We start from the raw sequence: 57,671 nt of genomic DNA, 5'->3' as shown, positions 1-57,671 counted from the left end.
GCAAAGTTATTCAACCCAGTCTGATGTTCGTGTAAGCGCCTTTCCAAATCGTTTGTAATACCTGTATAATAGGAATTGTCACGACACTTGAGTATATATACAAAATATTGGTACATCTCAATACGAGTTGACTTGATAATTCTCAGGATACAATAAGAGAGCACAACTTCCCCAATAATTATCATTTATCGGGCAGGCTGCTGATACGTTGCCAGAGCGTGTGAAGTAACTTAAATGGCTATTAGAGCTATTAAAGCTAAATTAGGAAGCGATGATATGCGGGGTATGGCTTATTCCGAATGCCTTTACCTGTTGGGCAATAGCATCCGCATCATAACCACACTCGGCCCATAGCTCAGGCTGCTCACCATGTTCAATAATACGGTCTGGAATACCCAGGCGGACAACGTGTGCCTGGTAATTATGGTCGGCCATAAATTCAAGCACTGCACTACCCATACCACCTTCAAGGCAACCATCTTCAACGGTAATCACATGCTGGTATTTGCTAAACACTTCGTGCAGCAGGGCTTCGTCAAGCGGTTTAACAAAACGAAGGTCATAATGGGCAGGATAGTAGCCTTCGGCATTCAGCGAAGCGGTAGCATTTACGGCCTCGTTACCGATATGACCAATGGTGAGAATAGCTACATCAACACCGTCGCAAATTTTACGGCCTTTGCCTACAGGCAGGGCTTTAAACGGACGTTTCCAGTCTACCATGACACCATTACCACGCGGATAACGGATCACGAACGGCCCCATGTTTTCCAACTGGGCGGTATACATCAGGTTACGCAGCTCTTCCTCGTTCATCGGGGAAGAGATGATCATATTCGGGATGCAACGGAAGTAAGCAAGGTCATAAGCGCCGTGGTGGGTAGGTCCGTCGGCACCGGCGATACCGGCGCGGTCAAGGCAAAGCACCACGTTTAGTTTTTGAATAGCAACGTCATGCACTACCTGGTCATAGGCACGTTGCATAAAGCTGGAGTAAATATTACAGAAAGGCACCAAACCCTGAGTAGCTAAACCAGCGCTAAAGGTTACGGCATGCTGTTCGGCAATACCTACGTCAAACGCCCGGTTAGGCATGGCCTTCATCATCAGGTTAAGCGAACTACCGCTGGGCATAGCCGGGGTAATACCCATAATTTTCTTGTTCTGCTCGGCCAGTTCAATAATGGTATGGCCAAAAACATCCTGGTACTTAGGCGGCTGCGGCTTTTCGTGGTAAGTTTTCTTTATTTCGCCGGTAATTTTATCAAACAAACCTGGCGCATGCCACTTGGTCTGGTCTTTTTCGGCGAGCGCATAGCCTTTACCTTTTACGGTAACACAATGCAGGATTTTTGGTCCGGGGATTTCGCGTAGATCACGCAGTACCTTTACCAGGTGTTTCACGTCATGCCCGTCAGTAGGCCCAAAATATCTGAACTTCAGCGACTCGAATAAGTTGCTTTGTTTCAGTAATGTCCCTTTGATGCTTTTTTCTATTTTCTTGGCTATTTTAAAAGCATCAGGGCCAACCTGCGAAAGTTTACCCAGTACATAAGCCATATCATCGCGGAAACGGTTATATGGCTTTGAAGTAGTAATATCTGTAAGGTATTCTTTCAGCGCGCCTACATTAGGGTCTATCGACATGCAGTTATCATTCAGGATAACCAGTATGTTAGAATTCTCAATACCTGCATGGTTCAGCGCTTCAAATGCCATACCGGCCGTCATGGCGCCGTCGCCGATAACGGCAACGTGCTGGCGGTCATACTCGCCTTTGTAGTGCGATGCAACAGCCATACCCAGGGCAGCAGAAATAGAGGTAGAAGAGTGCCCCACGCCGAAGGTATCATATTCGCTTTCAGAGCGTTTTGGGAAACCGCTGATGCCGCCATAAACCCGGTTAGTATGGAAGTTATCCCGGCGGCCGGTCAGTATTTTATGTCCGTAAGCCTGGTGACCAACATCCCACACCAATTGGTCGTAGGGCGTATTTAGCACATAGTGCAAAGCAACCGTCAGTTCCACCACGCCTAAACTGGCGGCAAAATGGCCACCGTTTACCGATACCACATCAATAATATACTGACGCAGCTGCTGACAAACCTGTTCCAGTTCGTCTTCGCTAAATTGCTTTAAATCAGCGGGTGAGTTGATTTTTTTTAATAAATCTCCGGCAGGTACTTGCATTGACATCCTATACGGTATTTGAACTTACAAAGTAAGTCATTTTTGCGGTAATAGTAGTGACAAATATTTTTATGATAAGTTTTAACAGCTATCAGTTTTTAGGTTGTGAATGCTGCTCGCAAGTTGGCCTTTCGCCTGTTTTAACAATAAAATTCAGGCTTAAGTTCCTGTTACTCCTAATATTATCTATCTTTACGGCTCTTTATGCCCGAAGATCATTTCGAAATAAGATTACCTCAGTTCGAGGGACCCTTTGATCTTTTGCTTTTCTTCATAGAACGGGATGAGCTGGATATTCACGACATCCCCATTGCACGCATCACGGACGATTTTCTGAACTATATTCAACAGATGAGCAGTCTGAATATGGAGATTGCCAGCGAGTTTATCTTCGTCGCCGCGACCCTGATGCGCATCAAGGCGAAAATGCTGCTGCCCAGATATGATGCGGAAACGGGCGCAGAGATAGACCCGAAGGAAGACCTGGTGCGAAAGCTGATCGAATACAAACGATTTAAGCTGGTATGTGAAGAGTTACGCCCTATGGAAGAGGAGCGGCTGCAGCACGAGAAGCGGGGTAATATTGCCTATGACCTACAGCAGGTGGAAGAAGTGGTACAGCCTGGCGAAGAGTTAAGCAGCCTGAGCCTTTACCGCCTGATGCTCACTTATGAACGCGTAACCAAACGCTGGCTAACCCGTACCGAGCCTGTTAAGCATACCGTGGTACAGTATCCTTATACCATTGAGCAGCAAAAGCAGGCGATATCCGAGCTGCTGGCAATTAATAAACGGCTGGAGTTTGCCACTATTTCAAAAATCTCTGAAAACAAAGTTCATTTTGTGTACAATTTCTTAGCTTTATTGGAAATGTTGCAACAGCAGTTAATTAAAATTCAGATTGGTACGGGGTATAATAACTTTTGGGTTGCACCCGCAGAAACCACCTGATTTTGAAACTTATACGTTGTTAATAATTATATGAAAAGAGATAAATTAATTTTTAACCTGCTCGAAGAAGAGCAGGACCGCCAGGAGAAAGGCCTTGAGCTGATCGCCTCTGAAAATTTTGTGAGCAAACAGGTAATGGAAGCGGCAGGCTCTGTTGCAACCAACAAGTATGCAGAGGGTTTGCCAGGCAAGCGCTACTATGGCGGTTGCGAAATTGTTGATGAGATTGAAACGATTGCTATCGAGCGTGCAAAGCAATTGTTCAATGCAGAGTGGGTAAACGTTCAGCCGCATTCTGGTGCGCAGGCTAATGCAGCAGTAATGTTGGCGTGTTTAAATCCGGGTGATAAAATTTTAGGTTTCGACCTTTCTCATGGCGGACACCTTACACACGGTTCGCCGGTAAACTTTTCGGGTAAATTATACCAGCCGTTCTTTTACGGCGTGAACCAGGAGACCGGCCGTGTAGATTACGATCAGCTGCGCGAAACAGCTTTGCGCGAAAAACCAAAAATGATCATCTGCGGTGCATCAGCTTATTCACGTGATTGGGATTACGCCTTCATCCGCCAGGTAGCAGACGAAATTGGTGCCCTGGTATTGGCCGATATTTCTCACCCTGCGGGTTTAATTGCACGCGGTTTGCTGACAGATCCGCTTCCGCATTGCCATATCGTAACTACTACTACCCATAAAACCCTGCGCGGCCCGCGTGGCGGCATGATCATGCTGGGTAAAGATTTCGAAAATCCGTTCGGGCATAAAACCCCTAAAGGCGAGATCAGGCAGATGTCTTCATTGCTGGATATGGCTGTTTTTCCGGGTACGCAAGGTGGCCCGCTGGAGCATATCATTGCTGCTAAAGCAGTAGCGTATGGCGAGGCATTGAGCGATCCGTATATGAAATACATTATCCAGGTAAAGAAAAATGCAGCTGCAATGGCAAGCGCTTTTGTTAACCTTGGCTATAATATCGTTTCTGGCGGAACCGACAATCATTTGATCCTGATTGATCTTCGTAATAAGAACATCACCGGTAAAGCGGCAGAGAACGCATTGGTTCAGGCTGATATTACCGTGAACAAAAATATGGTGCCTTTTGACGATAAATCTCCATTCGTAACATCAGGTATCAGGGTGGGTACTGCTGCCTTGACAACCAGGGGTTTTAAAGAAAAACAAATGGAAGAGGTAGTAGGCCTGATTGATGCCGTAATTAACAATCCGGACAGCGAACATTTCCTGAAAAAAGTTCGTAAAAGCGTTCACACTCTGACAGAAAAGTTCCCTCTGTACAAGTAGTTGAAAGTGCGATGTGCGTATGTTGATTGAACGGAATCCTGTACCTGTTAACGAAAAAGAGCGCCTGGCGGCGCTGCATGCTTATGATATTCTGGACTCGCTTCCTGAAGAGCAATATGATGCGATTGTCCGCCTGGCGTCTTATATCTGCGAGGTTCCCCTCGCATTTATCAGTTTTATAGATCAGGACAGGCAGTGGTTCAAGTCAAAAGTGGGATTGGATATCGACTTTATTCCCCGTATGGATGCCTTTTGCAGGTACACCATCATGGAGGATCATTTGGTAGAAGTACCCGATGCCACCCAAAGCGAACTTTTTGCAGATAGTCCGCATGTAACAGGCGGACTAAATCTTCGTTTTTATGCCAGCGCCCCGCTGATAGATCCGGAAGGTTACCGCATCGGTTCGTTGTGCATCTTCGATATGAAGCCCCGGCACCTGAACGATCAGCAGCGTGATGCACTGAAAACCCTTGCCGCAGAAGTCATATCGCACCTGGTATTGCGCAAGCAAAAAAAAGAACTGGAAGAGAACCTGCAATGGCATAAGGAGTTTTACAACCTGTTCAACAGTTCGCCCGAGATCCATTGCATTATGGACAGTGAACTACGGATACTGATGATCAATCAGGCTGTAGTGAACGTATTGGGGTACAATGTGCAGGAAGCCGCCGGTCAGCCCATCTGGAAGTATTTTCCGGAAGATAAACGCCCCGAATTGTGGAGGCAACTGAAGAGCGACCTGTTAGGGAATAGAAAATCGTTTGAAATAGAAACACCGATCGTCACCGGAACCGGTGCGGTGAAGTGGATCAGCTGGTATGGTAAATCCGAAGGCGATAAATGGTATGCCAGCGGCCGGGATATTACCTATGCCAAAAGTATAGCAGAGGATTTAGAAATATTGTCTTCTGCCACGCGTAAATCTCCAAGCGGTATTTTGCTGCGTGATAAGGACGGCAAAATTACCTGGATGAACGAGGCCCTGGAGAAAATAACAGGCTATACCCTGGAAGAAATGAAGGGGCAATCCTTCAACAACAGGTTGTTAGGGCCTGAAACAGATCTTGAGGTCTTGAACTATGCGCTCAAAAGGGTAGAGCAAGGTTTGCCCTACGAGGTGGAATTGCAGATCTATAAAAAAGATCAATCACCGGTTTGGGTATTTTTTTCTACCAGTCCTTACCACAATGCGCAAGGCGAATTAGAGCGGCAAATCACTGTTGCTGTTGATATTACCGAACGCAAGAAAGCAGATCAGCAATTAAAGCTGCTTTCGATGGTGGCCAGCAATACGCTGAGCGGTGTGGTGATTAATGATGGCCTCGGCAAAGTTGAATGGGTAAATTCAGCCTTTGAAAAAATGACCGGCTATTGTGTAGCTGATCTTAAAGGGGAGCACCTCGGCGATATTCTAAAAGGCGAACTGACAGACGTCAGTATCATCGAAAAAGCGCGCGAGCTTTCTCGCAATAAGCAATCTTTTGAGGTAGACATGCTGGCTTACCGGAAAGATGGGCAGCCGATGTGGGTGTCTGTTATTAACTCCGTCGTGCTGGATGCCAAAGGGCAGGTAGATAAGTACATCGAATTTATCATAGACATCACGCCGAAAAAGAAAACAGAGCTGGAGTTGATCGCCGCCAAAGAGGAAGCATTGGCGCTGAGCCGGGCAAAGGATATGTTTATCTCGGTGATGAGCCACGAGATCAGGACTCCATTGAATGCCGTGATCGGCATGTCGCACCTGTTACTGGAAGATAATCCTTCAGAGTCGCAGCTGGAAAATCTGAATGTGCTGAAATTTTCAGCAGAAAACCTGTTGACGCTGATTAATGACGTGCTGGATTTTGCGAAGATTGAAACCGGTAACGTCGAGCTGGAACGGGCTAAAATAGATTTGCGCGAAATTGTAAACAGCGTTATTGCTTCTATGCAGTACAAGACCGGCCGCAAGGATATTTATCTGCGCGCCGTGATTGAGGATAGCTTTAAGGCTGCGGTATTGGGAGACCGCGTGCGGTTAACACAGATATTACTTAACCTGGTTGGCAACGCGCTGAAGTTTACAGAAAACGGCGGTGTTACGCTGGATGTGAAAGTGATCGAACAATCTGCAAAAGACATCCGGATACGGTTTGCAGTGACAGATACAGGCATCGGGATAGCTGCTGAAAAGATAAATACTATATTTGAATCGTTCAAGCAGGCAGAGTTGGATACCACCCGTAAGTATGGGGGGACAGGCCTGGGTTTAGCAATTACCAAGCGATTGGTTGAATTGCACGATTCGCGGATTAATGTAGACAGTATACCCGGTCAGGGTTCAACTTTCTGGTTTACCGTTACCTTTGCAAAAGCTGAAAACGATTATACAAATCAAAAACATCTAGTGGAAACAGGATTAAATTTAAATGCTTTAGTAGTTGACGATAACCAGATCAACAGGTTACTGATCAACAAAGTACTTAAAAAGTGGGGTGCTACCGCCGATTTTGCCGAGAACGGTCAGGAAGCAATCGAAAAGATAGAACAGAACCGCAACTATGATGTGGTGTTGATGGATATCCACATGCCGGTAATGGGTGGATTAGAAGCAGCAAAAGAGATTCGCAGCCGGGAAGATAATTACTTTAAACAACTACCCATTATTGCCCTAACAGCCTCGATGCTGAATAACCAGATGGATCAGATCGGTCAGGCCGGGATGAATGATTATGTCTTGAAGCCTTTTGAACCGAAGGCACTGTACGATAAGCTGAGTAAATTCCAGAAGCAGTAAAAAAAAGAAGCAGGGGGGTATCATTGCGACACAAGCCCCTGCTAACTATCTAATAAACGCTCCGTACTCTTATACGGAGGAAGGTTACCTAAAGGTTACACCAAAAAATAATTTTTTTAAAAAAAAAGCTGCGGCCCGCAAAATGCGATTAGTTAACGGCGTTTTAACGTTACTCTGCATAAGCAATAGTAGCAATGCTGAGCTTAACACCGGGTATCTGGAGCAGTACATTTGCGCATGATTCTAACGTGGAACCTGTTGTCATGATATCGTCTACCAGTAAGATGTGTTTACCTTCCAGTTCTTGTGGCCTCTTTACAGCAAACACAGCCTTCATATTTTCAAACCTTTCCAGTCGGGTCTTATGCGTTTGCGTTTCCGTGGCTTTAGTGCGTATCAGGTTATGCTCAACTACCCTGGCACGAATCCTTTTAGCTATGCCAAGTGCAAAATAGGTACTTTGGTTATACCCCCGTTTTTTTAACCTCTTGGGGTGAAGCGGTACCGGAATAATTACGTTTACTGTTTTAAAGCCTTCGACTTGGTTTAAGCGGCTTCCAGCCAGTCCACCGAGTACTTTACCTATTTTGGGCATGTTCTTATACTTGAGCCGGTGCATCAGGCGCTGAACTTTGCTGCCTTTATTAAAATAAAGCAGGGCATACGAGCCTTCCAGTTGAACTTTACCCCAGAACTGTTTTGCTACCGCATGATCGGCGTGTTGATGGAAATCGGTATAGGGAAGGTCATAGGTACAGTTAGTACAAATGACCTTTTCATAACGCGTCAATTTTTTTTTACAGGCCTGGCAAGTCTGCGGAAAAATCAGTCCAAAGAAATCAGAAAAATAACTCAACTTTTAGGTGTTTATCAAAGGTTTATACCCAAAGTTAGAATTTCTGTTTAAAAAGTTAAATAAATATGAATAACGGGTTAAATAATTTCAGCCTTTTGCTGGTCTTTAACGGCTAACTGCCCGCAAGCGGCATCAATGTCTTTACCGCGGCTGCGTCTTACATTGGTAATGATCCCCTGCTTGCGCAGATAAGCTGCAAAAGCCTCTATCTTGTCTTCCTCGGCATTTAAAAAATTGGCAAAGCTGATGGGGTTGTATTCAATGATGTTCACCTTGCAGGGCAGGTGTTTACAAAACCTGGCCAGCTCCATAGCATCCTGGATGTTGTCATTAAAATCATTAAAGACAATGTATTCGTAAGTTACCGGGTTTTTAGTTTTAGCGTAATAATATTTTAATGCCTCTGCCAACGCTTTTAATGAGTTTTGCTCATTGATGGGCATAATTTCGTTCCGCTTTTTGTCGTTTGCGGCATGTAAAGACAGGGCGAGGTTAAACTTAACCTGGTCGTCTCCCAGCTTTTTGATCATCTTGGCAATGCCGGCGGTAGAAACCGTGATCCGTTTGGCTGCCATATTCAGGCCGTCCGCTGCGGTAATACGTTCAATAGATTTTAAAACGTTGGCGTAATTGAGCAAAGGTTCGCCCATACCCATGTAAACAATGTTAGTAAGGGGTACCTGGTAGTTTCCTTTTGCCTGCTGATCAATCAGCACTACCTGGTCGTAAATTTCATCAGGGTTGAGGTTGCGTTTGCGCTCCATGTAACCCGTTGCGCAGAATTTACAGGTAAGGCTGCAGCCCACTTGCGAAGAAACGCAGGCCGTCATGCGGTCGTCCGCTGGAATTAAAACGCCCTCAATTAAATGATTATCATGTAATATAAAGGAATTTTTTATAGTTTTATCAGCACTGAACTGTGAGTTATTAATTTTAACAAAATTAATGGTAAAATTGTCTTCCAGTTTCTGACGAAGTTCTTTTGAAATATTGCTCATCTCCTGAAAGGAAAAGCTTGATTTTTTCCAAAGCCACTCATACACCTGCCTGGCCCGGAACGTTTTTTCGCCCATTTCTGAAAAGCGTTTTTCCAGGTCTGCTAATGTTAAACTTCGGATGTCTGTTTTGCCTTTAGTACTGTTCACGGCACAAAGGTACTGATTTTCAGATCATCATCTTTTTCGGGTAGTCCTTAAATTGTAAAAATTAAAAAAACACAACTTAGAGTTAATTGTAGTCTTCTTAATTTACACTATTGAACGCTGTTAAAAAAGGAGTGGGACGATATAGTTTTTGAAATTTAAATGAAAAGTTACAGAGCCGATTACGTTTTTATTATTAGTGCCGATCCGATAAAAAATGGTGTTGTTACAGTAGATGATTCAGGGAAAATAGTCGCCGTAAGCACCGAACCTGCCCATCCCGAAACAGCTATTGAACAGCTCAGTGGCGTGTTATGCCCTGGCTTTATCAATACCCATTGCCACCTGGAGCTTTCGCATTTAAAGAATAAGGTGCCAGAGGGTACCGGTTTAATAGATTTTATTAAGCAGGTGCAATGGCAAAGGCAGGCAGACCCGGCCGAGGTTCTGGATGCCATGCAACAAGCCGATGAAGAGATGTACAACAACGGTATTGTGGCCGTTGGGGATATTGCCAATACCGGGGCCAGCATAGCGGTCAAGACAGCAAGTAAACTTTACTACCATACCTTTATAGAGCTTTTCAGCTTTTTGCCCGAACGGGCAGAAGAGGTTTTTGAAAAGGCCGTGTCATTGAACAAGAGCTTTAAACCACTATCGAGCTCTATTTCACCACATGCACCGTACTCTGTTTCTAAAGAGCTTTTCAGGCTGATCCGTAACTATGCAGATCAGGAACCGGTAAATCTCTTAAGTATCCATAACCAGGAAACTGAAGACGAAAATAAACTCTACCGTTATAAAACAGGTTCCTTTCTGGATCTGTATGAATCTTTCGGCATGGATATCAGCTATTTTAAGCCCCAGGCGCGCAATTCGCTGCAAACCGTGCTGCCGCTGCTTTCTAACAAGCAACGGATATTAATGGTACACAATACCTTTACCAACTTAAAAGATATTTATTTCATCAAGCGGTTTGACCGTAAGATACATTGGTGTTTCTGCCCTTCTGCCAACCAATACATCGAGGGCCGTTTGCCTAAGGTAGAGCTGTTTATGGACCAGGGCCATCCCATTACACTGGGTACAGATAGCCTGGCCTCAAATAAGCAGCTTTCTATCTTGCAGGAAATGTGCCTGCTGCATCAGCATGTGCCATCTATCGGTTTAAATCGCCTGCTGGAGTGGGCTACCCTTAGTGGTGCGCGTTTCCTGGGGATAGATGACGAGAAAGGCAGTATTGAAGTTGGTAAAACACCCGGACTAAACCTGATCACCGGCCTTGACGGACTAAAGCTTACTGCGGAAAGCCGGGTGAGAAGGCTGGTGTAGTTTTCGTTCGTTTCCAATCATTAACCGTAATTTTGCCCTGCGTATGAAAAAACACATCGTAATTAACGTAGCGGGTAAAGTGCAGGGCGTATTTTACAGGGCCTCTACCAAGGCCGTGGCAGATCAGTTAGGGGTGAAGGGCATCGTCCGTAACCAGCCCGACGGTTCTGTATATATTGAAGCAGAGGCTGAACCGGGTATACTGGAAATGTTTGTGGAATGGTGCAATGAAGGGCCAGAAAAAGCCCATGTAACTGCCGTTTCTACCGCCGAAGCAGAATTAAAAAACTATCGTAATTTTGAAGTTGTTAAAAAGTAAACGTTCCCGTACGTTTATCAAAATTATCTTCGATTGTCTACAGCTAAGAAATTTGCCGGCCAAACAGCGCTTTACGGTTTAAGTACCATTGCAGGCCGTGTATTAAACTTTTTTTTAACGCCGGTTTACACCCGCGCATATCCTACCAAAGTTTACGGGATATTCGGTAACATGTACAGCTATGCTTCCATGCTGAATGCGTTGCTGGCTTTTGGTATGGAGACCACCTTTTTCAGGTACCTGAATAAACGTGCCGATCAGAAAGACGTAGTATACAATAATTGTTTCGGGGCTATTTTAGGTATTTCTTTCCTGTTCCTGCTCATCACTTTTCCCTTCAGCAAGCTTATTACTTCGTGGATCCAGATAGATCAGAACACACCTTTTAACGAATACGTTCAATACACCCGTTATTTTATCTGTATTCTGATTGTCGACGCGATATGTGTTATCCCTTTCGCCAAGATCAGGGCTGAAGGGCGACCCGGGCGTTACGGGATGGTTAAACTTTTAAACATCCTGATTTTTGTTGGCCTTAACCTGGTTTTTATTTATGTATTGCCGTATATCGTGGCACATCATTTACCCGGTGCCAATGCCATCGCTCCGTGGTTTAAACGCGGGTGGTTGGGTTATGTGTTTCTTTCTAACCTGGTGGCAAGCATTTTTACGTTGATCATGCTGCTGCCCGAGGTGTTGAAGCTTCGTCCGAAGTTCGACCGTGCTTTGTTTACCGAGATGCTCAGCTACAGTTGGCCGGTGCTGGTTGCAAACTTTTCATTCCTGATCAACGAAAACCTGGATAAAATCCTCCTCGGTAAATTACTGCCCGAAAGTCAGCGTGCCCTACAGGTAGGTATTTATGTAGCATGTGCTAAAATATCTATCTTCCTCAGCATTTTTGTAAACGCTTTCAGGCTGGGGGCAGAGCCTTTTTTCTTCAGCCATGCCAATAACAAGAATGCCAGCCAGACCTACGCCCGCATCATGAATTACTTTGTGATAGCCGTATGTGTGATCTTTGTAGGGCTGGTAGCAAACATAGATTTGTTGAAGTATTTTATTAAAGGCCGCGATGCCGCCCAAACTGCCCTGTATTGGTCGGGCTTAAGAGTGGTGCCCTTATTATTGTTTGGTTATGTTAGCCTGGGTATCTACATGAACCTGTCTGTCTGGTACAAGCTTTCAGACCAAACCAAATATGGATTATACATTTCGGGTATCGGCGCAGTGCTTACCATTATACTGAATGTGCTGTTCATCCCGTCATATGGTTATATTGCTTCAGCCTGGATCTCCCTTGCGGCTTATGCTTCAATGATGGTATTATCATACGTCTGGGGGCAAAGGAATTATCCGATCCCGTATAATCTGAAAAAGAACGTGGGATATATTTTAAGTTCTGTCATCATCGTTTACGTGTCATTTACTATTTTCCACCGCAATATCTGGGCGGGCAATGCGTTGTTTATCGGCTATGGAATAACTGCGCTGATGTTGGAAAGAAAAGAATTAGTAGCTTTATTTAAAAGAAAATGATAGTTAAGGTTATCAACAGATCAGCAAACCAGTTGCCGGCTTATGAAACGCTGCACGCTGCGGGTATGGATTTACGTGCCGATCTGGATGCGCCGGTCATCTTGCAGCCATTAGAGCGCAAGCTGATCCCCACTGGGCTTTATATTGAATTACCCGAAGGCTTTGAAGCGCAGATACGTCCGCGGAGTGGACTGGCATTTAAACACGGTATCGGCATTGTTAATTCGCCTGGCACCGTTGATGCAGATTACCGCGGCGAGATAAAAGTTTTATTAATCAATTTATCAAACGAAGCGTTTGAAATAAAAGCGGGCGACCGAATTGCACAAATGGTGGTAGCCAGGCACGAAAGGGTAGAGTGGATAGCGGCCGAAGTGCTGACCGACACTACCCGGGGCGCCGGGGGCTACGGGCACACCGGTGTAAACTAAACAATGAAGCTGAAGTTAAAATTAATCGGTTTGGCATTGTGGCCTGCATTGGCAGCGGCACAAACTTCACCCGCGGCAAAAGTGCAGCAGGGTGCGCAGCCCCGTGTCTTAACTTCAACAGACAGCCTCATGATCCGGCAGTTGTACTTCTCTGCCATCCGGGAAAAAACCATCGAAAACTTTTCGCTGGCCGGTGAAATGTTTAACCGCATTTTACAAATGGATCCGCGTAATGATGCTGCCATGTATGAGCTGGCCAACATTAAAAAACAGGGGAACGATTATGCGACCGCGCAGCAACTGCTGGAGACCGCCGTTGAACTGAAACCGGATAACGAGTGGTATTGGGTAGGCTTGGCTTCGACTTACGAGAAGACCAATAACATTCAAAAATTAGAGAACGTTTTTACCCAACTGATCCGCATCAACCCCAATAACCCCGATTATTACCTGGATAAGGCTAATGCCCTGGCCATCGCACAAAAATATGATGCAGCCTTAGCAGTATATGACGATCTGGAAAAGATAACCGGCCCAACCGACGAACTATTGTCCAAACGGCAAAGGATTTACCTCTCGCAGGGAAAAGTTGATAAAGCGACAGCTGCCCTTAAAGAAGCGATAGACAATAACCCTGGCGAGGTAAAGTATTACCTGATGTTGGGCGAAATTTATAACTCGAACGGGTTTAACAACGAGGCCATCAATGCCTTTCAGAAAGCGCTGAAGATAGATCCGCAAAACGGATATGCCCATTTAGAACTGGCGGATGTGTACCGCAATACCAAGAATTACGAAGGTAGTTTCAATGAACTGAAGCTGGCTTTTGCCATACCCGGCCTTCCGCTGGATCAGAAGGTTCGCATCCTGATGGGTTATGTACCCAAATTCCCGGATCCGAATGCCAAAGCCAGTGCGCTGGAATTAAGCCGGATATTAGTGAATACCCACCCGGATGAAGCACGTGCTTACGCCGTTTACGGCGATATGCTGTTGCAAAACCAGAAATATAAAGAAGCGAAAGAACCCTATAGGAAGTCGATCAGTCTGAATGATAAGATCTACGCTGTACATGAGCAGTTAGTAAGGATTGAACTGGGCGACAGCGATTTCAGCGGAGCGATTAAGGACGGCGAAAATGCTTTGACGCTTTTCCCCAACCAGGCCTGGATGAATTACCTGGTAGGTGTGGCCTGGGCGCAAAAGAAAAACCAGCAGAAGGCTTTAGGTTATCTTAAAAATGCAACTTCATTAGAAACTCAGGATAAGGACCTACTTTCGCAGTGCTATTCGGCTATTGGGGATTGCTATCACGAGTTGAAGAACGATCAGCAATCAGATGCAGCGTATGAAAAATCGCTGACCTATAATCCGGATAATGCCTATACGTTAAACAATTTTGCGTATTACCTGTCAGTAAGAGGTGTGCAGTTAGATAAAGCAGAGGGACTATCCAAACGCTCGAACGAGATACAGCCTTCAACCGCTTCTTTTGAAGATACATACGCCTGGATCTTATTCAAGCAAAAGAAATACAGGGAAGCCAAAGAGTGGATAGAAAAGGCGCTGGTACACGATAAAGACCATAACGCGGTACAAACCGAACATTATGGCGATATTATGTTTTACCTGGGCGATGTAGAGGCAGCGGTGCAGAACTGGAAAAAAGCCAGGTCGTACGGTGCACAATCGTCCGTTTTAGACCGTAAGATCAATGAAAAGAAATATATTGAGTAGCCTGTTGCTGGTTGCCGGTATGGTTGTTGTCAGTTGCCATGCAAAAAAGCAACTGGTAAGAACAACCGGGAAAGACAGCGCAGCTGTAGCCGAAAACAACGCGGCCAATACCAAACACAAGAAGTTAGAGGCCATTCGGGCCAGGCAGGTAAGCTTTAACACTTTTTCCGGCAAGGCAAAAACCCAGCTGGATATCAACGGCAACAGTAATGATGTTACGTTAAACATTCGTATCCAGCGTAACCAGCGCATCTGGATTTCTGTTACAGCGGTTTTAGGGGTAGAAGTGGCGCGTGCGATGATCACCCAGGACAGCATCCTGGTATTAAACCGTTTGCAAAGCCAGTATTTAAAAAAACCTTTCAGCTATGTACATAGCTATACAGGCCCGGCGGTAAATTATAAAACCATCGAATCTATCCTGGTAGGTAATGCCATCCCGGAATTATTGAATGATGATGCCCAGTTGAATGCAAGCAATAACAACACGGTACTAACCGGCCAGTTGGCGCAGATGATGTATGAGTTAACCGTAGGCCCCGATCTGAAAGTGAGTAGCACCAACCTGTCTAACCAGGCGGCGGGGCAATCGCTTATGATCAATAATTCAGATTATATTCTATCTGTTAACCGCACCATCCCTTCCCAGATCACGTTTACCTCTACTGTAAAGAATAAGAATATCAAGGCTGAGCTGCATTACACTAAAGCAGATTTTGACGAGGCTGTTGATTTTCCGTTTAGCGTGCCCAAACGGTTTACACAGGTAGATTAAAATTGTATTTTTGGTTAATGAAATTTATAAGAGCCTTAATTGTTTGTCTGTTAGTATTAATTGCTGCGCAGAGCTGGGCACAAAGCAGTGCAGAGCTTAAGCGTAAGCGCGAACAATTAAACCGCGAGCTTCAGCAATTGAACGATGAATTGCGCGAAACGCAAAAAAATAAAAAGACAACCTTAAAGGAGCTGAATAACCTTAAAGCACAGATATCGCTGCGGGAGGACAAGATCAATAACCTGAATGCAGAGATCCGCCTGTTAGGGAACCAGATCAACCAGAATACAAATACGGTTCATACCCTTCAGAGCCAGCTGGATCAGTTGAAGAAGGAGTACGCGGCCATGATCGTTTTCGCCTACCATAACCAGAGCGCGTATAACAAGCTGATGTTCATCTTTGCCTCGAAAGACTTTAACCAGGCTTATAAACGGTTAAAATACCTGCAGCAGTTTGGTAACTACCGCGAGCGGCAGGCCGCTTCTATCCAAGGTACGCAGCACGAACTCAACAATAAAATATCGGAGCTTGACCGTACCAAGAAAGAACAATATAATTTGCTGGAAGACCAGGAGAAAGAAAAGGAGACGCTCGGCAAGCAGAAGAACGATCAGTTACAGGTGATCAGCAACCTGTCTAAACAGCAGGGTGAAATTAATAAACAAATCCGCGATGGCCAGCGACAGATGGCGCAGATAGACCGGCAGATCCGGATCACCATCCGGCGCGAGATCGAAGAAGCGCGTAGGCAGGAGGAAGCGCGTCTTGCAGCGCAACGTGCGGCTGAAGCAAAAGCCGCTGCCGAACGTGCTAAGGCTGCTGGAACGGCTGCTCCGGTAGCATCGAATCGCCCGGCGCCAAAATCGACCTCCAGCAATAGCGAACTGCTGAACGCTACACCCGAAGCTGCTAAACTGTCCAATGATTTCCTGGGTAACCGGGGGCGCTTGCCGTGGCCGGTGGCCAATGGGGTAATCACGCAGGAGTTCGGGATGAACTATATCGAAGGCATTAAAACAGATAACCCGGGTATTGATATCCGTACCGGCGCAAATGCAGCGGTTCGCGCGATCTTCTCCGGCGAGGTAACTTCCATTAATAATATCAGTGGTACGTACCTGGTGGTGATCCGGCATGGCGAATATTTTACGGCCTATGCCAACCTCAAATCTGTAAGTGTTTCAAAAGGCGCCAAGGTAGATATCAAGCAAACGCTGGGCACGGTGGCTACGGATGCTGCTACCGGCGAAACCCAGGTCCACTTTGAGTTGTACAAAGGGCAAACCGCTGTAAACCCGAAGATTTGGCTTGCACCACAATAATATAAAGGACTTTTATCCGTTTTAAATTATTTATATTTGTAACTTCATTCATTAGTATGTTTCACCCGGTTCTTCTGTTTCTGAATATAGGTACACCAGAGTTGATACTCATCCTGTTTGTGGCGTTGTTGTTGTTTGGTGGCGAGAAACTCCCGCAGATGGCCAGAACGCTGGGTAAAGGTTTACGTGATTTTAAAGATGCCTCTGAAGGCGTTAAGCGCGAAATTCAGAACCAGATCAACAATTTTGAAGAAAAGAATGAAACCCCGCCACCGGTACAGCAAGAGCCAGAGGCACCATCTGTTCCGAATGCGGTACCGTTAAGCGGCGCAAATTACATGGGGATAACCGATTACAATCATCCTGAACCATCTGAAAGCCATGCAGATGTTTCGCACTTAATACCAGAGCAAACAGAAACAACGCCTGCGGCGGAAAACCATGCAGCGGCTGCTAACGTACATCAGGAAGAAGAGATCACAAAACAGGGAACCGAAACTAAGGCAGTTAAGGAGTAAAAATTTTAAACATTTAAATTAAATTATCATGGGTGGATTAGGCGCACCAGAAATCATTCTGATTATCATTGCAATCCTTTTATTATTCGGCGGAAAGAAAATTCCTGAACTAATGAGAGGCTTAGGCAAAGGCGTTAAAGAATTTAAAGATGCTCAGAACCACGAGCCATCTAATACTACCAGCACAACCAGCGAAGAAAAAAGAAACGCTTAAGCTGTTTTAAGAAATAAATTCCGGTAATCCTACCGGATTGGTAAACTTATCGGTTGAAATACCTTTTCAACTGATAAGTTTTTTTATTTTAGGCCCATGGCTAAAACGTTTACTTCTTTAAATGAGATCAGGCATGGTTTGCAGCATGACGGGCTTACCATGGAGGGTTTGGTGAAAGACTACCTTTCGCAAATTGCACTGAATTCGCATTTAAATGCCTTTGTAGAGGTTTTTGAAAAGGAAGCCGTTGAACGCGCCATTGTTATTGGCGAAAAACTGAAGAACAATACCGCCGGCCGCCTGGCCGGCATGGTAATCAGCATTAAAGATAATATCCTTTATAAAGGCCATAAAGCTTCGGCTTCATCCAAAATACTGGAGAATTACAAAGCCATTTATTCTTCAACCATTGTAGAAAGGCTGCTGGCAGAAGATGCCATCATTATCGGCCGTTGTAATTGCGACGAGTTTGCCATGGGCGCTTCTAACCAAAACTCGTACTATGGCGCAGTAAAAAACTTTGCAGATAATGCGCGTGTACCAGGTGGCTCGTCTGGTGGCTCAGCAGTAAGTGTACAGGCGGGTATGTGCCACGCCGCTATCGGGACAGATACCGGTGGCTCGGTTCGTCAGCCAGCATCTTTTTGCGGTATCATTGGTTTTAAACCCACTTATGGGCGTATTTCACGGCACGGAATTATCGCTTACGCTTCTTCTTTCGACCAGGTGGGCACCCTTACCCGGTCTGTTGAAGATGCCGTATTGCTGACGGAAGTAATGGCCGGCCCTGATCAGTACGATAGCACCCTGATTCAATCTAAAGCTGATTCATACGGTATTGAAACCGCGGGAACAGCTAAAAAGAAAATAGCCTACCTGAAAGAGGCGCTGGAACGCCCCGGCCTGGACGAAGCGGTAAAAACGGCCCTCGAAGATACCATTGCTAACCTAAAAGCGCAGGGACACACGGTAGAACCTGTTTCTTTTGAATACCTGGACTATGTAGTGCCCACGTATTATATTCTGACGATGGCTGAAGCGTCTTCAAACCTGGCGCGTTATGACGGCGTGCATTACGGCTACCGCAGCCCCAACGCTACCGACCTTACCAGCACGTATAAATTATCGCGGTCTGAAGGGTTTGGTAAGGAAGTGAAACGGCGGATTATGCTCGGCACCTTTATTCTAAGCGCGGGTTATTACGACGCGTATTATACCAAGGCGCAAAAAATGCGTCGCCTCATCAGGGATAAAACTTTCGAGATATTAAAAGAATATGACCTTATTCTTACCCCCACTGCGCCAGAGCCTGCTTTCAGGTTAGATCGTGAGGAGAAAGACCCAGTCGTATCTTATCTTTCAGATATTTTTACGGTACAGGCGTCGCTGGCAGGTTTGCCTGCGATTTCTCTGCCCGTAAAAAACAAATCTTCGAAGCTGCCGTTAGGTATGCAGCTTTCAGCCAAACCCCTTGCCGAAAGGGAATTGCTGAGTTTTTCAAAAATTTTTTTAGATTTAAGTTAAATAGTATTAATTTAGTAGCATCGCTTTTAACCTTGGCGCAGTATTTTAAAACCCCTACTAGTTAAATGTTGAGATTTTATACTGTTCTTGCTTTCGTTTTAATGTCGAAACTGCTGCTTGGCGCATCTGTTCCTGTTATCAGTACAGATTCGGCTAACGCCGCGAAACCTTCAAACGCTTTCCGCACCGATACGGCAACCACCGTAACAGGTATGCTTCCCCCGGCTGTTTCTGGCCCGGGAATGTTTTTCAAAAGCCGTTTAACTACTATTCAAAAAGATGTACAGCTTGACTATAATGAGTTTGTACAAAGCTATATCGATATTTATACCAGCCCCAACCGCCGCGACGAGATCGGCAAAATGCTCGGCCTGGCTAAATACTACTTCCCTATTTACGAAAAGGCTTTCCGAGATGCAGGGATTCCTGAAGAGATCAAATTTCTTTCTATCGTAGAATCATCGCTTAACCCAAATGCAGTTTCGCGTGTGGGCGCTGCAGGGCCTTGGCAGTTTATGGCAACCACCGGTCGTACTTACGGATTGAACATCAACAACTACGTTGATGAACGCCGTGACCCAATCCAGGCCAGCTACGCAGCAGCAGCTTACCTGCGCGATGCTTATCAGGAGTTTGGCGACTGGCTGCTGGCCATAGCGTCTTACAACTGCGGTAAAGGCAGCGTAGAGCGTGCTATCCAGAAAGCAAACGCGCTGGATTATTGGTCCATCCGCCAGTATTTACCTGCTGAAACACGTAATTATGTACCTGCGTTCATCGCAATGACCTATGTGATGAACTACTATAACCAGCACAACATCAATCCGCAGTCGTGCGCGTTACCAGAGCAGACCGATACCGTAATGGTGAACAAGTTTGTTTCGCTGAGCAATGTAGCCCGCGTAATTAACGTCGACCTGGGGCAACTGGCAGCTTTAAATCCGTGCTACCGCAAATTGGTAATCAACGGAACACCGGCTGCACCACGCCGCTTAATACTTCCGCAGATTAATAAAGAGAAATTCGGCGCTTTATACAGTGCCCTTACCGGCGATGCCTTAACCGTTCCGGCCGAACCTGTTTTTAATACAACAGAGGTTGAAGCCGGTCCTGTACAGCAATTGCCTCAGTACCATACCGTAAAGAGGGGAGAGACCCTTAGTTCTATCGCGGATAAATACGGCATGGAGCTAAGCGAACTGAAAGAGTGGAACCATACCTCTAAAGCCATCCCCGGGCAAACTTTGCGCCTCACGGCACCTGACGCTGCATCGCGCCCTGCGGGCAATGCAGTAGCGGCAAAATAGTATCCTGATCATTTCCTGTTTACCGGATGTTGCTTCATGACCAGCATTGTTGCTGCATTTTCCTTTCAATTTTGCACAAGTAATTAATTCATAATACGCTTATCATAAAAGCGGTTCAAAAAGAATTGTAATTTTGCTGCTTGAATTTGAGAAGATGAACAAAACCAATCGTAAGCTCGATGCATTGAACTACCATGCGAAAGGCCGTCCCGGCAAAATTCAGGTAGTGCCTACAAAACCAACAAATTCGCAACGCGACCTCACCATGGCCTACTCGCCCGGCGTTGCAGAGCCTTGTTTGAAGATTGCTGAAAATAAAGACGACGTTTATAAATATACCACCAAAGGTAACCTGGTAGCGGTAATCAGTAATGGTACTGCGGTATTGGGCCTGGGAAATATCGGCCCGGAAGCCAGTAAACCCGTAATGGAAGGAAAAGGGTTACTGTTTAAGATCTATGCAGATATCGATGTTTTCGACCTGGAGATTGATGCAACCAACGTTGATGAGTTTGTCAACATCGTAAAGGCGCTTGAACCTACCTTCGGCGGCATCAACCTCGAAGATATTTCTGCACCTACCTGTTTCGAGATAGAGAAAAGGCTGAAGGCCGAAATGAACATCCCGGTAATGCACGACGACCAGCACGGTACGGCCATTATTTCGGGTGCGGCTTTATCTAACGCTTGCGAAATACAAGGCAAAAAGCTGAGCGAGATTAAACTGGTGGTGAACGGTGCGGGCGCTGCGGCCATCTCTTGTTCTAAAATTTATTTGTCGCTGGGGGTGAAGAAAGAAAACCTGGTGATGTTTGATATCAACGGCGTGTTGAACAAAGAGCGTACCGACCTGGACGAGCTGCGCATGTTCTTTGCGACAGACCGTACAGATGTAAAGAATCTTTCGGATGCCATGAAAGATGCCGACGTTTTTATCGGCCTTTCGGCAGGTAACGTGGTTTCACCGGATATGCTGCGCAGCATGGCGCCTAATCCGATTGTGTTCGCTATGGCCAACCCAACACCCGAAATTGATTACGAAACCGCTGTTGAAACCCGCGACGACATTATTATGGCTACTGGTCGTTCGGATTTTCCTAACCAGGTAAATAACGTACTGGGTTTCCCTTACATCTTCCGCGGAGCGTTAGACGTACGCGCGACTGCCATTAACGAAGAAATGAAGCTGGCAGCCGCCAATGCCATTGCAGAACTGGCCAAAAAACCCGTTCCGGAAGCGGTTAACCTGGCGTATAACTTAAAAAATATCAAATTCGGCAGGGATTATATTATTCCTAAACCGATGGACCAGCGCCTGATCACCGAGGTATCTATGGCGGTGGCTAAAGCTGCGATAGAGTCTGGTGTGGCGCGCCGTGTAATTGAGGATTGGGATGCTTATGCCGAAGAGCTGAGAAGCCGTATCGGTAAGGATGACCGCCTGTTGCGCAACATCTCTATCAAGGCCAAGCAAAGCCCGAAACGCGTGGTATTTGCCGAAGCGGATAACTACAAGATACTGAAAGCGGCGCAGATTGTGAAAGACGAAGGTATCGCAACGCCTATTCTGTTGGGTAACATCCAGAAGATCAAAAGTATCATGGAGGAAACCGAATTGGACCTGGGCGATGTAAGCATCATCGATACCAAAGGCGACGCGCCGCATTTCGAGGAATACGCGCAATACCTGTATGAAAAAAGACAGCGCAGGGGGATTACCCTTTATGAGGCCCGTAAACTGATGACGGACCGTAACTATTACGGTGCCTGCATGGTACAGTTCGGCGAGGCAGATGCGTTGATCTCGGGCTTAACCAAAAGCTACGTAAGTACCGTAAAACCAGCGCTACAGATCATTGGTACCGAGCCGGGCACCAGCCGTGTTGCCGGTATGTATATGATGATTACCCAGAAAGGGCCTGTGTTTTTTGGCGATACAACTGTGAACGTAAACCCGACGGTAGAAGAGCTGGTGGATATTACCGTGCTGATCGAAAAATCCGTCCGTCAGTTCAATATTCAGCCACGTATAGCACATCTTTCTTACTCTAACTTTGGCTCTAACGATGGGCCGATCCCCGAGAAATCCCGCGAAGCGGTACGCATCCTGCATGAGCGCTACCCGGATATGGTGGTAGACGGTGAAATGCAGGCAAACTTTGCTATAAACAGCAATCTTTTAGCAGATAATTTTCCTTTCGCAACTATTAACGGACAGCCTGCAAATACGCTGATTTTTCCTAACTTGGAATCGGGTAATATTGCCTATAAATTATTGCAGGAATTAGGTGGGGCAGAGGCCGTAGGGCCTATTCTTCTGGGGCTGAACAAGCCGGTGCACGTGTTGCAACTGGGCAGTTCGGTAAGGGAGATTGTGAACATGATCACGATTGCGGTAATAGATGCCCAGCAAAAAGAAAGTAGTAGAAATGCTTAGCAGCAACCCTTATCATGTATGATTATATTGAAGGCCGGTTGGTTTTTAAATCGCCGGCCTACGCCGTTTTGGATGTAGGAGGTGTGGGCTACCACATTAACATTTCTGTTCATACCTATGGCAAATTAGGAGATAGCACAAAATTCAAACTTTATACCTGGCTTTACGTAAAAGAGGACGCGCACGCACTTTATGGTTTTGCTGATGAAGGCGAGCGCAGGTTGTTTCTTCATTTAATTTCGGTTTCGGGGATAGGGCCCAACACGGCCCGGATGATGTTATCATCCATTACACCCGAAGAGATACAGGAGGCCATTGTGAAAGGCCATGTACCAACCATACAACGCATTAAAGGTATAGGCCCCAAATCTGCGCAGCGGCTTATACTGGAACTGCAAGACAAATTGAAGAAAGACGGCTACGATACGCTGATAGCCGTACCGGTTAACCAAACGGTAAAAGACGAAGCACTGTCGGCGTTGGTAATGCTGGGTTTTGCCCGTAATGTGGCAGAAAAGGTTTTAGACGCAGAGATAAAAAGGCAATCAGGGAGTTTGAATGTGGAACAGCTGATTAAAGCTGCCCTTAGGAGTTTGTAGTTATTGATTAAATTTTTGCCGGACGCTTGACAAAAGTATTTACACTTAAAGTTGTCTTATGGGTACTGATTTTTGCTGCTTTTAGCGGATACAGCAATGTTTTTGCTCAGCAGACAGGCGCTCCCCGCAGAGATTCTTCAGCACAAAGGCCTATCCGTGTACCGGCAACCCGCAATGGCCGCTTACGTCAGGGCGTACTTGCTCCAGATCCGCCGAACTTGGTACGCACCATCCAGTATGATCCTGTCAGCAATCGCTATATACTTACCGAAAAGGTAGGAAACTTGAACTATCGCCCGCCGCAATACCTCACGTTCGACCAATACCTTAAAATACTGGAACGGCAGAACCAGCGCGAATACTTTAAGCAACTATCAGATAATTATAACTACCAGTCGCAGCAGCCGGGTTTTATCCCGCAGATAAAGGTCCGCAGTAAAACATTCGAGCAGGTTTTCGGCAATAATACGATCGATATCCGCCCGCAGGGTTCGGCCGAAATGATCTTTGCCGGGCAGATCAACAGCAACCAGAACCCGCTGTACAATACGCGGCAGCGCAGCGTTTTCAACTTTAACTTCGACCAAAAGATACAGATGAACGTGGTAGGGAGTATTGGTGATAAGCTAAAGATCGCTACTAATTACAATACCGATGCACAGTTTCAGTTTGATAACCAGGTAAAGCTGGATTATACCGGCCACGCAGACGAGATCATTCAAAAGATAGAAGCCGGTACGGTAAGTATGCCGCTGAACACGTCGCTGATCACCGGTAGCCAGGCGCTTTTCGGGGTGAAAACCAAGTTGAAGTTCGGTAAGCTGGATGTCACCAGTATCTTCTCGCAGCAACGGTCACAGTCCAAGACCATTACCATTACCAACGGCTCTCAGCAGGGCGAATTCCGACTGACGCCGGCAGACTACGAAGCGAATAAACACTTCTTCCTGGCGCAGTATTTCCGCAATAACTATAACAAAGCGCTGGCGAACATCCCGATCATCAGTTCGAACGTTACCATCACTAAAATAGAAGTTTGGACAACCAACCGTACGAACACGACAACGGATTCGCGCGATGTGCTGGCGTTTATTGACTTAGGTGAGAATAAGCCTTATAACAATACGCTGATCCAGGGTGGGCCGGGTTTCTCGGGCTTGCCTGCAGGTTTTACCAGCCCGAATTTCCCGCAGCAGTCTAACTCGTTATTACGTAACCTGCCCGCTGATGCCCGGCAGACCAATTCAAATGCCGTTGCTACCTATTTCCAGTCTACCGGTGCCACGGATAACTACTCCAAACTGACCTACGCACGGCGGTTGACCGATAAAGAGTTTACGCTGCATGCACAATTAGGTTATATCTCGCTGAACTATCCGCTGAATAACGACGAGGTGCTGGCTGTAGCCTATCGCTATACCTACAACGGCAAAGAATACCAGGTGGGGGAGTTTTCGACGGACGTTCCCGTCGACCCGAATAATCCCAAGGCGCTTTTTGTAAAGTTGCTGAAAAACGAGCAACTGAAAACCAATTTGCCCACCTGGGACCTGATGATGAAGAACATCTACTCAATCGGTGCTTACCAGATCAGTCCGCTTAACTTCAGGATGACCATCAGTCGCCTGGATGATAAATCGGGGATTGAGAAGCCCATTATGGACGATGGCGCGAGAACGAAAAGTAAGCTTTGGTTGCAATTGACCGGGTTAGATAACCTGAACCAGCAGAATGATAAGCAGCCCGACGGTTATTTCGATTTCCTGGAAGGCATTACAATCGATTCGCAGAACGGGCGTATTTCCTTCCCGGTGGTGGAGCCTTTCGGTTCAGACCTGGCCGCGAAGTTTGCACCCGGCGAGGACGCCATAGCGCAGCGGTATGTTTACCAACCGTTATATGATTCTACCAAAACCATTGCCCAGCAGCTTTTCCCGCAGTTGAACAGGTATGTGATCAAAGGAACCTACGCCTCACAAGGCGGGTCTGAATACCAACTGAATGCGATAAATATTCCACAGGGATCAGTTATTGTTACTGCAGGTAGCTTGAAATTGCAGGAGGGTACAGATTTTACCGTCGATTACAACAGCGGCAGGATCAGGATCATTAATCAGGCACTGCTTTCGTCCGGGCAGCCAATTACGGTACGGATTGAAAATAACGAGTTGTTCGGCATTCAGCAGCGGTCGCTCTATGGCTCGCGGTTTGATTATCATGCCAGCAAGAATTTAGGTTTAGGCGCTACCATCATGCACCTTACCGAGCAGCCGATCACCCAAAAGCAGATTGTGGGCGAGGAATCGATATCTAACACCATCTGGGGGTTCGATGCCAATTACAGTTCCAACTCTCGCATGCTGACCAGGCTGGTAGATAAGCTCCCTTTTATCAACACCAAAGCGCCTTCTACCGTTAACTTTTATGGCGAGTTTGCGCAGTTGCTTCCGGGCAATCCAAGCGCGCTAAACTTTGCCGGTTCAAAAAATGGTACTTCCTACCTGGACGATTTCGAGAACAGCCGTTCTATCATCGACCTGAAAAGCTCTATCGCGTGGCAGCTTTCCGGTACCCCGCAGCTATTCCCGGAATCGCGGCTGTTTAATGATCTTACTTACGGTTACAACCGGGCAAGGCTGGCGTTCTACAACATCGACCCAATATTTTACACTAATACCAGCACGGTGCTTACCGGCAATACCCGCGCGCAATTGTCTAATCACTACGTACGGCAGGTGTTAGAAACAGAGGTGTTCCCATACAAGCAGTCTGTAACCGGTCAGCCGTTAATCCTGCCTACGCTGGATCTGGCCTTTTACCCTAACGTGCGCGGCCCATACAACTTTACTACATCAGGCATAAACAACGATGGTACTTTACAGAACCCGCGCTCGCGCTGGGGTGGTATGTACCGCAAGATAGAAACGAACGACTTTGAGTCGCTGAATGTGGCGTATATCGAGTTCTGGGTGCTGGACCCATTCATTTATAAAACCAACGCGACGGGTGGTGACCTTTATTTTAACCTGGGCAGCATTTCTGAAGACGTGCTGAAAGACGGCCGCAAGAGTTTGGAGAACGGCCTGCCGGTAGACGGCGATTATTCTAAGGTTGACGAAACCAACTGGGGCCGTGTGCCACGCCTGCAACCTGTCGTGAACGCGTTTGACAATAACACCAGCACTCGTCAGTTGCAAGACGTTGGTTTGGACGGTTTGAGCGATGCTGACGAGCAGAAGAAATTTGCAGGCTTTGTTCAGCAGATTAAGGGGCAGTTAAACCCTGCCGCTACAGCCGCCATTACTGCTGACCCTTCTTCGGATGATTACCAGTATTACCGCGGTCCGCAACTGGATCAGGCCAATGCCGGGATCTTGCAGCGTTACAGCAAGTACAATAACACCGAAGGTAACTCTAAAACTGCCGAACAATCCAAAGCAGAACTGGGCATAGAGACATCGGCTTCGACGTCACTGCCGGATGGTGAGGATATTAATCGTGACAACACCATGAGCCAGGCCGACGAGTATTTCCAGTACCGGGTTTCTATGCGGCCGAAGGATTTGATCGTAGGGCAGAATTACATTACCGATAAAATTACGGCCAATGTGAAGCTGGCAGACGGTACAACGCAATCTGTTAACTGGTACCAGTTCAGGGTTCCGATTACGGCCTATGAGTCGAAGGTGGGCAACATCCAGGATTTTAAAGCTATCCGTTTTGTGCGGATGTTCATGACCAACTTTGCCGATACCACCGTGCTGCGTTTTGCCAGCTTACAGTTTGAGCGCGGCGATTGGCGCAGCTATAATTCGGAAAATAATGCCACCAAGGTAATTGCAGATCCGGCGATCACTAACCCGCCTTTAGATAATTCTACCCTTAACGTCAGCACGGTAAATATTGAAGAGAACGGTACGCGCTCGCCTATCCCGTATGTGGTGCCACCCGGCATTCAGCGCCAGCGCGATTATAATAACCTTCGTACGGATACCCGGCTGAACGAACAGTCGTTATCATTAAGTGTAACCAACCTGCGCGATGGTTATTCCCGTGCGGCTTTCCGTACATTCTATAACGACCTGCGTTCGTACAAAAAGATCAACATGTTTATCCATGCCGAAGGAAGCCAGCTGAAGGATAATGATGTAAGCGCGTTTATTCGTCTGGGTGTAGATTACCAGGATAACTACTACGAATACGAAATTCCGCTGAAGGTGACCTTGCCCAATACCAGCGACCCGGACGCCATATGGCCTGCAGTGAACGAACTGGACCTTTCGCTTTCTGTTCTAACCAATGCCAAACTTGCCCGAAACAATGCCAAGCTGAACGGGCTACCATGGCCAACCAACGTACCGTTTACCTTTACCGACGGACGAAATAAGGTGACCATTAAAGGTCAGCCGGATCTGAGCCGTCTGCGCAGCATTATGCTTGGGGTGCGCAACCCTTATAAAGGAAGCGTAGGCAACGCGAATGATGACGGCATGGATAAAACCGCCATCGTGTGGTTTAACGAACTGCGCCTGACGGATTTCGACCAGCGAAGCGGCTGGGCGGCTACCGGGAGGCTGAACGCAAAACTGGCAGACTTTGCCGATGTTACCGTAGCAGGTAGTAAAAGTACGGTGGGCTTTGGTGCGATAGACCAACATGTGAGCGAACGCAGCCGCAGCGACAATCAATCATATGATGTTGCCGCCAATGTAGAATTAGGCAAATTCTTCCCGGACAGGAGCGGTATTCATATCCCAATGTTTGTGAATGTATCGAACCAAACCAGCATGCCCCAGTTTGACCCGGCCATGCCCGATGTGGAACTGAAGCAAACCCTGGCAGCTGCGCCTAATCAGAAGGCCCGCGACTCCATTAAGAGCGTAAGTATAGATTATACCAACCGTAAAAGCATCAACTTTACCAATATTCATAAGGTAAAGACCAATGCGACTGCACCGTCTAAAGTCTGGGATATCGAAAATCTTAACGCTACCTATTCGTATACCGAATATCAGCACCACGATTTTACCACCCAAAGCGACCTGCAAAAGATCTACCGCGTGGCCTTAGGCTATAATTATAACAACCAGCCGAAGTATTATAGTCCGCTGCAAAGGGTAATTAAGAATAATATGCTGGCCCTGTTCCGCGATATTAATTTTAGCTTGCTGCCATCAAGGTTGAACTTTAATATCACTTTCGACAGGTTTTATTCGGAGAATACCCTCCGTAATAACGACCCGAATAACTATATCCCTATCCCAACTACCTTTAACAAGAACTTCCTGATCACCCGGGTGTACGGCATTGGCTGGAACCTGACCAAGAGCCTGCAGATGGATATCGATGCGACCAACCTGGCCGTGGTGGATGAACCCGCGGGCAGGATAAACGGGTTGAAGCGCGATACCTTATGGGAGAACCTGAAGAAGCTTGGCCGCACCACCAATTACGACCATACCATCAACTTTAACTACAATGTACCACTGAATAAGATACCCGGGTTTGATTTTGTAAACCTGGTGGCACGTTACAGTACGCATTTCAACTGGCAGTCGCAGCCGGAGTTCTCGTTGCGGAATACAGACTTTAACGTAGGTAATACCATCCAGAACTCGCGCACGATACAGCTGAATCCAACGCTGAACATGACGACCCTGTACAACAAGTTCTCGTTTTTCAGAAGTGCGCAGGGCAGCAACAATAAAGGAGGCGCGAAAGCGATTATTGCCGGTTTGTTAACCAGTATCAAAAATATCGGCGGTAACTATACCCGTACCCAGGGTACCTTCCTGCCCGGCTACCTGCCAACGACAGATTATTTTGGGCAAAGCTTTAGCTATAATGCGCCGGGGCTGGGCTTCTTATTGGGTAGCCAGGCAGATATCAGGCAAAAAGCGATCAATAACGGCTGGATTACCACCGATACCTTGCAGAACCAGCTGTATACAACTACGCTGAATGAAGACCTGCATTTGCGAAGCACACTGGAACCTTTCCGCGATCTGCGGATTGAGTTAACGGCCTTCCGCACACAGGACCGGAACTATCAGACCAACTTTAAGTACGACCCCAACACCAGGACGTTCAGCAATTTAAGCCCTTACACTTACGGTGATTACAGTATCTCGTTCCTGTCAATCGGTACGGCATTTTCAAAAGCCACCGGGAATGATAACACGTCATCAACCTTCCAGAAATTACTGGAGAACCGGAGTGTGGTATCTAAAAGGCTGGGTGCGCAAAACCCCAATTCGCAGGGGCAGGCCGGCGGCTATGCGGACGGGTATGGCGCTAACCAGCAGAACGTGCTGATATCATCATTTATTGCAGCCTATACGGGTAAAGACGCGTCGAGTGTAAGCCTGAATACTTTCCCGAAAATTCCGATACCAAACTGGCAGATTACATACAACGGTTTGAGCCGGATCCCACTGTTTAATGACCTGTTTGATTCGTTCGACCTGCGGCATGGTTACCGTTCCACTTACAGCGTAAACAGTTACAATACCCTGATGCAATACCAGGAGGCAAACGGCGCTTCTTACGCAAGGGATGTGAATAATAATTTCCTGCCGTTCTATCAGTTTACGCAGGTAACCTTGTTTGAGCAGTTTGTGCCGCTGGTGGGTATGGATATAAGATTTAAGAATGCCGTGACCACCAATTTTGAATACCGCAAAAGCCGTACACTAAGCTTGAGCTTGCTGAACAGCCAGCTGGCACAGCAGAACGAAAATATCCTGGTGTTTGGCCTTGGTTACCGTACCAACCGGTTTAAAATTCCTTTTGGCTGGTTTAATAATGCCCAGTTAAACAACGATCTGAGCTTTAAACTTGACGTTGCCCTGCGCGACAACAAAACACTGATCTACCGGGCAGATGTACAGCAGGGCGAAGTATCCTCCGGTGCGCAGAATATCACTTACCGGCCATCTATTGATTATGTGATCAATCAGCGGTTTAACCTCACAATCTTCTACGATTCTAATATCACGAAGCCCTATACTTCGCAGGCGTTCAACACCGCCTACACCAACTTCGGCATCAACCTGAAATTGCTCTTGCAATAAAAAGCCGGTTTACTGACAGGATGTTGGCGGTAATCCTGACTTGAAAGTTAGCAAACCTATGGCCGTCCCGGTAAATGTGGCGAACGTGGTAAATGCGGCGAATGCGGCAGGTGTGGCAGTCCTGGCAGACTGGTTTTTGCCAGCCACCACCGCTTTGTTGAAATAAGAACCTGGTGATAACAAAAAAAGCACCGCCTCGCGCAGTGCTTTCTGAAAACTAACTGTACATTATTAATAGTTAAGTAAAAAGCTTTTTAGTTTGCCCTGGTTACCCGTCCAGAACCTGTAGTATGGCTGTTTACCACGGCGCTGCCGGTGTAATACACACTACCCGAACCTGCAATGCGTGCTTCAATTTCTTTATCTGCTTTGATGTAGGCATTACCCGAACCGGCAATGCTTAAAGTGGCATTCTCGGCAGTAAGTTCTTTTGCCTTTAACTCGCCCGAGCCGCTGATCAGTACCTTCACATTGTCCGAGCTGCCGCTTAAGCTGATGCTGCCCGATCCGGCGATGGAAGCATTCAGTTCGTTGGCGTTTACACTTCCCTTTATCGAACCAGACCCGCTGAGTACCGCCCGGAAACTCTCTGATTTAATTTTACCGTCAACGTTAATATTGCCGGAACCTGCATTGGAGATGCCGTTTAATGCCTTTGCGGTGACGTAGATATCAACCTTGTTGTAACGGTAATTTTTCCAGCTGCCGTCTTCAGATTTTTTAAAACGGATCTTTAAGGTTTCGTCTTCTACTACGGTTTCAATTTTATCGATGATATCGTCGTCCGCGCTTATCTTCAAGCTTTCGGTGTTGCCAAGGGTAACGTGTACGTTAAATGAACCTGCCGAGGCTATTTTGCTAAAACCGGAAACTTCGCGGGTTTGTTCAGCTACTTTTTGCGCGAAGGTATTGGTATTAACTGCGATCATCAGTACCGCAGTGAATAAGGTAAGTGTAAGTCTTTTCATCTTTGGGGTTGTTTATAGAAAAGACAATGCGCTCCTGGCAAACGTTGCACCGGATCATAAAAAAAGCTGCTACTTTTTAGGTAACAGCCTGTGTGATTGTTTTAGCGCGTGATGTTCTTATTTCTTTCGCTCCACAAACTTGTGGAAGGTACTTGGTTCGCCGTCGGCTTTTTTATCCTGGTACAGCAGGTCCAGGTTGTTCTCATCAAAATTCTCGAAAAAGTCATCCCAGCTTATTTCTTCAAAGCGGTCGCTTTCACTATGTTCCGGAAAATGGATGCGTAACACGCCGTCATCTTCCTCTTTACCGGTATCTTTAATCTTCGCCGGAACCCCACCACGTTCTTCGGCCCACTGTTGTATCTTTTTGTGATCGTGGGTTGTTAGTGCTTCGCTCATATTCCTGATAGTTAAATTATTGTCAGTATATGAACAAATATTTATGACTTTTGGTTTTCGGCAGCTTTTTCCTGTTGCTTTTCCAGTTCTTTTTGCCGTTTTTTCAGTGCTCTTTTTCGCTTCCGTTCTGCACGGCGGGCTTGGCGTTTCTGCTTTTTCGACTGCTTATCCAGTTTTTTCTCTTCCTGTTCGGCAAGTTTGTTATCGGCTTGTTTCTGCGCTTTTTCGTCTACACCGGCACAGGTTTTCAGCCCGACGAACATCCCATGCCAGATGGTTTTAAAAAATGGAAAAAATGAAGGGCGTTTAAACAGAATGTTTGCTGTACGCGGTATCTGGTCGGGGCCGTCGGGATTATTATGCTTGATGATCACCGCATTGGCAAAAAGGGTAGCCAACGGACGATGTTTCATTTTGCGTTCACCGGTATCGGCCTTTAGTATCTGTATCTTCAGGTTATTATACAAAAAGGTAACGTTGCCTTTAACAAAATAGCGGTCGGCATTGAAATCGAAGTTAATCCGTTTCACCTGCCCGGCCCTGATGGCCATTGACCCAAGCGGTATTGCCGCAGGATTGGCCGCAGGCATATTAAACGGACCAAGAAAGCCATTGTAGCTGAACGCGCCGTTTTTGTCTAACAGGTTGAATTTGAAATTGACGTATAGATCGCCCTTGTCCATAAACCTTGATTTCAGCGCTGCATTACAATAACGGTTCTTCTGCAATAAGGCCGTATCATTGGTGATATTGAGGAAATGCCCGCGAACATGTACAAAATCCACATGGCCGGCCCGCATGGTACTACGGTTGAATTCTTCGTAGCGAACGGCCACATTGCGTATTTCAAGGGTATCTAAACGGAACTTCAAGCGGATACTATGGATGGCCTTGTTAGGAAACGTCGGAAAGCGGTCGTCTTTCATCTCCGAAGGATTTAGCCGCGGGTTACCATATACATTTAGTCCGCCGTTTTTCAATAGCAGGTTCGAAGCCTTCACATATTGCGTCAGGTTGTAGGTTTCGAAGTCGAAGTTGGTAAGCTGAAGGGTGTCCAGGTGAGCAGTAAAGCGGTCTTTGAAGGTTTTTGAAAAGAAGGCAAATGGCGGTTTGGCTGCCCTGAACACGCAGTTGAACGCTTCCAGCTTCCGCGTCCGGGTAGAAAACTTTACCAGTTTTGCCTGGTAGCTATAAAGTTTATTGGCAGAGTGCCCGGTATAATTATTCAGGTCGAAAGTGACTTCGCGGCAGTATAAAAAGCGGCTTCGGTCAAACTGCGTTGCCGAATCGATCAGCAGGTTAAAAGCAGCTAGGTCCAGCTCCTTGAATTCGGAAACGGCAGGCTTTGCGGTTTTATGGTTAATGTATTTTAAGCTCACCCCGCTGAAGTTGATCTGATCGACGCTCAGCTCTTTTAAAGATTTAGAGATCTGCTGGTAAATGGTTTTCTTCTCTTTGGGCTTTTTATCTTTCTGATTTTGCGGATACGCATCGATAATTACTTCCGGGCTGCGAACAACAATCTGCCCGATATCCAGCTTATGGCTGAAATACAGGCGGAAAGGATGGATGTGTTTAAGGATCAATTTTTTTACCCGAAGGGTGTATAGGCCCTTTGGGGCATCGCCGCTTTTAACCTTTGCTTTAAAAACAGCAGTATCCGGCGTTAGGGTAATGTTATACAACACTATCTTACCCTGCAGCACGTGCAGTTGCGCATCGTCAAACTTTACGTTATATAAACTATCCGTGCTTTTCAGAACGGTGCTGCGCAGCTTATCGGCCAGGATAGGCGACCAATACCTGTTCACGAAAATGGCGCCTATCAGAATAAGAACCGTCAATACAATGACAATGCAGAAAACTATTTTTTGCCAGGTATGCTTTAAAAAGTTAAATGCCATTCATTAATTAAGGGTTGTTATTTTGCTGCTCTTGCTGTTTTTTAGCTTCCTCTTGTTTCTTTGCTTCTTTCGCTTTCCGGCGCTCTTCGCGGCGTTGTTTCCGGGCCTCTTTAAATTTATGAAATTTATCTAACAGGTTATTCACCCCTTCTACCGCATTGGTTACTTTGGTGACCACTTTGTTTACCTTTTGTTCGGTTTTCGCATCAAAGCCCACACTTGGTTTCAGACCATCTAATAATGCCTTGTATAATAAGCTAAAGAAGGAAAGCGTTGGCGGCCGTACAAAATTTACCGGCCCCGGCCTGAAATTACCTTTTTTATCCGGATTACTGTCTTCAATAACTAAAGTATTGGCCAATTTAGATACCAGCCCCATTTTCTGTAAACCGGCTTTGCCTTCGTCTTTCTTTAACAGTTCGATATTTAGGTTCTGATAGTAAAACTCCAGCCTACCCTTTGCATAATAGTTACTGGCATTGATGTTAAAATGGAGTTTTTGCACATCTGCAGATTTTACATGTACCATCGCCAGCGGCTTCACCAATTTATCTAATACCTGACCGTTGAATTTGCCCAATGTGCCGTTATAATTGAATGCCCCGGTTGGCGAAGCCAGGTTGAACCTGAAATTAATGTTTAACGGCGCGGCGTTCATAAAGCGGGTGTTCAGATGCGCCAGCATAAAAGGGTTTTTGCGCTTGGCGTCAGCATCATTCGTTACATTGAGGAAATAGCCGTTGGTATTATTGAACAGGATGACACCCGTGTAGCCGCTTTTTTCATCGGCCTCCGCGTATTTAATGTTGGCGTTATGAAGGTTCAGGCGGGAGAGTTTCATATCCAGTGCCACATCCTGCAAGGCCTGGTGCGGGTCTTTTCCAATTTTTGTAGTCTTAACGCCCTTGTAATGATTATCGTGATAGATCTCTACGTTGGCGCCGTATACGTTCATGCTGCTGGTATACAATTTCTGATCGCGCAGGAAACGCTGCAGGTCGATCCCTTTTAAACTGATCTTGTCCGAACTGATATCGAACCTGTCTGCCGATCGACGCACCTTTTGATAAAATCCCTTTTTGCTGTAGCGTGGCTGTAGTGCCACTTTAGAAAGGATGATCTGCTTCTCGGAAGTAGAGAAATAAATCTGTTTCAGTTTGATGTAGTACAAACTGTCGGGTGTGGCCAGGCGGTAATTATGCAATTTGAGACTAACGCCACGGGTGTAATAAAACCGGGCCGTATCTTTAGCCGAAAGCGAATCGACCATGATATCTGAAATACTGATATCCAGGTTTTTCAGCGAATTAGTTTTGGTAACCGGGTTGCTTTTGTTGATGTATTTCAGGCTGATATCGTTCAGCTTAATGGAGTCGATCTTGATTTTCTTGAATACTTTTTTGACGATCTCGTACGGTGTCTTGGGCTTGCCAACTTTCACTGTATCATTAAAAGACAACCTTTTGTTAATGACTGTAAGATCCGGTTTGTCGATCACGATCTGGTTAATCTCCAGTATCTTATCCTGGTAGGCTTTTTTTGCACCTACATTTTTAATGGTCAGTTTTTTTACCCCCAGGATGAATAAGTTATCCGGCGCTTTATGTTCGGCAACCAGTTTGCGATAAACTGCAGTATCCGGGATCAGCTTAAAGTCTTTGAGTGTTGCATCGCCGGAAGTCAGGTTCAGGTCGAAGTCGCTATAGTCCATCCGGTAAAGGCTATCGCTGGCATTCAGTAATAAATGTTTAAGCTGGGTTTCCAGCAGTGGCTTCCATTTGTCTCCGGCTATATATCTGTTATAGTAGTAGTAAGCAGTGCCTCCTATAACAAGCAGAATCGCAAGCAGCACAAACGGCCACTTACGGGTTCTTTTTTGGGGCGTAGTCTCTTCAGTCATTGATAGCTTAACAAATGAAATAAGGATTTGTTAAAGGCTGACAAACTGTCATTGTTAATCAAAAATTATGTACTTTTGCAAACATTTTAATTGACGATTATGGAATTTGTACTTCCGGATAAAGCACATGACGAGAGCAGGCAGGGCGAGGCTTTAATGCTGGAGCAGAACGATAAAAACAACGGCAGGAAGCTGTACATAGAAAGTTATGGCTGCGCCATGAACTTCAGCGACAGCGAGATTGTGGCTTCTATCCTGATGGATAAAGGTTTTGAAACTACTTCAGACTATAGAAATGCTGACGTAGTATTCATCAACACTTGTTCTATCCGTGAGAATGCGGAACAGCGCGTGCGCAACCGCCTGAGAGAATTCGGCATCGCGAAGGTGAAGAATCCTGGGATGGTAGTAGGCGTGTTGGGTTGTATGGCCGAACGTCTGAAGTCGAAATTCCTGGAAGAAGAAAAACTGGTTGACGTGGTTGTGGGCCCTGATGCTTATCGTGACCTGCCTAACCTGATCGACCAGGTTGACGACGGGCAGCGTGCCGTGAACGTATTGCTTTCCCGCGAAGAAACATATGCCGATATTAACCCTGTTCGCCTGAACAGCAACGGCATCAACGCTTTTGTTTCTATTATGCGTGGTTGCGATAACATGTGTTCGTTCTGCGTGGTACCATTTACCCGTGGTCGTGAGCGCAGCCGCGATCCGCAATCGATCGTTAAAGAATGTACCGACCTGTTTAATGCAGGCTACCGCGAGGTTACCTTGCTGGGCCAGAATGTGGATTCGTATAAATGGAGCCCATCCCAAACCCTTCCCGAAGGGAAGGGCTTAAATGAAGAAAGCCTCCCTTCTGGGGAGGTTGGAGGGGCCTTCGTTAACTTCGCTCAACTTCTGGAAATGGTTGCGTTGATCCATCCTGATCTGCGGATCCGTTTTTCAACGTCGCACCCTAAAGATATTACAGACGAGGTGTTGTATACCATGAAAAAGCATGACAACATCTGTAAATATATTCACCTGCCGGTGCAGTCTGGCAACAGCCGCGTGCTGGAGCTGATGAACCGTACTTATGACCGCGAGTGGTATATGAATCGTGTTGATGCCATTAACCGCATCATGCCGGAATGCGCGATCTCAACGGATATTATCGCCGGTTTTTGTACTGAAACAGAAGAGGAGCACGCCGATACCTTAAGCATGATGGATTATGTGAAGTATGATTATGCCTACATGTTTATGTATTCTGAAAGACCGGGGACATTAGCCGCCAAACGTTATGCAGATGATATACCTGAAGCGGTTAAAAACAGAAGGTTACAGGAGATTGTAGCTAAACAGCGCGAATATTCGCATTATCGTTTACAGGGACATGTGGGTAAGGTTCACCGGGTGTTGATCGAGGGTTTCTCGAAAAAATCTGACAAAGACTACTGCGGCCGTAACGACCAGAACGCCATGATGGTGTTCCCCGTAGACGAACGCTTTAAACCCGGGCAGTACGTCAATGTATTTGCCGAAAGCTGTACCACGGCGACACTGCTGGGGAAAATAGTTTAGTAGGGAGAGGCAAGAAACAAGAGCCAAGAAGCAAGACTTTTAATGAAGCATAATTTTAAGAATTTGAAAGTTTGGCAAAAGGCAATGGACCTTACCGATTTGACCTATAGTTATTGTAAGGGATTACCTTCCGATGAACGTTTTAATTTGATAGACCAAATCAATCGTTCTTCAGTTTCTATCCCTTCGAATATTGCAGAAGGTTCAGGAAAGCGAACAAACTTGCATACGGCAGAGTTTCTTTCCACATCCTTAACTTCTTCTTACGAATTGGAAACACAACTTCTAATTTGTAAAAGAAGAGGTTATGGTCAGCCAGAAAAGCTTGAAAACTGTTTGGCATTGTTAGAAGAAGTTCAAAAAATGGTGTTTTCATTTAGAGAACATGTTTTAAGCAAGGATAAGGAAACACGCATTTGATCTTGGTTCTGGTCTCTGGTTTCTTGCTTCTAAAATAAATATAATGGATGTCCAGGAAATAAAACAACGCTTCGGAATTATCGGTAACTCGCCGTTACTGAACCGTGCTATACAAATTGCCAGTCAGGTGGCACCGACGGATATATCGGTGCTGATTACGGGTGAAAGTGGTAGCGGTAAAGAAGCATTTTCGCATATTATACACCAGCTAAGCACGCGCAAGCATGGGCCGTTTATTGCGGTTAACTGCGGTGCTATCCCTGAGGGAACGATCGATTCTGAGCTTTTCGGTCACGAAAAAGGCGCCTATACCGGTGCCGTTGGTGAGCGTAAAGGTTATTTCGAGACCGTAAACGGCGGTACCATATTTCTGGATGAAATAGGGGAGATGCCGCTGGGTACCCAGGCCCGCTTATTAAGGGTACTGGAATCGGGGCAGTTTATCCGTGTAGGCTCGTCTAAAGTAGAGAAAACCAATGTGCGTGTAATTGCGGCAACCAACGTTGACGTTTATGACGCGGTGAAAGCCGGTAAATTCCGCGAGGATTTGTACTATCGTTTAAATACGGTTCCGTTACGGATACCGCCATTGCGCGACCGTAAAGAAGACGTTTACCTGCTTTTCCGCAAGTTTGCTTCAGACTTTACCGATAAATACCGTACGCCGCCTATCCAGTTAGATGAAGGCGCTCAACAGGTGCTAATGAACTACTCGTGGCCGGGCAACGTTCGTCAGCTAAAAAACCTGGCAGAACAATTGGCCGTATTGGAGCGCGACCGTACCATTACCGCGCAAACACTGTTGAACTATATCCCGCATGAAGGGCCTACCTCTAACCTGCCGATGCGGATTGAAAATCAACCTAAAGAAGATTTTTCAGAGCGCGACCTGTTATATAAGGTATTGTTCGACATGAAACGAGACATGGTTGAGCTTAAAAAACTGGTGGCAGATATTATCGAGCATAATGGCGTGGTTCCCAACCCGGCAAATCATTCGCAGGCAATCAGCCAGTTATACCGCGATATCGAGCTGCCCGCGGCAAGTGCAGAGCCACAATTTACCATTAAGCATCCCGTTAGTGTAAATAATAATACAGGTACCGGCAGGGAAGCGTTTATTACGCCGCATGCAGAGGAGGAGGAAGAGTCTTTATCACTAATTGAGAAGGAATCTGATCTGATCCGCAAGGCATTGAAAAAGCATAAAGGCAAACGCAAGTTAGCAGCAAACGAACTTGGGATTTCAGAACGTACTTTGTACAGAAAAATTAAAGAATTAAATTTATAAGATGTTAAAGCGGGGATTTTTTGGTTTAGTAATGGTGGTGGTATTAAGTTGCCTTAGCCAGTCGTGCGCTTACCGGCTGGATGCAGCATCTATTCCGCCGACGTTAAAAACCATTAATGTGGAATATTTTGAGAATAATGCGCCTCTGGTAGTAAATAACCTGAGCCAGAACTTTACCGAAAGTTTGAAAAACCGTATCCGTTCACAAACACGCTTAAGCATTGTTCGCGGCGAGGCTGATGCAAGGTTATCGGGCAATATCATCGGTTACAGTATTGCGCCGGTATCAGTACAGGCAACGCAGGGCACGAGTACCGCCCCGCCGATTGCGAGCGCCAGCCGTTTAAGTATTACAGTTAATGTAAAGTATACCCTGACAGCGACTGACCCCGAAAGTAAAAAGCTGAGCTTTGAACAACAATTTACCCGTTACCGGGATTTTAAAGGGGATATTCAAAGCCAACTGGACGGATTGTTGGCCGATATTAATAAACAGCTAACAGACGATATTTTTAACCGTGCCTTTTCTAATTGGTAGCCTAACAGAACTATAACGTGGAGCAACAGGAAAAAGACCGCCAGGCGGAAGCATTGTGGAATGTGTTGGTGAACCCCGCAGATAAAAGGCTGCATTTGTATGACCTGCAAAACCTGGTGGGTTATTATCCGCAAAGCAATCTTTTGTATCTGCTGATTGCCCGTTCCGGCAGTCAGGAGTTTATCAAGAGCGCTGCGGTTTATTATAATAGCCAGTCGTTGTATAAGCTGGTTCAAAAGCCGGAGTACCGTCCGCCGGTTGATCCCTTGCAGGTGATCGATCTGGATAAATATGATTTTCCGTTGCCGCCGCCGATGGACCCGCTGCTGGCACACCAGCTGTTGAATTACGAACCGTCTGTTGACGATCTGGCGCAAGCCGAATTAAACCGTGTTAAATTTGGCAGCGAGACCAGCTGGACATTGTACAATCCGGATGAGCCGGAAATAGAAGAATCAACCGGGATTACGGAGGAATCGGTATCGGCTGACCATACAGAAGAACCGGAATCGGAAGTAGTGATAACAGACAAAGCGCCTTACGCTGCGCCTGTTGAATTTAAAGAGGAAAACCCGCCTGTTGAAGCAGTTGAAATACCCGTTGAGCCTGCGACAGCGGAGCTGAAAGAGGAAGCTGCACCAGAACAAAGTGATAACGCACCAGACGAAGAAATGCGCCGCTTGCGCGAAGAACGTCGCCGCTTTTTCCAGTCCTTTGATCATGGGTATGATAGTGACGACGATCATCAGCTTGATCCTTTCCATCTTTCCGCCACACCGCCGGTAGAAAGCCAGTCGTACGAACCGGAGCTTAGTAGTGCCGCGCAATGGCAGTCGCTGACTTTCGACGAACCTCAACTGGATATCCTGCGTCCGGAAGCCGAAAAGCCGCAAGCGCAGGAAAAGCCAGAGGAGCAGGAAAGCATTTCAAACGAAAACGCCGCCTCGCCGGAACCTGCACCAGTTATCCCGGCAACTTCTATTGGCGAGGAGATTGATGATGAGGTATTCAGTGAAATAGAAGAAGTACCTGATCCTGCTTTTCTTACAGGCCCTGTTCCGGAGAAGGCAGAAGAGAAGGAAATCTATACCCATAATTGGGACGAAGTTTTTGAAGAAATTGATGAAGCCCCTCAGTTTTTAAAACCTTTTGCGCATCATCAGGCGGAAAAGCCTGCAATAGTAGCCGATGAGCAACCTTTGCCATATATAGAAGAGCCGGTAAAGGCTATTGAACCTATAGTTGAAGTACCGGCACCGCCAATGGAAGAAACGGTTAAGGTACAGCAGCAGGTAGTAGAAGAAGTTAAAGATCCTCAGGAGGTCATATCGCCGGAAGCTAAGGCTTCGTCAGAACAACGACCGTCGGTAGGCTTTAAGTTTTTCACCCGTAGCAATACCAAAATAGAAAAGGAGCAGGAGATTGACGAGGAGGTGTTCGATGAAATTGTCGGAATAGATGATATCATACCTGCCGCCCCATCAGTTGTTCCGCCGGTAATTGCTGCCGCCGCTGCAGTAGAAGCATTTACTACCAACGAACAGGCGCAGGAAGAAGCTCCAATTTTACCCGATGCAAATGCAGCCATCAGCAATCACGAGCCTGAACCTTTGATTGTTGATGTGGAAGAAGAGCCGGTAATTGAAGAGATAACTGAGGTGCCTGTAGTGGAAGAGGTGCCTTATGTAGAGCCTGAAATTGCAGAAGAAATAGGTTATCAGGAAGATGAAGCCCCTTCGGCGAAAACCGAGCCAGTAGCAGAATTCGACGGGTTGATTGCCGAGAATATTGTTTCGGCAGATTACTTTTTGTTTAAAGAGTCGCTGGTCAAAGAACCGGCCCCTCAGCCTGCTGCCGCACCGGAAGCAGCCTATACAGAAAACCCCGACGAGCAAACCGTTACCCGCTACCACGACGAATCTTTACCCTACACCTTTTTATGGTGGCTGGATAAAACCCGCCGTGAGCATGCCCGCACCCATCAACCATTTGCGAAACCGCCATACAGGCAGCAGCCGCTTGCCGACACGCCGCCGGCAGCACCTTCTGCTCCAGAGCCGGAGCCAAAAAAAAAAGAGGAGGATATTATTGAGCGCTTCATTAAAGAAGAGCCACAAATAAAGCCGCCAAGCAGCGATAAACTGGACAACGAGAATAAAGCCCGCAACAGTGCAGAGGACAGCGATGTGCTGGTGACGGAAACGCTTGCACGCATTTATACAGAGCAAATGCTATATCACAAAGCGATAGCTACTTATAAAAAGTTAATGTTGAGGTTTCCGGAAAAAAGTCGTTACTTTGCAAGCCAGATTCAATTTTTAGAGAACAAGATTAAATAATTATACAATGTATTTTATCCTTTTAATTGTAGCCATCATTGTTTGTATACTGTTAGGCTTCATCGTATTAATACAAAATCCAAAAGGTGGCGGTCTTTCGTCTAACTTTTCGGCTTCATCACAACTGATGGGCGTACAAAAAACCGGAGATATCCTTGAGAAAGGTACCTGGTTTTTAGCTATTGCTTTAATGGTATTATCACTGGCTATAAATGTTGCTATTAAAAGCGGTTCTGTTAAAGGCGCTGGTGCCGGCGAATATCAGAACCAGATTGAGAAGGCTTCTAAACCAACTGCACCGGTAAGTACCTTCCCGATGAATACGCCTAAAAAGGATACTTCAAAGAAATAACCGAAACATAAAATATTTACGAAAGGGCTTTCTACATCAGGAAGCCTTTTTTGTTACTATGGACTGACATCGTGACATTGTGCTTACAGAAACTTTTCTTTCTGTAAATGTCTGCATAACACAAAAACTGCCAATAGTACAGCAATGCTGTCAAATTTTTACAACGGGTATGGTTGGCATAATTGATGTTGCATGCTTAGTGAATTTTCAAAAACTTTAAATAAACCAAATAGTATAACTATGTCATTAAACATTAAACCTATTGCGGACAGAGTAGTAGTGGAAGCTGCTCCTGCTGAAGAGAAAACTGCTTCAGGTATCATCATCCCTGATACTGCTAAAGAAAAACCACAACGTGGTACTGTTGTAGCTGTTGGCGATGGCAAAAAAGACGAGCCGTTAACTGTAAAAGTAGGTGACGAAGTTTTATATGGTAAATACGCAGGTACTGAAATCACTTACGAAGGTAAAGAGTACTTGATTATGCGTGAGTCTGACATTTACGCAGTTCTGTAATTAGAAACCAGATTTAAGATATGAGACTTGAGAAGCTCATATCTTCTCGATTAAATCAAAATTTTCACAAAGAAATTCGGGATGTAAGTATCTCACTACTCACATCTCTCTACTCAAATCTTAATTAAAGATGGCAAAACAAGTAAGATACAACGTAGACGCTCGCGACGCTTTGAAACGCGGTGTTGATACTTTAGCTAACGCAGTTAAAGTAACCTTAGGTCCAAAAGGACGTAACGTAATTATTGACAAGAAATTTGGTTCACCGGCGATCACCAAAGACGGTGTAACTGTGGCTAAAGAGATCGAACTGAAAGACTCTTTAGAAAATATGGGCGCACAGATGGTGAAAGAAGTAGCCTCTAAAACTGCTGACATTGCAGGTGACGGTACTACTACTGCAACTGTATTAGCGCAAGCTATCGTGACCGCTGGTATTAAAAACGTAGCAGCAGGTGCTAACCCAATGGACCTGAAACGTGGTATTGACAAAGCTGTTGAAGCTGTTGTTAAAAACTTGCAAAGCCAATCTCAAACTGTTGGCGAAGACACTAACAAAATTAAACAAGTTGCTTCTATCTCTGCTAACAACGATGAAGTGATCGGTACGCTGATTGCTGACGCAATGGGCAAGGTTGGTAAAGACGGTGTAATTACTGTTGAAGAAGCAAAAGGTACTGAAACTGAAGTTAAAACTGTAGAAGGTATGCAGTTTGACCGTGGTTACCTTTCTGCTTACTTTGTAACCAACGCTGATAAAATGGAAGCAGAACTGGATAATCCTTATATCCTGATCTATGATAAGAAGATTTCTTCAATGAAAGAATTACTTCCTATCCTGGAAAAACAAGTTCAAACCGGCAAACCATTATTAATTATTGCTGAAGACCTTGACGGTGAAGCTTTATCTACCCTTGTAGTAAACAAAATCCGTGGTGCCCTGAAAGTAGCTGCTGTTAAAGCTCCTGGTTTCGGCGATCGTCGTAAAGCAATGTTAGAAGATATTGCTATCCTGACTGGTGGTACTGTTATCTCTGAAGAAAGAGGTTACAAATTAGAAAACGCTGATCTTTCTTACTTAGGTACTGCAGAGAAAGTAGTGATCGACAAAGACAACACTACTGTTATCAACGGTGCTGGCCAGGGCGAAGAAATCAAAGCTCGCGTTAACCAGATCAAAGCGCAGATTGAAACTACTACTTCTGATTACGACCGCGAAAAACTGCAAGAGCGTTTAGCTAAATTATCTGGTGGTGTGGCTGTACTTTACGTAGGTGCTGCTACCGAGGTTGAAATGAAAGAGAAAAAAGACCGTGTTGACGACGCTTTACATGCAACCCGCGCTGCGGTTGAAGAAGGTATCGTAGCTGGTGGTGGTGTAGCTTTCATCCGTGCGGTTGAATCTTTAAAAGACCTGAAAGGCGCTAACGAAGATGAGAACACTGGTATCCAGATCATCCGTCGTGCTATCGAAGAGCCTCTTCGTCAGATCTGCGAAAACGCTGGTATCGAAGGTTCTATCGTAGTACAAAAAGTTAAAGAAGGTACTGCAGATTTCGGTTACAACGCACGTACAGGTAACTATGAAAACCTGATCGGCGCTGGTGTTATCGACCCAACTAAAGTATCTCGTGTAGCTTTAGAGAACGCAGCTTCTATTGCAGCGATGTTGTTAACAACAGAGTGTGTATTAGCTGACGAACCAGAAGATGAAAAAGCAGGTGCTGGTGCTCCTCCGATGGGTGGCATGGGCGGCATGATGTAATCCTAAGTAACATCCAAATACAACGAGCCCCGCTTGAGTAATCAGGCGGGGCTTATTTTTTTTCATTGGGTTCAAAGTCAACAGGTAAGGTCTGGGCAACGCGGCCTTTTCCCCAGGCCCCTTCGAAAATTACGCCCGCCGGGTTAAGGATCACGCCGTTATTATCAAAAAAGGCATAAGGGGCTGTAAGGTTAACTGTAGTAGCACTCGCGGCTTCTGCTATATCTGGTTTGAATTCTCCTGCTTTCACCTGTTTGTTTTTTCCATATACTACATAAAGTTGGTCCTGAAAACCCAGTGCGTAAACGCCTTGTTGATCGGTTCTTTTTACCAGATCCGGCATTGAAAGCGGTGTATTATATAAGTACGAAACCAGGCGGGGCATACGCTGCTGATCGCTCCATTTTTTTATAGAATCCATTCTTAAAAAACTGCCGTTAGCCAGTTTACGGAAATATTTAAGTTTTGCATTGATTAAGCTGTCGGCTAATCTGGCTGGATTGGGGCGTTTCACTAACCGGTAGGTTTGAAAGCCTTCGGTCACGTTGGTTCCTTTTAAAATACTGCGCAGATAGTGTTGGGAAGAACCAAAGAATGCTTTGTCGCGGTTCTTCAGCCACTTTCTTTTATCTTTTTCTCTACCCAGCAGGTTTTCAAACAGTACCGAGCCTTCGTAATACACCATACCTGTTTTATAGTTCCGCTCAAATTATGAAGCAGATATTTTACCTTATAACCCAGTGCCCGGTTTTCAATTTCGATAAAGTCCTGACTGCTTGCCGTCAGCAGCCGGTTATCAGAATCGTAACTTACGTCAACAGCATCCGGGTTTATAATTTTACACAAGGCTGCTTCTTCCGTTTCGCCTAAGAATTCCTGTTTAAAAGCCTGGTAGTTATTTACACGATTAGGGTCTGGCCGAATCACCACTTCATTTAATACCGTGTTACGGGGCGTAAGTATAATATCAGACAGGTGAGTTTCCCCGTCAGTTATATTAAGCGTTTGGCTGAACGTATCGTAGCCAATAATGGAAACGACCAGGTCATACTGTGCCGGACGAATTTTTATTAGCCTGAAGGTACCGTCTTCCCGGGTTTTATCGCCGATGGTAGCATTACTTAAAAATACACTGGCGTTTGCAATTGGTTTTTGCGTTTCCTTATCTATTACCCTGCCAGTGATGATCCCTTGCCCTTTTGCCGCGATTGAAAACAGTAACAGTATGACGAATATAAAACGCATTCTCAAATAACTAAATAATTAGTTTAAAATGCAAGGAAAAAAGAAAAGCCCCTGTTGTGAGCAAGGGCTGGCAAATATCTTAAATTAAACAGGAGTTATTTACCCATTTGTTCAATAACAGACTGGGTTACACCGGTGTAGGAGAAGCCGCCGTCGTGGAACAGGTTCTGCATAGTGACCATACGCGTAAGGTCAGAAAATAAGGTAACGCAATAATCGGCGCACTGGTCTGCAGACGCATTACCAAGCGGGCTCATTTTTTCTGCGTAGTCAATAAAACCGTCGAAGCCCTTTACACCAGAACCTGCAGTAGTACGGGTAGGCGATTGCGATACAGTATTTACCCTAACCTTTCTCTGAGAGCCATAGTAGTAACCAAAGTTACGGGCAATGCTTTCCAGGATCGCTTTATTGTCAGACATGTCATTATAATCCGGAAATACGCGTTGGGCAGCAATGTAGCTTAAGGCCACTACAGATCCCCACTCGTTAATGGCATCCTGACGCATTGCTTCAGCCAGAATACGGTGAAGGCTCAAAGCAGAAATATCGAAACCCTTATGGGTAAAATCGTAATTGTTTTGCGTATAGTGAACACCCTTGCGCACGTTCAAACTCATGCCGATAGAGTGCAGAATGAAATCTACACCGCCATTGAAATGCTCTTTGGTTTTCTCGAAAAGTGCTTGGATATCTTCGTTAACAGTAACATCGGCTGCAATAACAGGTGCGTTAACTTGTTCGGCCAGCTGGTTAATAGCGCCCATACGCAACGCGATAGGTGCATTGCTCAGTACCAGTTCGGCGCCTTCCTCGTGACAACGCAGCGCGGTTTTCCAGGCGATTGATTTTTCATCCAGGGCGCCAAAGATGATTCCCTTTTTGCCTTTAAGTAAATTATAAGCCATAATTTGTATTGTTAATCGGGGGGTAAAGGTAAAAATTTATTGAATAGGAAGTTAAGAGAAAGTTTTGGCATTTTCTGGTGTGAAATGTTATTGTCATCGCGAACTTCGAAGAAGTGTGGCGATCTTAGTTTTACATTTGTGGATAAGAGATTGCCACGTCTCCCGATTTCATCGGGATCCTCGCAAAGACAAGGCTTTATTGTCATCGCGAACTTCGAAGAAGTGTGGCGATCTTAGTTTTACTTTCCGGGTAAGAGATTGCCACGTCTCCCGATTTCATCGGGATCCTCGCAAAGACATAATTGATATATTGACTAAAGGTGTACAAGCTATTTGTAATCAATGTACCAACCATCACTTAAATCAGCCCATACTGCATTATTCTGTAAAATAAGATCAAGTTTCTTTTGCCGGGTTCCTGCCTTTAACTGCTTTTCTCTTTCGATAGCATCTTGTATCCAATGAAAGCTCTCGAAATAAGCCAGCTTATTGCAATTGTATTTTGTGGTGAAACCTTGGTATATTTTTGTTTTATGCTCCCAAACACGGCGAACCAAATCGTTTGTCACGCCTACATAAAGTACAGTATTGCCGTGGTTGGTTAAGATATAAACGTAGTATTGGTGTTCTTGCATAACAGTAACTTTCATTTTGTCATCGCGAACTTCGAAGAAGTGTGGCGATCTTAGTTTTACGTTTCCGGGTAAGAGATTGCCACATCTCCCGGTTTCATCGGGATCCTCGCAAAGACAACTATTTCCTAATGTACCTTGTCATCGCGAACTTCGAAGAAGTGTGGCGATCTTAGTTTTACTTTCCGGGTAAGAGATTGCCACGTTACTGAATGTTAACATCTTGCTTTCTGCCTCTTATCAATTAAACCCCCAGCAACTCCCTTGCATTCTGTAATGCGCTTTCTCCCGGTTTGTCACCGCTGAGCATTTTAGCAATTTCCATAATCCGCTCATCACAGCTTAGCTGCTTCATTTGCGTATAAGTAATATCTGCCCGCGTATCCTTGTAAACAAAGAAATGACTGTCGCCTTTGCTGGCAATCTGCGGCAGATGCGTAATGGTGATTACCTGTAAATTCTGCGATAGTTGTTCCATAATCTGGCCTACCTTATTGGCCACTTCGCCAGAAACACCGGTATCAATCTCATCGAAAATAATTGTCGGCAAAGCGGTGTATCGTGCAATTAAAGATTTAATGCTCAACATCAATCGCGAAAGCTCACCGCCGGATGCCACTTTGCTCATTTCTGCCAGGGCATGCCCTTTATTTGCCGTAAATAAAAAGCGGATATGATCTGTACCTGTTGCAGTAAGCTCGGGCAGCGGCTTTTGCTCTATCTGTAATAAAGAGTTTGCCATACCCATTTCTGCAAGTGTATGTAATACCTGCTTTTCAATCTCTGGTAAAGCCTTTTTGCGGTTTGCAGAAAGTTGCCCGGCCAGCTGTTCCAATTCTTTCTTTTGCTGATCTATCTCTTTTCGCAAGCTCTCAATCTCTTCATCGCCGAACAGGGCCTGTTGTATTTTCTCTGACAGGTCTTCCTGGATGGCCAGCAATTCTGCGTTGCTGCTTACCCGATGCTTCTTCTGCAGGTTATATATCATGCTCAAACGCTGGTTCACCTCGTCTGCACGTTGTTCATCCGTTACCGTTTGTTGTTCTATCTGTTCTGCTTCAGCGGTAATATCTTTCAGCTCTATGATGGTGCTGTTGATCCGGTCGCGCAGTTCGGCAATGGCGGGATTATATTTTTCTAAAGCACTTAGTTGCTGTGCCGCTTCTTTCAGTTGTATCAGTGCAGCAGATTCTCCGTCTTGAAGCAGGTAAACGCCACTTAATAAGTTGCGTTTAATTTCTTCGGCATTGTTCAGGCTGTATAGCTCCTGTTCCAAATGTTCCTGTTCGTCGGCATCGAGTTTCGCACTTTCCAGTTCGTCAAACTGGAACTGGTAGTAATCCAGGTCTGCCTTGGCTTTATCGTTATCTGCAATCAACTGTTGCAGTTTGCTGCTGTTCTTTTTATAGGTACGGTATTTAGCCTGGTAATCTGATAGCAAATCGGTATGCTTCGCCACGCCATCTACCACCATTAGCTGAAAAGCAGGATCGTTAATCTCGGCGGTAGCATGCTGCGAATGGATATCGATGAGCTTTTCACCCAGTTGTTTTAACAGGGTAAGATTAACGGGCGTGTCATTTACAAATGCACGCGATTTACCGTCTGCAGAAATTTCGCGGCGAAGAATGGTCTCTTCTTCGTGGTCAAGGTCGTTCTCTTCAAAAAACTGTTTCAGGTGAAAGTCTGAGATCCGGAAATGACCTTCGATGATACATTTCTTTTGCTGATTGAAGAAATACCGGCTCTCTGCACGCTGACCAAGTATGAGCGAAAGTGCGCCGAGTATGATAGATTTACCTGCACCGGTTTCGCCCGTAATGATATTCAGGCCGTTGCCGAAGCTGATATTCAGGTTGTCAATTAAAGCGTAGTTGTTTATACTGAGCTGTTTAAGCATGAAATGTATCCGATTTATACAGGACACTAATTTACCTATTATTGGCTAATTATTTTAGTTAAGTTGAACGAAGGGAATATCAAACAATAAAGCCGTTTTTGAGAAATACAAAAACGGCTTTACTATGGGGAAAGGGCATATTATTGCGCTGGCGGACCAGGAGGGGTTGGAATGCTGACTTCCGGTTTTTCTGGTTGTTCTGGTTTTTCAGGTACTTCCGGTAATTCTGGCCGTTCGTCCCATTCAGCTTCAGGATGCTCTTTATGCCATTGTTCCAGCTTTCTTTTAAATTCAGGCGATTGGGTATAAGTGCGCATTTGCTCGCCGAGTTGTTTCATCTGCTCCTTCAACTGCTTCATCTGCTTGTTGTCGGCATACAAGCGCATTTGCTCGCCCAATTTACGCATGTAAACCTCTTTTGCCTTCATCTGGTCATTGTTATAAAGCTTACGCATGCTATCGCCTAATGTACGCATTCTTTCGGTTTTGGCCTTTAATTCAGGTGATTCTGTGCGCTGGCGCATTTGGTCGCCTAGCTTTTTCATTTCATCTGTAGTCGCATTGATCTCGGCCGGGATGTGCGATTTCAGCTCGTCCTGATATTTTTGAAAATTTGCATCGTTTTTCTCGGCACCATTATGGAATTCAGAAATGCCATACTTTTTTCGTAGCCGACTGTTCATTGTTTTAAACTCCTCGCTATCGAAATAAGCACCAATCTTGCTACCCATTTCACCCAGTTTCTCGCCATATTTGCTGATATCGCTGTTTTCGCCATAGGCCTTTCCTATCTCGGCACCTAAGGCAGCTTGCTCGTCTGTCAGCCGTTTAATATCGGGGTTGTTGTAGTAGTTCTCCATGTCTTTACCCATCTTCTCCATCTGTTTAGACATTTCTTTGAACGAAGCACTGTTGTAGTATTGCTCCATTTCTTTACCGTACTTCTCCATCTGCTTACCCCAAGCTTCCAGTTTAGGATCATTGTAACCATCCGTGTAGTAATAGCTGTGCCCGCCGGTAATAATGTGTTTCCCTTCACGCGAAGCGGCGACGGATTTAGATTTGGTGCTGCTCTTAGGTGCTTTTGCGGTTGGCTTGGTGGTATCAGCTAACAGGTTTTCGATAACGGGCTTCAGCTTTTTTACTGAAAATCTGCCATTGCCAATTGCCGGGCTAAACCAGCTAACGCTAATTGCGGTAATAGTAAGTATGCTTAACGCCATCACAATGTGTTTTACATTGGGCGTAGGTCTTTTGGTTTTCATAATACGTTCAATTCGGTTAAATAAATGGAATTTGTTTTTACCGTCTGCCGCCAGGGCCAGCTGCCACTGCTGGTGATTATTCTGTTCAATCTTCAGCAAAGCCTGGGCGTAGATCAAAGGCGCGCTTTGATTTACTACCATATCGTCGCAGCTATGCTCGCGTTCGCGGTTGATCAGACGGTTAATCAAATAAATAAATGGATTGAAAAACAGGATTACCATTACCACTTGCTGCAGCAGGTTGATCAGGTAATCGTTGCGTTTTACATGGGCCAGTTCATGTAATAGTATTGCCTCAACTTCCTTTACCGATAAATAAGTTGTCAGAGAGATTGGTATAAGTATTACTGGTTTCAGATATCCGATAATGCACGGAACATCTATTTTATCGGTAATAGAAATTGCTACAAGCTTTTTAATATTTAATAATGCCGAAAGCTGCTGTATACGCTCCTGCCAGAAGGTATCCTGCCGGGAGGTACGTTTCACCTGGCGGATCTGCAGCCAGGCAAAAATCAGTTTCAGGCTTTGGAACAGCAGCCCGGTTACATAAGCAATGCTGATGTAAGGCAAATACCGGTCGAGTATCACTTCATAACGGCTATCGTCTGTTGCGGCGGCCTTTTTTAATACTTCAATTAAAGGTAAGTGCTGGGCAACCGTCGGCGCATGAGCGGTAAAATGCCAGCTGTAGGCAGAAGCCTCGTCGAACAAAGTATAGATAAACCAAAGGCACGCGGTAAACATAGCGCCGAGCGAAATATGGTGTTTAACGGCAGCAGAAAATTTGATCAGGTCTGCAAGCAGCAGCCTTACCACCAGGTAAATTAACAATACCTGCCATAGTGAATGGATAATGCTTACCGCAAATACTTCGCTTAAATTATGTACCAGCGTTGCCATAGGTTAATGGTTATTTGTTCTCAAATTGCTTTAAATAATCTTTAATTGCGTCGATCTCGTCTTTAGAAGCACGGTGCGAACCGAGTGCCTGGATAACCAGGTCGGCCGTTGAACCTGTAAAAACCGTATCGATAATTTTATTCAGCGCGCTTTTCTGCGCCTGCTGTTTACTTACCTCTGCAGAATAGACATGTGTTTTGGCTGAAGTGTTACGCGACACCAAACCTTTTTCGTGCATGATCTGCATAATTTTTAAAGTAGTGGTATAACCCGACTCCTTATTTTTTGATAACTCTTCGTGCACCTCGCGGACAGTAGACGGGCCTTTCTCCCACAACACCTGTAAAATCTCCAGCTCGCTTTCTGTTGGTTTAATATCTGACATCTTTGTTTGAATACTTATATACGAATCTCTTCGTACAAATATCTACGATAGTTTTCGTATTTGCAATAGGGTGCAATATTTTTCTAAAAATAAATTTATGTTATAGTTCATTCGGGCATTCCCCCAACATTTGGGGGCCGCGCTTTCCGCTCATACTGCACTGGCTTTAGCCACAGGCCGGTATCCGCTTCAATCGCTAATGCGTTTACGATCGCAGAAGGATGGTAATGAAGTGAGAAACTTTAGATTTAAAAAATTTATAGATGCTTCGACAACTTGAGAATGACAATTGTTGTGATACTAGTTGCCAACTCGTAGAAAGGATTTAAAGGTGTGAAAAGAAAGCATTATACACGCGAAGACACGTGCGCCAGCATTAGGGGAACTTAATTCAGAAGTTAAGCTAAAAGGTCTCCACGAATAGCTTGGGTGTGTTACCCCGTATGGCTTTGATTCTTCCTATTAATGAACGGTCATCAAAATCATCATAGTAGGTGATGGTGGAATTGCCAATGGATTTAATATTACCCTTATTACTCATGTCGAAGCGATCATAATAGCTAACAGGGATATTTCCGGCCATTTTGATTTTTCCCTGATTGTCCATATCAAAACGATCGAAATAGGTAAAGCGAATAGTTCCTATAGACTTGACCTTACCTTTGTTGTCCAGATCAAACCGGTCATAATAGGCAATGTTAATATCACCGATAGACTTAACCTTACCGAGGTTATCCATATCAAATTGATTATAGTACTTAATTGGTACACCATTTATTTGAATAGGTCTGCCTTCAATTGCATCAGCATCGAATGCAGTGGCAAATTGAGCAGGCTCGCGCGCGTCATAATTTAAACGTATTCTGCCGTGCTGATCAACAGATACCTCTATGCTGCCAACTTGATAGATAAATTCGCAATTGGTTTTTCGTTCACCTGATATTAATCGGATGGCTGCCAATGTTTGTGCTTTTGCAACAGGCTGAAATTGTAAAAAGCAGTACAGTAGCATCAGTGGTGATAGGTGTAACGGTTTCATATCAAGGTTGTTGATTTATATCACAGACATCCTGTTTTCGGGTTGGTTTAATTTGCGAAGTAAAAAGTCTCCAACAGTCTTACCGCTGCAGCATCTGGTATTTCGGCCCATTGGCCCGCCGTGCTGGCGCGAGCTTGTAGTTCTTATTAAATTTTCTTCAGCAAAAGATAAATTAATGCGGATAGACTTACTAAAAAAACAATTAAAAACCCGTTTCGTAAAACATCTTTGACTCTGAATAATTCTTCATCGACCATAATCCACTTATAACTATTAGAGTTTCTAAGATTTGAACCATCTACAATGCTTAATTGTAACCGTGTCTTCAACCTTGCGTTATTACTTTCAGAAAAAAGAACAAATCGCTTTATGCCCTTTAAATCGTAAACTTCTGCAACAACATTACTTTTATTAAAGCCATATTTTACAAACTTCTTAACTTTCAAATTCATGCCATTTGCCCAGTCATTATTTCCATTTGTAATTATGCTTCCATATTCATCTGCTAAATAAAAACCACCTTCAAATTCATGTAAAAAAACTGGATTGATATTTAATGGAAGATCATTATAAACCTTTAGATAATTAATACCGTAATAGTACAATTCCTTATCAACTTTCAGGAAGCAAATAAAACTAACTACTAATGAGAGTGTCGCTATCGCTATTGAAATATTCTTTTTCATAAATTATTTACTTCCGTGCTGGCACAATTTTGTGTCCTTAACGACTAAAGCCAACTGCTAAGCGTGAGCAAAAGGACGATAATACTCTCACCCGGCAAGCCTGTGGCGTCTTACCGCTGCAGTACCTGGTATTTTGGCCCATTGGCTGGGTCGGCTTGTACCAGGATGTTGTAAGCGTTCAGCTTTTCCTGTGTAGGTGCGCCGCTGAAAATACCGATCAGTTCATCTTCCTTCGACGTAAAGAATAAAGTGGGCAGGGTGGCGCCAATACGCAGCCGGTCTAACTGGGTAAGTGTGGGCAGCAATGCAGAAATATTGCTACGCGCCTGAACGGCATTATCGGCCATCAGGTCTAACCCGTTACGGTGATAATCATAATAGAAGCTGCGCAGTGGGATGTACGTTTTGTTGGCCAGGTTTTCTGATAGCCAATACCTGCTGATGTTATTATTATCAATAGCTTTCCATCCTTTATAAGAAGAGGTTTGCGCGTTGATCACTACATTCTGTGCATTGGCAAAATAAGGCGTGCCACCATAACGCGAAAAGCTATCGTAATCAAAACCTAATATGATATAGGCATAGTAGGCCATCAGCGAGCTTAGGTTATTCAGAAAGGTCTGGTTGTTATAGTCTATGGTTTGCCCTTCGGTATAAACAAAGTCGATGTCCTTATCGTAAATGGTGAAAAGCGTGGTGTTGTAGGTGCTGTTGTAGACAGGCCGTGTAGATTGTACCTGTAGTTCTCCCGAAAAATTACTAGCGCCATCCCAGGCGGTAACGTTCAATACAAAGCTGCAATCTATTTTTTCGTTCGGTCCAATGGCATCTACGCTCCACTTCCGGCCATTCAGAAAATCTTTCATGGCGCCTTCCAACGCTTGGAAAACCCGGCGGTTGGTGGTCTGGATTTTAGGCGTTAGTACAGATACACGCGCGTTCAAATCCTGCGCGTGCAGGTTGGTTAGTAAACCAATAATTCCTAAAAATAGGGCCAGCGCTTTTTTCATCCCAAAATCAATTCTACCAATTTAGCACAAATATCTGCAGCCACCTGCTTTTTACTCTTTAACTCGTAGGTTGTTTTATGCAGGTTGCGGTCGATGATGGTGATGCGATTGGTATCACCGGCAAAGCCAGCGCCTTCATCTTTCAGCGAATTCAGCACAATAAAATCCAGGTTCTTCTTTTGCAGTTTGCCGATGGCATTTTCCTCTTCCTGGTCGGTTTCCAACGCAAAGCCTACCAGGTACTGGCCGGGTTGCTTACGCTCGCCGAGTGTTTTTAGAATATCGGTGGTTTTCCGTAACTCGATCTGTAAGCCGGCATCCTGCTTTTTTATTTTGCTGGGCGAAGGGTTCACGGGCGAATAATCTGCTACGGCGGCGCTCATGACACATGCTTTGGCAGTTGAGAAGGCATTGGTGCAGGCGTCAAACATTTCCGCGGCGGAAGTAACATCTACCCGTTTGATGTTTGGATGCTGTGTGCCAAGCGCGGTTGGCCCGGTAACCAGGGTAACCCGGGCGCCAAGTGCTGCCAGTTCTTCTGCAATGGCAAAACCCATTTTACCGGATGAATGATTACCGATAAAGCGCACCGGGTCTATCGCTTCATAAGTAGGCCCTGCGGTTACCAGGATATTCACCCCCACTAATAGTTGTGTCTTTTTGAAAGCGGTTTCCAGTTGTGCTATAATCTCCTCTGGTTCGGCCATACGACCCTCGCCATGCAAACCGCTGGCCAACTCGCCCGTTCCCGGACTGATCAGTATATTCCCATACCCCTGAAGCTTCAGCACATTATGACGTGTAGCAGGGTGTGCCCACATGTCCAGGTCCATTGCCGGTGCAAAGTAAACCGGGCATTTAGCAGAAAGGTAAACCGCGGTAAGCAGGTTATCGCAATTGCCGTTAGCCATTTTAGAAAGCGTGTTTGCACTTGCAGGGGCAATCAGTAACAGGTCTGCCCAAAGGCCCAGCTCTACATGGTTGTTCCAGGTACCGTCATCACCGTTAAAATAATGAACCAGTACCGGTTTTTTTGAAAGGGTGGCAAGTGTAAGCGGTGTAATAAAATCGGCCGCGCTTTGCGTCATCACAACCTGTACTTCTGCACCGGCTTTTACCAGCAAACGTACAAGTATGGCAGCTTTATATGCAGCAATGCTTCCGCAAACGCCTAAAATGATCTTTTTTCCTTCAAGCATAATTGATGCAATACTATCTATTTAAGTAATGCTTTCAAACATCAGCACTAAAATACCACAATTATGCTTTGCTATAAAACAAATAAGCCCCTCTGGTTTTAGCAGAGAGGCTTACAAGCATGTATTAATATTATTGCTGTTGCTCTTTTTGAGGATTGCGGTGATAAACCTTTCCTTCAAGAAACTCCTGAACGGCGATCAGTGTAGGCTTCGGCATTTTTTCATAATGCTTAGAGATCTCAATCTGCTCACGGTTTTCAAAAACTTCTTCCAGATTGTCGTTTGATGAAGCAAACTCAGAAAGTTTCTGATGCAGTTCTTCTTTAATATTATTAGAGATCTGATTAGCGCGTTTTGACATAATCACGATAGATTCGTAAATGTTGTCGGTGCTTCTATCCAGTTCGCGCAAATCCCGGGTAACGGTGCTACCTGCTACTGCCGGTTTGTTATTGCTGTTTGTGCTCATATCTTTTCTTATTGTGGACTTTTTTGATTTTGCCTGTCTTTGATTGAAGGCGGTTGTGTTTTCGTAGTATCTTTTGTAGCTATCTTTTTAGCCAGTTTCTCATCATTTGCTGCAGCCGCCAGTACCCTCTTGGCATTCTCGATACCTTGTTGGCCGTCTTTTTTCAATGTTTGCGCCTCGCGCAGGTACTTACTTTGCGGGTATTTCTCCAGGAATTGATCAGCAAAGGTGATAGCCTGTTCATAACGGTCCTGCTGTTTATTCTCCAAGCTGTTTTGCGCGTATTTGCTTTGCGCTTTGATGGTCAGAAACTCCATCTCTTCGGCATACTTGGTATCCGGGTAATCGCGTAAGGCATTATTAAAGGCAATCACGGCAGACTGATAGTCGCCGATAGTTAAATAAAGCTTTGCGTTTGCATAAGCTTTTTCTTCAAGCTTGTCGCGCAGGTTCTGGATCAACTTACCAGCTTCGGCCACACGGTCGCTTTTGGGATATAAGTTGATAAACAACTGTAGGGTCTCTATTGCTTTAGTGGTATTCTCCTGATCTAATGAATAGATCGGCGAATCCAGGTAATAACAATAAGCGGCCATGAAACGGCATTCCTCTGCACGGGTACTGCCCGGGTAAGTATCTGCAAAGTTTTTAAAGTGATAGCGCGCCGAGGTATAATCGCGCATTTTGTAATTCGTGTAAGCGTAATAATAGAACAAGTCTTCAGCTTCTGCCTGCCCGCGATAACGTTGGGTTAGGCCCTCGAACAGATCGAGTGCTTTAGAATAGTCCTTTTTATTATAGTATTTCAGTGCTTCCTGATACTTTTTGGCATTGTCGTTACTTGCTTTAAGCCTTTCAAATTTGCTTTTACAACTTCCGAAAGCAAGCAATACACTTGTAAGTAAGCACCAAACTAATAATCGTTGTTGTTTAAACATCCTGCAAAGATAGTTTATTAATGTAAATCAGTCAATTAATATTTAGAGGCCGAAGATAAGGATGGCTGGTGAATTGCCACTTCGGTTTAACATCTTTTAACGATTGAGACGGATACCTATTATATATAGATGCTTAGAATAAGGTAGATAATAGCCGTTTTGAAATTTTCTGTTCTGATAAACAGTAGGTTAAGTGCTAGTGTGGTTAAAAAAGCAAAAACAATTTGGTGCAGTGAAAACAATCCGTACCTTTGCAACCCGCTTCCGGAGGGAGGATGGGAAAAGTTCTTAAAGGTATAGAAGGAGTGAGTAAAGCGGCTGAAAAGCAGCTTTTGGATAGTGGGAAAGCTCAGCAAATAATTTGAAATTTCCACTTGACAGATAAGGTAAAATTTTCTTACCTTTGCACTCGCAAAAAGGGAGAGCGAAAGTTCACCTGGGAGCAAAAGAGGCTGAAGAAATAAAAATAAAATTTATTTTGGGAATGTCAAAAAGCTTCTTACCTTTGCAGCCCCGATCGCAACGAAAGGGAAATTGAAATACGAAAAGTTAGCTTAAGGCGCTGAGAGTTAAAGGATAAAAGTTGAAAGTGATTCACTCGCAACTGGTAACTGAAAACCCGAAACACCGGAAAGCAAAACATAAAAATGGTCTCTGTGACAGAGACGAATGAAAGTTCTTTTTTTAAGTAATTAACATGTAGCGTAGCGGGAAGGTTATCTCGAAAGAGAGCAACCGACCAACGTCTCAAAGAATTTGAGGACCTAAGGATAGGGATACT

The 57,671-nt window shown here is 45.2% G+C and carries 46 protein-coding genes (1 of these 46 running past the window's edge); 25 read left to right on the top strand and 21 right to left on the bottom strand.

The window, feature by feature from the left end; genetic code table 11:
* Together MUY27_RS13405 and dxs are read right to left on the bottom strand one after the other, a co-directional pair.
* A protein-coding gene (locus MUY27_RS13405; protein WP_245130919.1) for a GIY-YIG nuclease family protein crosses the window boundary here: on the bottom strand, window positions 1–116 show its 5' end (the start). The gene continues 181 nt to the left of window position 1, outside the view; only the first 116 of its 297 coding nucleotides appear in the window; the start codon lies at window positions 114–116; its stop codon lies off the left edge, out of view.
* Between the two features lie 145 nt (window positions 117–261).
* Window positions 262–2,190, bottom strand: a complete 1,929-nt coding sequence (gene dxs / locus MUY27_RS13400) for a 1-deoxy-D-xylulose-5-phosphate synthase (RefSeq protein ID WP_245130916.1) — start codon at window positions 2,188–2,190, stop codon at window positions 262–264.
* Between the two features lie 204 nt (window positions 2,191–2,394).
* On the opposite strand from dxs, the gene MUY27_RS13395 reads away from it, so the two are divergent.
* The 3 genes from MUY27_RS13395 to MUY27_RS13385 are packed head-to-tail and all read left to right on the top strand — an operon-like array spanning window position 2,395 to window position 7,225.
* The gene (locus tag MUY27_RS13395; RefSeq protein WP_245130545.1) at window positions 2,395–3,141 is read left to right on the top strand and encodes a segregation and condensation protein A; all 747 of its coding nucleotides are present in this window, start codon (window positions 2,395–2,397) and stop codon (window positions 3,139–3,141) included.
* Between the two features lie 30 nt (window positions 3,142–3,171).
* The gene (locus tag MUY27_RS13390; protein ID WP_245130544.1) at window positions 3,172–4,443 is read left to right on the top strand and encodes a serine hydroxymethyltransferase; all 1,272 of its coding nucleotides are present in this window, start codon (window positions 3,172–3,174) and stop codon (window positions 4,441–4,443) included.
* A gap of 19 nt (window positions 4,444–4,462) precedes the next feature.
* On the top strand, window positions 4,463–7,225 hold the full coding sequence (locus tag MUY27_RS13385; RefSeq protein WP_245130543.1) for a PAS domain S-box protein: 2,763 nt from the start codon (window positions 4,463–4,465) through the stop codon (window positions 7,223–7,225).
* A gap of 169 nt (window positions 7,226–7,394) precedes the next feature.
* Here the strand turns inward: MUY27_RS13385 and MUY27_RS13380 are convergent, their stop codons facing one another.
* Both MUY27_RS13380 and rlmN read right to left on the bottom strand, forming a co-directional pair.
* On the bottom strand, window positions 7,395–8,015 hold the full coding sequence (locus MUY27_RS13380; protein ID WP_245130542.1) for a ComF family protein: 621 nt from the start codon (window positions 8,013–8,015) through the stop codon (window positions 7,395–7,397).
* Window positions 8,016–8,158: 143 nt separating this feature from the next.
* On the bottom strand, window positions 8,159–9,226 hold the full coding sequence (rlmN, locus tag MUY27_RS13375; protein WP_245130541.1) for a dual-specificity RNA methyltransferase RlmN: 1,068 nt from the start codon (window positions 9,224–9,226) through the stop codon (window positions 8,159–8,161).
* Window positions 9,227–9,385: 159 nt separating this feature from the next.
* Here rlmN and MUY27_RS13370 point away from each other — a divergent pair, with 159 nt between their 5' ends.
* The 14 genes from MUY27_RS13370 (at window position 9,386) to sov (ending at window position 30,353) form a co-directional block, all read left to right on the top strand.
* Window positions 9,386–10,555, top strand: a complete 1,170-nt coding sequence (locus MUY27_RS13370; RefSeq protein WP_245130540.1) for an amidohydrolase family protein — start codon at window positions 9,386–9,388, stop codon at window positions 10,553–10,555.
* Window positions 10,556–10,598: 43 nt separating this feature from the next.
* Complete coding sequence (locus tag MUY27_RS13365) at window positions 10,599–10,874, top strand: acylphosphatase (protein ID WP_245130539.1); 276 nt, start codon at window positions 10,599–10,601, stop codon at window positions 10,872–10,874.
* 33 nt (window positions 10,875–10,907) lie between these two features.
* Window positions 10,908–12,413, top strand: coding sequence for an oligosaccharide flippase family protein (locus tag MUY27_RS13360; protein WP_245130538.1), 1,506 nt, complete (start codon window positions 10,908–10,910; stop codon window positions 12,411–12,413).
* Window positions 12,410–12,844 carry a dUTP diphosphatase gene (gene dut / locus MUY27_RS13355; RefSeq protein ID WP_245130537.1) on the top strand — a complete coding sequence of 145 codons (435 nt, stop codon included), beginning with the start codon at window positions 12,410–12,412 and terminating at the stop codon, window positions 12,842–12,844. The genes MUY27_RS13360 and dut overlap by 4 nt, the downstream gene beginning before the upstream one ends.
* A gap of 3 nt (window positions 12,845–12,847) precedes the next feature.
* On the top strand, window positions 12,848–14,581 hold the full coding sequence (locus tag MUY27_RS13350; RefSeq protein ID WP_245130536.1) for a tetratricopeptide repeat protein: 1,734 nt from the start codon (window positions 12,848–12,850) through the stop codon (window positions 14,579–14,581).
* The gene (gene lolB1, locus MUY27_RS13345; RefSeq protein WP_245130535.1) at window positions 14,559–15,356 is read left to right on the top strand and encodes a lipoprotein insertase outer membrane protein LolB1; all 798 of its coding nucleotides are present in this window, start codon (window positions 14,559–14,561) and stop codon (window positions 15,354–15,356) included. Before MUY27_RS13350 ends, lolB1 begins: the two co-directional genes overlap by 23 nt.
* 17 nt (window positions 15,357–15,373) lie before the next feature.
* Entirely contained in the window at window positions 15,374–16,681 is a 1,308-nt protein-coding gene (locus tag MUY27_RS13340) for a murein hydrolase activator EnvC family protein (RefSeq protein WP_245130534.1), read from the top strand.
* A 56-nt stretch (window positions 16,682–16,737) separates the two neighbouring features.
* Window positions 16,738–17,199, top strand: coding sequence for a Sec-independent protein translocase subunit TatA/TatB (locus MUY27_RS13335; protein WP_245130533.1), 462 nt, complete (start codon window positions 16,738–16,740; stop codon window positions 17,197–17,199).
* 28 nt (window positions 17,200–17,227) lie between these two features.
* The gene (locus MUY27_RS13330) at window positions 17,228–17,413 is read left to right on the top strand and encodes a twin-arginine translocase TatA/TatE family subunit (protein WP_245130532.1); all 186 of its coding nucleotides are present in this window, start codon (window positions 17,228–17,230) and stop codon (window positions 17,411–17,413) included.
* Between the two features lie 96 nt (window positions 17,414–17,509).
* Window positions 17,510–18,937: an Asp-tRNA(Asn)/Glu-tRNA(Gln) amidotransferase subunit GatA gene (gatA, locus tag MUY27_RS13325; protein WP_245130531.1), complete on the top strand. Its 1,428-nt coding sequence runs from the start codon at window positions 17,510–17,512 to the stop codon at window positions 18,935–18,937.
* Window positions 18,938–19,038: 101 nt separating this feature from the next.
* On the top strand, window positions 19,039–20,244 hold the full coding sequence (locus tag MUY27_RS13320) for a lytic transglycosylase domain-containing protein (RefSeq protein ID WP_245130530.1): 1,206 nt from the start codon (window positions 19,039–19,041) through the stop codon (window positions 20,242–20,244).
* 154 nt (window positions 20,245–20,398) lie between these two features.
* Window positions 20,399–22,681 (top strand): NADP-dependent malic enzyme, encoded by a 2,283-nt coding sequence (locus MUY27_RS13315; protein ID WP_245130529.1) that lies wholly within the window; start codon window positions 20,399–20,401, stop codon window positions 22,679–22,681.
* Window positions 22,682–22,695: 14 nt separating this feature from the next.
* Window positions 22,696–23,280, top strand: a complete 585-nt coding sequence (gene ruvA / locus MUY27_RS13310) for a Holliday junction branch migration protein RuvA (protein WP_245130528.1) — start codon at window positions 22,696–22,698, stop codon at window positions 23,278–23,280.
* 26 nt (window positions 23,281–23,306) lie between these two features.
* Window positions 23,307–30,353: a T9SS outer membrane translocon Sov/SprA gene (sov, locus tag MUY27_RS13305; RefSeq protein ID WP_245130527.1), complete on the top strand. Its 7,047-nt coding sequence runs from the start codon at window positions 23,307–23,309 to the stop codon at window positions 30,351–30,353.
* A 254-nt stretch (window positions 30,354–30,607) separates the two neighbouring features.
* Here the strand turns inward: sov and MUY27_RS13300 are convergent, their stop codons facing one another.
* The 4 genes from MUY27_RS13300 to MUY27_RS13285 form a co-directional block, all read right to left on the bottom strand.
* Window positions 30,608–31,321 (bottom strand): head GIN domain-containing protein, encoded by a 714-nt coding sequence (locus tag MUY27_RS13300; protein ID WP_245130526.1) that lies wholly within the window; start codon window positions 31,319–31,321, stop codon window positions 30,608–30,610.
* Window positions 31,322–31,438: 117 nt separating this feature from the next.
* Entirely contained in the window at window positions 31,439–31,720 is a 282-nt protein-coding gene (locus MUY27_RS13295; RefSeq protein WP_245130525.1) for a hypothetical protein, read from the bottom strand.
* A 41-nt stretch (window positions 31,721–31,761) separates the two neighbouring features.
* On the bottom strand, window positions 31,762–33,624 hold the full coding sequence (locus tag MUY27_RS13290; protein WP_245130524.1) for a hypothetical protein: 1,863 nt from the start codon (window positions 33,622–33,624) through the stop codon (window positions 31,762–31,764).
* A gap of 7 nt (window positions 33,625–33,631) precedes the next feature.
* The gene (locus tag MUY27_RS13285) at window positions 33,632–35,524 is read right to left on the bottom strand and encodes a hypothetical protein (protein ID WP_245130523.1); all 1,893 of its coding nucleotides are present in this window, start codon (window positions 35,522–35,524) and stop codon (window positions 33,632–33,634) included.
* Between the two features lie 99 nt (window positions 35,525–35,623).
* Between MUY27_RS13285 and miaB the strand changes: the two genes are divergently transcribed.
* From miaB to groL, 8 genes are all read left to right on the top strand, one after another.
* Window positions 35,624–37,090 carry a tRNA (N6-isopentenyl adenosine(37)-C2)-methylthiotransferase MiaB gene (gene miaB / locus MUY27_RS13280; protein ID WP_262918329.1) on the top strand — a complete coding sequence of 489 codons (1,467 nt, stop codon included), beginning with the start codon at window positions 35,624–35,626 and terminating at the stop codon, window positions 37,088–37,090.
* Between the two features lie 42 nt (window positions 37,091–37,132).
* Window positions 37,133–37,510, top strand: coding sequence for a four helix bundle protein (locus MUY27_RS13275; RefSeq protein ID WP_245130522.1), 378 nt, complete (start codon window positions 37,133–37,135; stop codon window positions 37,508–37,510).
* Window positions 37,511–37,553: 43 nt separating this feature from the next.
* Complete coding sequence (locus MUY27_RS13270; RefSeq protein WP_245130521.1) at window positions 37,554–38,801, top strand: sigma-54 interaction domain-containing protein; 1,248 nt, start codon at window positions 37,554–37,556, stop codon at window positions 38,799–38,801.
* A gap of 1 nt (window position 38,802) precedes the next feature.
* On the top strand, window positions 38,803–39,339 hold the full coding sequence (gene lptE / locus MUY27_RS13265) for an LPS assembly lipoprotein LptE (protein WP_245130520.1): 537 nt from the start codon (window positions 38,803–38,805) through the stop codon (window positions 39,337–39,339).
* A gap of 17 nt (window positions 39,340–39,356) precedes the next feature.
* The gene (locus tag MUY27_RS13260) at window positions 39,357–41,678 is read left to right on the top strand and encodes a hypothetical protein (protein ID WP_245130519.1); all 2,322 of its coding nucleotides are present in this window, start codon (window positions 39,357–39,359) and stop codon (window positions 41,676–41,678) included.
* A gap of 7 nt (window positions 41,679–41,685) precedes the next feature.
* Window positions 41,686–42,030, top strand: coding sequence for a preprotein translocase subunit SecG (secG, locus tag MUY27_RS13255; protein ID WP_245130518.1), 345 nt, complete (start codon window positions 41,686–41,688; stop codon window positions 42,028–42,030).
* Window positions 42,031–42,270: 240 nt separating this feature from the next.
* The gene (locus MUY27_RS13250; protein WP_245130517.1) at window positions 42,271–42,546 is read left to right on the top strand and encodes a co-chaperone GroES; all 276 of its coding nucleotides are present in this window, start codon (window positions 42,271–42,273) and stop codon (window positions 42,544–42,546) included.
* Window positions 42,547–42,676: 130 nt separating this feature from the next.
* Window positions 42,677–44,311 (top strand): chaperonin GroEL, encoded by a 1,635-nt coding sequence (gene groL / locus MUY27_RS13245; protein ID WP_245130516.1) that lies wholly within the window; start codon window positions 42,677–42,679, stop codon window positions 44,309–44,311.
* 52 nt (window positions 44,312–44,363) lie between these two features.
* Here groL and MUY27_RS13240 read toward each other — a convergent pair whose 3' ends face one another.
* The 13 genes from MUY27_RS13240 to MUY27_RS13180 form a co-directional block, all read right to left on the bottom strand.
* The gene (locus MUY27_RS13240) at window positions 44,364–44,996 is read right to left on the bottom strand and encodes a hypothetical protein (protein ID WP_245130515.1); all 633 of its coding nucleotides are present in this window, start codon (window positions 44,994–44,996) and stop codon (window positions 44,364–44,366) included.
* Entirely contained in the window at window positions 44,924–45,556 is a 633-nt protein-coding gene (locus MUY27_RS13235) for a carboxypeptidase-like regulatory domain-containing protein (RefSeq protein WP_245130514.1), read from the bottom strand. Before MUY27_RS13235 ends, MUY27_RS13240 begins: the two co-directional genes overlap by 73 nt.
* A gap of 95 nt (window positions 45,557–45,651) precedes the next feature.
* Window positions 45,652–46,464, bottom strand: a complete 813-nt coding sequence (locus tag MUY27_RS13230) for an enoyl-ACP reductase FabI (RefSeq protein ID WP_245130513.1) — start codon at window positions 46,462–46,464, stop codon at window positions 45,652–45,654.
* A 329-nt stretch (window positions 46,465–46,793) separates the two neighbouring features.
* Complete coding sequence (locus MUY27_RS13225; RefSeq protein WP_245130512.1) at window positions 46,794–47,114, bottom strand: GIY-YIG nuclease family protein; 321 nt, start codon at window positions 47,112–47,114, stop codon at window positions 46,794–46,796.
* Window positions 47,115–47,340: 226 nt separating this feature from the next.
* Window positions 47,341–48,996 (bottom strand): DNA repair protein RecN, encoded by a 1,656-nt coding sequence (gene recN, locus MUY27_RS13220; RefSeq protein ID WP_245130511.1) that lies wholly within the window; start codon window positions 48,994–48,996, stop codon window positions 47,341–47,343.
* A 140-nt stretch (window positions 48,997–49,136) separates the two neighbouring features.
* The gene (locus tag MUY27_RS13215) at window positions 49,137–51,164 is read right to left on the bottom strand and encodes a M56 family metallopeptidase (protein WP_245130510.1); all 2,028 of its coding nucleotides are present in this window, start codon (window positions 51,162–51,164) and stop codon (window positions 49,137–49,139) included.
* A gap of 10 nt (window positions 51,165–51,174) precedes the next feature.
* Window positions 51,175–51,549 carry a BlaI/MecI/CopY family transcriptional regulator gene (locus tag MUY27_RS13210; RefSeq protein ID WP_245130509.1) on the bottom strand — a complete coding sequence of 125 codons (375 nt, stop codon included), beginning with the start codon at window positions 51,547–51,549 and terminating at the stop codon, window positions 51,175–51,177.
* Between the two features lie 403 nt (window positions 51,550–51,952).
* Window positions 51,953–52,588: a hypothetical protein gene (locus MUY27_RS13205; protein ID WP_245130508.1), complete on the bottom strand. Its 636-nt coding sequence runs from the start codon at window positions 52,586–52,588 to the stop codon at window positions 51,953–51,955.
* Between the two features lie 146 nt (window positions 52,589–52,734).
* Complete coding sequence (locus MUY27_RS13200; protein ID WP_245130507.1) at window positions 52,735–53,274, bottom strand: hypothetical protein; 540 nt, start codon at window positions 53,272–53,274, stop codon at window positions 52,735–52,737.
* A gap of 110 nt (window positions 53,275–53,384) precedes the next feature.
* Window positions 53,385–54,284 carry a type IX secretion system protein PorD gene (gene porD / locus MUY27_RS13195; RefSeq protein ID WP_245130506.1) on the bottom strand — a complete coding sequence of 300 codons (900 nt, stop codon included), beginning with the start codon at window positions 54,282–54,284 and terminating at the stop codon, window positions 53,385–53,387.
* The gene (gene coaBC, locus MUY27_RS13190) at window positions 54,281–55,483 is read right to left on the bottom strand and encodes a bifunctional phosphopantothenoylcysteine decarboxylase/phosphopantothenate--cysteine ligase CoaBC (protein WP_245130505.1); all 1,203 of its coding nucleotides are present in this window, start codon (window positions 55,481–55,483) and stop codon (window positions 54,281–54,283) included. The genes porD and coaBC overlap by 4 nt, the downstream gene beginning before the upstream one ends.
* Before the next feature lie 130 nt (window positions 55,484–55,613).
* A complete protein-coding gene (locus tag MUY27_RS13185; protein ID WP_245130504.1) occupies window positions 55,614–55,952 on the bottom strand; it encodes a DNA-directed RNA polymerase subunit omega in 339 nt (112 codons plus the stop codon).
* Between the two features lie 8 nt (window positions 55,953–55,960).
* Entirely contained in the window at window positions 55,961–56,890 is a 930-nt protein-coding gene (locus tag MUY27_RS13180) for an outer membrane protein assembly factor BamD (protein WP_245130503.1), read from the bottom strand.
* Window positions 56,891–57,671 lie beyond the last annotated feature (781 nt).

Origin of the sequence: Mucilaginibacter straminoryzae (assembly GCF_022953055.1) — a bacterium.
In the GTDB taxonomy this organism is placed as follows: domain Bacteria; phylum Bacteroidota; class Bacteroidia; order Sphingobacteriales; family Sphingobacteriaceae; genus Mucilaginibacter; species Mucilaginibacter straminoryzae.
The sequence above is the reverse complement of the archived record's forward strand: the minus strand, read 5'-3'. Positions and strand labels throughout refer to the sequence as shown.

What these genes read in the sequence shown, in the direction of transcription:
- dxs (WP_245130916.1), bottom strand. Translation starts at nt 2,190, where the DNA reads ATGCAAGTACCTGCCGGAGATTTATTAAAAAAAATCAACTCACCCGCT.
- MUY27_RS13395 (WP_245130545.1), top strand. Translation starts at nt 2,395, where the DNA reads ATGCCCGAAGATCATTTCGAAATAAGATTACCTCAGTTCGAGGGACCC.
- MUY27_RS13390 (WP_245130544.1), top strand. Translation starts at nt 3,172, where the DNA reads ATGAAAAGAGATAAATTAATTTTTAACCTGCTCGAAGAAGAGCAGGAC.
- MUY27_RS13385 (WP_245130543.1), top strand. Translation starts at nt 4,463, where the DNA reads ATGTTGATTGAACGGAATCCTGTACCTGTTAACGAAAAAGAGCGCCTG.
- MUY27_RS13370 (WP_245130540.1), top strand. Translation starts at nt 9,386, where the DNA reads ATGAAAAGTTACAGAGCCGATTACGTTTTTATTATTAGTGCCGATCCG.
- MUY27_RS13365 (WP_245130539.1), top strand. Translation starts at nt 10,599, where the DNA reads ATGAAAAAACACATCGTAATTAACGTAGCGGGTAAAGTGCAGGGCGTA.
- dut (WP_245130537.1), top strand. Translation starts at nt 12,410, where the DNA reads ATGATAGTTAAGGTTATCAACAGATCAGCAAACCAGTTGCCGGCTTAT.
- MUY27_RS13350 (WP_245130536.1), top strand. Translation starts at nt 12,848, where the DNA reads ATGAAGCTGAAGTTAAAATTAATCGGTTTGGCATTGTGGCCTGCATTG.
- lolB1 (WP_245130535.1), top strand. Translation starts at nt 14,559, where the DNA reads ATGAAAAGAAATATATTGAGTAGCCTGTTGCTGGTTGCCGGTATGGTT.
- MUY27_RS13340 (WP_245130534.1), top strand. Translation starts at nt 15,374, where the DNA reads ATGAAATTTATAAGAGCCTTAATTGTTTGTCTGTTAGTATTAATTGCT.
- MUY27_RS13335 (WP_245130533.1), top strand. Translation starts at nt 16,738, where the DNA reads ATGTTTCACCCGGTTCTTCTGTTTCTGAATATAGGTACACCAGAGTTG.
- MUY27_RS13330 (WP_245130532.1), top strand. Translation starts at nt 17,228, where the DNA reads ATGGGTGGATTAGGCGCACCAGAAATCATTCTGATTATCATTGCAATC.
- gatA (WP_245130531.1), top strand. Translation starts at nt 17,510, where the DNA reads ATGGCTAAAACGTTTACTTCTTTAAATGAGATCAGGCATGGTTTGCAG.
- MUY27_RS13320 (WP_245130530.1), top strand. Translation starts at nt 19,039, where the DNA reads ATGTCGAAACTGCTGCTTGGCGCATCTGTTCCTGTTATCAGTACAGAT.
- MUY27_RS13315 (WP_245130529.1), top strand. Translation starts at nt 20,399, where the DNA reads ATGAACAAAACCAATCGTAAGCTCGATGCATTGAACTACCATGCGAAA.
- ruvA (WP_245130528.1), top strand. Translation starts at nt 22,696, where the DNA reads ATGTATGATTATATTGAAGGCCGGTTGGTTTTTAAATCGCCGGCCTAC.
- MUY27_RS13300 (WP_245130526.1), bottom strand. Translation starts at nt 31,321, where the DNA reads ATGAAAAGACTTACACTTACCTTATTCACTGCGGTACTGATGATCGCA.
- MUY27_RS13295 (WP_245130525.1), bottom strand. Translation starts at nt 31,720, where the DNA reads ATGAGCGAAGCACTAACAACCCACGATCACAAAAAGATACAACAGTGG.
- MUY27_RS13290 (WP_245130524.1), bottom strand. Translation starts at nt 33,624, where the DNA reads ATGGCATTTAACTTTTTAAAGCATACCTGGCAAAAAATAGTTTTCTGC.
- MUY27_RS13285 (WP_245130523.1), bottom strand. Translation starts at nt 35,524, where the DNA reads ATGACTGAAGAGACTACGCCCCAAAAAAGAACCCGTAAGTGGCCGTTT.
- miaB (WP_262918329.1), top strand. Translation starts at nt 35,624, where the DNA reads ATGGAATTTGTACTTCCGGATAAAGCACATGACGAGAGCAGGCAGGGC.
- MUY27_RS13275 (WP_245130522.1), top strand. Translation starts at nt 37,133, where the DNA reads ATGAAGCATAATTTTAAGAATTTGAAAGTTTGGCAAAAGGCAATGGAC.
- MUY27_RS13270 (WP_245130521.1), top strand. Translation starts at nt 37,554, where the DNA reads ATGGATGTCCAGGAAATAAAACAACGCTTCGGAATTATCGGTAACTCG.
- lptE (WP_245130520.1), top strand. Translation starts at nt 38,803, where the DNA reads ATGTTAAAGCGGGGATTTTTTGGTTTAGTAATGGTGGTGGTATTAAGT.
- secG (WP_245130518.1), top strand. Translation starts at nt 41,686, where the DNA reads ATGTATTTTATCCTTTTAATTGTAGCCATCATTGTTTGTATACTGTTA.
- MUY27_RS13250 (WP_245130517.1), top strand. Translation starts at nt 42,271, where the DNA reads ATGTCATTAAACATTAAACCTATTGCGGACAGAGTAGTAGTGGAAGCT.
- groL (WP_245130516.1), top strand. Translation starts at nt 42,677, where the DNA reads ATGGCAAAACAAGTAAGATACAACGTAGACGCTCGCGACGCTTTGAAA.
- MUY27_RS13240 (WP_245130515.1), bottom strand. Translation starts at nt 44,996, where the DNA reads ATGGTGTATTACGAAGGCTCGGTACTGTTTGAAAACCTGCTGGGTAGA.
- MUY27_RS13235 (WP_245130514.1), bottom strand. Translation starts at nt 45,556, where the DNA reads ATGCGTTTTATATTCGTCATACTGTTACTGTTTTCAATCGCGGCAAAA.
- MUY27_RS13230 (WP_245130513.1), bottom strand. Translation starts at nt 46,464, where the DNA reads ATGGCTTATAATTTACTTAAAGGCAAAAAGGGAATCATCTTTGGCGCC.
- MUY27_RS13225 (WP_245130512.1), bottom strand. Translation starts at nt 47,114, where the DNA reads ATGAAAGTTACTGTTATGCAAGAACACCAATACTACGTTTATATCTTA.
- recN (WP_245130511.1), bottom strand. Translation starts at nt 48,996, where the DNA reads ATGCTTAAACAGCTCAGTATAAACAACTACGCTTTAATTGACAACCTG.
- MUY27_RS13215 (WP_245130510.1), bottom strand. Translation starts at nt 51,164, where the DNA reads ATGGCAACGCTGGTACATAATTTAAGCGAAGTATTTGCGGTAAGCATT.
- MUY27_RS13210 (WP_245130509.1), bottom strand. Translation starts at nt 51,549, where the DNA reads ATGTCAGATATTAAACCAACAGAAAGCGAGCTGGAGATTTTACAGGTG.
- MUY27_RS13205 (WP_245130508.1), bottom strand. Translation starts at nt 52,588, where the DNA reads ATGAAACCGTTACACCTATCACCACTGATGCTACTGTACTGCTTTTTA.
- MUY27_RS13200 (WP_245130507.1), bottom strand. Translation starts at nt 53,274, where the DNA reads ATGAAAAAGAATATTTCAATAGCGATAGCGACACTCTCATTAGTAGTT.
- porD (WP_245130506.1), bottom strand. Translation starts at nt 54,284, where the DNA reads ATGAAAAAAGCGCTGGCCCTATTTTTAGGAATTATTGGTTTACTAACC.
- coaBC (WP_245130505.1), bottom strand. Translation starts at nt 55,483, where the DNA reads ATGCTTGAAGGAAAAAAGATCATTTTAGGCGTTTGCGGAAGCATTGCT.
- MUY27_RS13185 (WP_245130504.1), bottom strand. Translation starts at nt 55,952, where the DNA reads ATGAGCACAAACAGCAATAACAAACCGGCAGTAGCAGGTAGCACCGTT.
- MUY27_RS13180 (WP_245130503.1), bottom strand. Translation starts at nt 56,890, where the DNA reads ATGTTTAAACAACAACGATTATTAGTTTGGTGCTTACTTACAAGTGTA.